Source organism: Paucilactobacillus vaccinostercus DSM 20634 (genome assembly GCF_001436295.1).
Lineage (GTDB): Bacteria > Bacillota > Bacilli > Lactobacillales > Lactobacillaceae > Paucilactobacillus > Paucilactobacillus vaccinostercus.
The window spans coordinates 230685-288355 of the sequence record NZ_AYYY01000025.1; the positions used below are offsets into that span (position 1 = coordinate 230685).

52 protein-coding genes (1 of these 52 only partly in view) are annotated in these 57671 nt (G+C 47.9%); 19 read left to right on the forward strand and 33 right to left on the reverse strand.

Features of this window, described 5'->3' with window-relative positions; all coding sequences use genetic code 11:
* Positions 1-814, reverse strand: partial view of a biotin--[acetyl-CoA-carboxylase] ligase gene (locus tag FC26_RS06330; RefSeq protein ID WP_057778855.1) — the 5' portion only. The gene continues 161 nt to the left of window position 1, outside the view; 814 of the gene's 975 nt are visible here — the first part of the coding sequence; the start codon lies at positions 812-814; the stop codon falls past the left edge of the window.
* Positions 815-932: 118 nt separating this feature from the next.
* Between FC26_RS06330 and FC26_RS06335 the strand changes: the two genes are divergently transcribed.
* From FC26_RS06335 to FC26_RS06345, 3 genes are all read left to right on the forward strand, one after another.
* Entirely contained in the window at positions 933-1844 is a 912-nt protein-coding gene (locus FC26_RS06335) for a proline-specific peptidase family protein (RefSeq protein WP_057778857.1), read from the forward strand.
* Positions 1845-1858: 14 nt separating this feature from the next.
* Positions 1859-2488, forward strand: a complete 630-nt coding sequence (locus FC26_RS06340) for an HAD family hydrolase (protein WP_057778859.1) — start codon at positions 1859-1861, stop codon at positions 2486-2488.
* Between the two features lie 219 nt (positions 2489-2707).
* Positions 2708-4402, forward strand: coding sequence for a hypothetical protein (locus tag FC26_RS06345; protein ID WP_057778861.1), 1695 nt, complete (start codon positions 2708-2710; stop codon positions 4400-4402).
* Between the two features lie 200 nt (positions 4403-4602).
* Here FC26_RS06345 and FC26_RS06350 read toward each other — a convergent pair whose 3' ends face one another.
* The gene (locus FC26_RS06350) at positions 4603-6144 is read right to left on the reverse strand and encodes an ABC-F family ATP-binding cassette domain-containing protein (RefSeq protein WP_057778863.1); all 1542 of its coding nucleotides are present in this window, start codon (positions 6142-6144) and stop codon (positions 4603-4605) included.
* A gap of 270 nt (positions 6145-6414) precedes the next feature.
* Between FC26_RS06350 and FC26_RS06355 the strand changes: the two genes are divergently transcribed.
* Entirely contained in the window at positions 6415-6795 is a 381-nt protein-coding gene (locus tag FC26_RS06355; RefSeq protein WP_057778865.1) for a VOC family protein, read from the forward strand.
* Between the two features lie 59 nt (positions 6796-6854).
* Here FC26_RS06355 and FC26_RS06360 read toward each other — a convergent pair whose 3' ends face one another.
* The 3 genes from FC26_RS06360 to thrC form a co-directional block, all read right to left on the reverse strand.
* A complete protein-coding gene (locus tag FC26_RS06360) occupies positions 6855-8114 on the reverse strand; it encodes a multidrug efflux MFS transporter (protein ID WP_235809480.1) in 1260 nt (419 codons plus the stop codon).
* A 91-nt stretch (positions 8115-8205) separates the two neighbouring features.
* Positions 8206-9198: a bile acid:sodium symporter family protein gene (locus FC26_RS06365; RefSeq protein ID WP_057778867.1), complete on the reverse strand. Its 993-nt coding sequence runs from the start codon at positions 9196-9198 to the stop codon at positions 8206-8208.
* A 520-nt stretch (positions 9199-9718) separates the two neighbouring features.
* Positions 9719-11197 carry a threonine synthase gene (thrC, locus tag FC26_RS06370; protein WP_057778869.1) on the reverse strand — a complete coding sequence of 493 codons (1479 nt, stop codon included), beginning with the start codon at positions 11195-11197 and terminating at the stop codon, positions 9719-9721.
* Positions 11198-11305: 108 nt separating this feature from the next.
* Between thrC and FC26_RS06375 the strand changes: the two genes are divergently transcribed.
* Both FC26_RS06375 and thrB read left to right on the forward strand, forming a co-directional pair.
* Positions 11306-12601 (forward strand): homoserine dehydrogenase, encoded by a 1296-nt coding sequence (locus FC26_RS06375; RefSeq protein WP_057778871.1) that lies wholly within the window; start codon positions 11306-11308, stop codon positions 12599-12601.
* A 14-nt stretch (positions 12602-12615) separates the two neighbouring features.
* Positions 12616-13482 (forward strand): homoserine kinase, encoded by an 867-nt coding sequence (thrB, locus tag FC26_RS06380; protein WP_057778873.1) that lies wholly within the window; start codon positions 12616-12618, stop codon positions 13480-13482.
* Between the two features lie 45 nt (positions 13483-13527).
* Here the strand turns inward: thrB and FC26_RS06385 are convergent, their stop codons facing one another.
* The 12 genes from FC26_RS06385 to sufC form a co-directional block, all read right to left on the reverse strand.
* Complete coding sequence (locus tag FC26_RS06385; protein ID WP_057778875.1) at positions 13528-14277, reverse strand: class I SAM-dependent methyltransferase; 750 nt, start codon at positions 14275-14277, stop codon at positions 13528-13530.
* 13 nt (positions 14278-14290) lie between these two features.
* Entirely contained in the window at positions 14291-15586 is a 1296-nt protein-coding gene (locus FC26_RS06390) for an MFS transporter (RefSeq protein ID WP_057778877.1), read from the reverse strand.
* An 87-nt stretch (positions 15587-15673) separates the two neighbouring features.
* Positions 15674-16258, reverse strand: a complete 585-nt coding sequence (gene leuD, locus FC26_RS06395) for a 3-isopropylmalate dehydratase small subunit (protein WP_057778878.1) — start codon at positions 16256-16258, stop codon at positions 15674-15676.
* Positions 16258-17631 (reverse strand): 3-isopropylmalate dehydratase large subunit, encoded by a 1374-nt coding sequence (leuC, locus tag FC26_RS06400; protein WP_057778880.1) that lies wholly within the window; start codon positions 17629-17631, stop codon positions 16258-16260. The genes leuD and leuC overlap by 1 nt, the downstream gene beginning before the upstream one ends.
* Positions 17631-18695 carry a 3-isopropylmalate dehydrogenase gene (gene leuB, locus FC26_RS06405; RefSeq protein WP_057778882.1) on the reverse strand — a complete coding sequence of 355 codons (1065 nt, stop codon included), beginning with the start codon at positions 18693-18695 and terminating at the stop codon, positions 17631-17633. Before leuB ends, leuC begins: the two co-directional genes overlap by 1 nt.
* A gap of 1 nt (position 18696) precedes the next feature.
* Positions 18697-19860, reverse strand: a complete 1164-nt coding sequence (locus FC26_RS06410) for a 2-isopropylmalate synthase (protein ID WP_057778884.1) — start codon at positions 19858-19860, stop codon at positions 18697-18699.
* 487 nt (positions 19861-20347) lie between these two features.
* Positions 20348-20662, reverse strand: a complete 315-nt coding sequence (locus FC26_RS06415; RefSeq protein ID WP_057778886.1) for a metal-sulfur cluster assembly factor — start codon at positions 20660-20662, stop codon at positions 20348-20350.
* Between the two features lie 55 nt (positions 20663-20717).
* Positions 20718-22121: a Fe-S cluster assembly protein SufB gene (sufB, locus tag FC26_RS06420; RefSeq protein WP_057778888.1), complete on the reverse strand. Its 1404-nt coding sequence runs from the start codon at positions 22119-22121 to the stop codon at positions 20718-20720.
* The gene (sufU, locus tag FC26_RS06425) at positions 22114-22572 is read right to left on the reverse strand and encodes a Fe-S cluster assembly sulfur transfer protein SufU (protein WP_057778889.1); all 459 of its coding nucleotides are present in this window, start codon (positions 22570-22572) and stop codon (positions 22114-22116) included. Before sufU ends, sufB begins: the two co-directional genes overlap by 8 nt.
* Positions 22559-23797 (reverse strand): cysteine desulfurase, encoded by a 1239-nt coding sequence (locus FC26_RS06430; RefSeq protein WP_057778891.1) that lies wholly within the window; start codon positions 23795-23797, stop codon positions 22559-22561. The genes sufU and FC26_RS06430 overlap by 14 nt, the downstream gene beginning before the upstream one ends.
* On the reverse strand, positions 23778-25070 hold the full coding sequence (gene sufD, locus FC26_RS06435) for a Fe-S cluster assembly protein SufD (protein ID WP_057778893.1): 1293 nt from the start codon (positions 25068-25070) through the stop codon (positions 23778-23780). The genes FC26_RS06430 and sufD overlap by 20 nt, the downstream gene beginning before the upstream one ends.
* Before the next feature lies 1 nt (position 25071).
* Complete coding sequence (gene sufC, locus FC26_RS06440; RefSeq protein WP_057778895.1) at positions 25072-25890, reverse strand: Fe-S cluster assembly ATPase SufC; 819 nt, start codon at positions 25888-25890, stop codon at positions 25072-25074.
* A 604-nt stretch (positions 25891-26494) separates the two neighbouring features.
* Between sufC and gltB the strand changes: the two genes are divergently transcribed.
* Together gltB and FC26_RS06450 are read left to right on the forward strand one after the other, a co-directional pair.
* Complete coding sequence (gltB, locus tag FC26_RS06445) at positions 26495-30964, forward strand: glutamate synthase large subunit (RefSeq protein ID WP_057778897.1); 4470 nt, start codon at positions 26495-26497, stop codon at positions 30962-30964.
* Positions 30965-30976: 12 nt separating this feature from the next.
* A complete protein-coding gene (locus FC26_RS06450) occupies positions 30977-32407 on the forward strand; it encodes a glutamate synthase subunit beta (RefSeq protein WP_057778899.1) in 1431 nt (476 codons plus the stop codon).
* Between the two features lie 62 nt (positions 32408-32469).
* Here the strand turns inward: FC26_RS06450 and FC26_RS06455 are convergent, their stop codons facing one another.
* From FC26_RS06455 to serC, 4 genes are all read right to left on the reverse strand, one after another.
* A complete protein-coding gene (locus tag FC26_RS06455; RefSeq protein WP_057778901.1) occupies positions 32470-33117 on the reverse strand; it encodes a DNA alkylation repair protein in 648 nt (215 codons plus the stop codon).
* Between the two features lie 33 nt (positions 33118-33150).
* Entirely contained in the window at positions 33151-33588 is a 438-nt protein-coding gene (ndk, locus tag FC26_RS06460) for a nucleoside-diphosphate kinase (protein ID WP_057778903.1), read from the reverse strand.
* 703 nt (positions 33589-34291) lie between these two features.
* Entirely contained in the window at positions 34292-35485 is a 1194-nt protein-coding gene (locus FC26_RS06465; RefSeq protein ID WP_057778905.1) for a phosphoglycerate dehydrogenase, read from the reverse strand.
* The gene (gene serC, locus FC26_RS06470) at positions 35485-36555 is read right to left on the reverse strand and encodes a 3-phosphoserine/phosphohydroxythreonine transaminase (RefSeq protein ID WP_083483767.1); all 1071 of its coding nucleotides are present in this window, start codon (positions 36553-36555) and stop codon (positions 35485-35487) included. Before serC ends, FC26_RS06465 begins: the two co-directional genes overlap by 1 nt.
* A 581-nt stretch (positions 36556-37136) precedes the next feature.
* Here serC and trpX point away from each other — a divergent pair.
* The 3 genes from trpX to FC26_RS06485 are packed head-to-tail and all read left to right on the forward strand — an operon-like array spanning position 37137 to position 39782.
* Complete coding sequence (gene trpX / locus FC26_RS06475; RefSeq protein ID WP_057778907.1) at positions 37137-38126, forward strand: tryptophan ABC transporter substrate-binding protein; 990 nt, start codon at positions 37137-37139, stop codon at positions 38124-38126.
* Entirely contained in the window at positions 38126-39025 is a 900-nt protein-coding gene (locus FC26_RS06480) for an ABC transporter permease (RefSeq protein ID WP_057778909.1), read from the forward strand. Before trpX ends, FC26_RS06480 begins: the two co-directional genes overlap by 1 nt.
* Positions 39018-39782 (forward strand): ABC transporter ATP-binding protein, encoded by a 765-nt coding sequence (locus FC26_RS06485; RefSeq protein ID WP_057778912.1) that lies wholly within the window; start codon positions 39018-39020, stop codon positions 39780-39782. The genes FC26_RS06480 and FC26_RS06485 overlap by 8 nt, the downstream gene beginning before the upstream one ends.
* Before the next feature lie 80 nt (positions 39783-39862).
* Here FC26_RS06485 and FC26_RS06490 read toward each other — a convergent pair whose 3' ends face one another.
* The 6 genes from FC26_RS06490 to FC26_RS06515 all read right to left on the reverse strand — a co-directional run bounded on the left by FC26_RS06490 (position 39863) and on the right by FC26_RS06515 (position 44562).
* Positions 39863-40726, reverse strand: a complete 864-nt coding sequence (locus FC26_RS06490) for an NAD(P)-dependent oxidoreductase (RefSeq protein ID WP_057778913.1) — start codon at positions 40724-40726, stop codon at positions 39863-39865.
* A 15-nt stretch (positions 40727-40741) separates the two neighbouring features.
* Positions 40742-41383: a carbonic anhydrase family protein gene (locus FC26_RS06495; protein ID WP_057778915.1), complete on the reverse strand. Its 642-nt coding sequence runs from the start codon at positions 41381-41383 to the stop codon at positions 40742-40744.
* A gap of 168 nt (positions 41384-41551) precedes the next feature.
* Positions 41552-41878 (reverse strand): thioredoxin, encoded by a 327-nt coding sequence (gene trxA, locus FC26_RS06500; protein WP_057778918.1) that lies wholly within the window; start codon positions 41876-41878, stop codon positions 41552-41554.
* Positions 41879-41885: 7 nt separating this feature from the next.
* Positions 41886-42629 (reverse strand): TerC family protein, encoded by a 744-nt coding sequence (locus FC26_RS06505; protein WP_057778919.1) that lies wholly within the window; start codon positions 42627-42629, stop codon positions 41886-41888.
* A gap of 26 nt (positions 42630-42655) precedes the next feature.
* A complete protein-coding gene (locus FC26_RS06510) occupies positions 42656-43564 on the reverse strand; it encodes an RluA family pseudouridine synthase (RefSeq protein WP_057778921.1) in 909 nt (302 codons plus the stop codon).
* Positions 43561-44562, reverse strand: coding sequence for a choloylglycine hydrolase family protein (locus tag FC26_RS06515; RefSeq protein ID WP_057778923.1), 1002 nt, complete (start codon positions 44560-44562; stop codon positions 43561-43563). Before FC26_RS06515 ends, FC26_RS06510 begins: the two co-directional genes overlap by 4 nt.
* A gap of 100 nt (positions 44563-44662) precedes the next feature.
* On the opposite strand from FC26_RS06515, the gene FC26_RS06520 reads away from it, so the two are divergent.
* Complete coding sequence (locus FC26_RS06520) at positions 44663-45580, forward strand: magnesium transporter CorA family protein (RefSeq protein WP_057778924.1); 918 nt, start codon at positions 44663-44665, stop codon at positions 45578-45580.
* A 57-nt stretch (positions 45581-45637) separates the two neighbouring features.
* Here FC26_RS06520 and FC26_RS06525 read toward each other — a convergent pair whose 3' ends face one another.
* The 3 genes from FC26_RS06525 to FC26_RS06535 are packed head-to-tail and all read right to left on the reverse strand — an operon-like array spanning position 45638 to position 47663.
* The gene (locus tag FC26_RS06525; RefSeq protein ID WP_083483768.1) at positions 45638-46711 is read right to left on the reverse strand and encodes an aspartate-semialdehyde dehydrogenase; all 1074 of its coding nucleotides are present in this window, start codon (positions 46709-46711) and stop codon (positions 45638-45640) included.
* Between the two features lie 45 nt (positions 46712-46756).
* Positions 46757-47218, reverse strand: coding sequence for a MerR family transcriptional regulator (locus FC26_RS06530; protein WP_057778926.1), 462 nt, complete (start codon positions 47216-47218; stop codon positions 46757-46759).
* A 10-nt stretch (positions 47219-47228) separates the two neighbouring features.
* A complete protein-coding gene (locus FC26_RS06535; protein ID WP_057778928.1) occupies positions 47229-47663 on the reverse strand; it encodes a GNAT family N-acetyltransferase in 435 nt (144 codons plus the stop codon).
* A 124-nt stretch (positions 47664-47787) separates the two neighbouring features.
* On the opposite strand from FC26_RS06535, the gene FC26_RS06540 reads away from it, so the two are divergent.
* A complete protein-coding gene (locus FC26_RS06540; RefSeq protein ID WP_057778930.1) occupies positions 47788-48669 on the forward strand; it encodes a VOC family protein in 882 nt (293 codons plus the stop codon).
* Here the strand turns inward: FC26_RS06540 and FC26_RS06545 are convergent, their stop codons facing one another.
* Entirely contained in the window at positions 48670-49329 is a 660-nt protein-coding gene (locus FC26_RS06545; protein ID WP_057778932.1) for a histidine phosphatase family protein, read from the reverse strand.
* A 194-nt stretch (positions 49330-49523) separates the two neighbouring features.
* On the opposite strand from FC26_RS06545, the gene FC26_RS06550 reads away from it, so the two are divergent.
* Positions 49524-50669, forward strand: coding sequence for an RNA-guided endonuclease TnpB family protein (locus FC26_RS06550; RefSeq protein ID WP_057778935.1), 1146 nt, complete (start codon positions 49524-49526; stop codon positions 50667-50669).
* 261 nt (positions 50670-50930) lie between these two features.
* On the forward strand, positions 50931-53063 hold the full coding sequence (locus tag FC26_RS06555; RefSeq protein WP_057778937.1) for an LTA synthase family protein: 2133 nt from the start codon (positions 50931-50933) through the stop codon (positions 53061-53063).
* A 227-nt stretch (positions 53064-53290) separates the two neighbouring features.
* Here the strand turns inward: FC26_RS06555 and FC26_RS06560 are convergent, their stop codons facing one another.
* Positions 53291-53506 carry an AbrB/MazE/SpoVT family DNA-binding domain-containing protein gene (locus FC26_RS06560; RefSeq protein WP_057778939.1) on the reverse strand — a complete coding sequence of 72 codons (216 nt, stop codon included), beginning with the start codon at positions 53504-53506 and terminating at the stop codon, positions 53291-53293.
* A gap of 170 nt (positions 53507-53676) precedes the next feature.
* Here FC26_RS06560 and FC26_RS06565 point away from each other — a divergent pair, with 170 nt between their 5' ends.
* Positions 53677-53955, forward strand: a complete 279-nt coding sequence (locus FC26_RS06565; RefSeq protein ID WP_057778941.1) for a hypothetical protein — start codon at positions 53677-53679, stop codon at positions 53953-53955.
* Complete coding sequence (locus tag FC26_RS06570) at positions 53949-54305, forward strand: type II toxin-antitoxin system PemK/MazF family toxin (RefSeq protein WP_057778943.1); 357 nt, start codon at positions 53949-53951, stop codon at positions 54303-54305. The genes FC26_RS06565 and FC26_RS06570 overlap by 7 nt, the downstream gene beginning before the upstream one ends.
* A gap of 62 nt (positions 54306-54367) precedes the next feature.
* Here FC26_RS06570 and FC26_RS06575 read toward each other — a convergent pair whose 3' ends face one another.
* Positions 54368-55522, reverse strand: coding sequence for a GGDEF domain-containing protein (locus tag FC26_RS06575; protein ID WP_057778945.1), 1155 nt, complete (start codon positions 55520-55522; stop codon positions 54368-54370).
* 338 nt (positions 55523-55860) lie between these two features.
* On the opposite strand from FC26_RS06575, the gene FC26_RS06580 reads away from it, so the two are divergent.
* Together FC26_RS06580 and FC26_RS06585 are read left to right on the forward strand one after the other, a co-directional pair.
* Entirely contained in the window at positions 55861-56460 is a 600-nt protein-coding gene (locus FC26_RS06580; RefSeq protein ID WP_057778947.1) for a sugar O-acetyltransferase, read from the forward strand.
* A gap of 408 nt (positions 56461-56868) precedes the next feature.
* The gene (locus FC26_RS06585; protein WP_057778949.1) at positions 56869-57447 is read left to right on the forward strand and encodes a hypothetical protein; all 579 of its coding nucleotides are present in this window, start codon (positions 56869-56871) and stop codon (positions 57445-57447) included.
* Positions 57448-57671 lie beyond the last annotated feature (224 nt).

Consider the following 57671-nt stretch of genomic DNA (forward strand, 5'->3'; position numbering starts at 1 on the left):
GCCCGATGACAAAGCAGCGGCGACGGTACTCATCCATAATGGCGTGGTGATCTTCATTCTTAAGTAGGGCCGTGACCGCTTGAATCACATTCACAACCGTCTTATTACGATCCAGCTGGGTCAATGACGTCAACGCTCCCACCTTGCGCCGCAATTCTGCCGGAACCACGTCGCTCGGCGCGATATTGATGCCAATGCCCACAATCACACTCGAAATCGTCCCGGATTCGACATCCGCAATTGCCTCTGACAAAATGCCAGCGACTTTATGTTCGTTAACCACCAGATCGTTGACCCACTTAATTTGCACATCAACATCATATTGTTGTTCGATCGCGTTAGCTGCCGCCACGGCGACCCCCGTCGTCAGTTTACCGGGGTTGAGTTGCCGTTCCCCGATCGGCAGTAAAAAGCTCATGTAGATTCCCGTTTGACTCGGTGAATAAAAGTGACGACCAAACCGGCCGTACCCAGTGGTTTGTTCGTTCGCCACCACAACGGTGGGCGTCATTTGGGGCTGGGCGGCTAACTGCTTGGCCCGAATGTTCGTCGAATCAATCTGATCGTGCACCTCCAATGTCCATTCGGGGGCAATTTGCTGTGCGATCACGGTCTGGCTGAGCGTCGCGTTCGGGGTATACAAGTACCCCTTCCCCGTTTGACTATCAATCTGATAGTGGTGCTCTTGCAATTGCTTGATTGCCTTCCACACCGCCGTTCGTGAAACGGCCAGCGTCGTCACGATCTCCTTGCTACTCACCCACTGCCCCTCATGCTGGGCTAAATAATCCAACACCGTCTGTTTTGTATCCATGCCGCACTCCTTGTTAACCTTATTTTTAATACAGGTTAACAGAAGAAGTTTTATTTGGCAACCCCTATTCAATTGAGCTACACTATAAGCAACTAATTTTTAGAAAATGGGTGAAGTAATGAAACAAGGAACGACAATTTTGACACTCGATAACGGCTACCATTTATGGACACGCACGCAGGGAACTGGTGCCATCCATCTGCTCTGCTTGCATGGGGGCCCCGGTGGAACCCACGAATACTGGGAGAACTTTGCTGAAGAACTCAAGAAGCAGGGGCTCGATGTCACGGTTCACATGTATGACCAACTCGGATCATTTTACTCAGACCAACCCGACTACTCCGATCCTGAAATCGCTAAGAAATACCTGACTTACGACTACTTCCTGGACGAAGTCGAAGAAGTTCGCCAAAAGATGGGACTCGACAACTTCTACCTGATCGGCCAAAGTTGGGGCGGCGCTTTAGTCCAAATGTATGCGTTGAAGTACGGTCAACACTTGAAGGGCGCCATTATTTCATCAATGGTCGACAACATCGACGAATACGTCACTAACATCAATCACGTGCGCGAAACAGCACTTCCCGCTGACGCCGTGGCCTTTATGAAGCAGTGCGAGGCCAACAACGATTATGATAACGATCGTTACCAAAAATACGTCGACGTGCTAAACGAAGGCTATGTTGATCGTAAGCAACCCGCTGCGATTTCTCATTTGGTCAGCACCATGGCCACTCCCGTTTACAACGCTTTCCAAGGCGACAACGAATTCGTGATCACGGGTAAATTAAAGGAATGGGATGTGCGTGACCAGATCCATAACATCACAATGCCAACCCTAATCACGTTCGGGGAACATGAAACCATGCCAATTGCCACTGCTAAGCGGATGGCTGATCAGATTCCACACGCTCGGTTGGCCACCACTCCCAATGGGGGCCACCACCACATGATCGATAACGCTCCCGTTTACTTCAAGCATCTGGCTGATTTCCTACGGGACGTCGAAACTGACAACTTCAACGACTAACACAAGGAGTGCATATGCTGAAAAACTTTATTTTCGATATTGATGGCACACTGATTGATACGATTGAGATGTACATGCCCGCACTTCAGGTGACCCTGGAAAAGCACGGTTATCATCGTGACTACCACGACCTCACCAAGCTCTTCGGCATCACCGCTCTGGATGCACTCCGGGGTGCCGGGGTGGCCGAAGCCGACCTCCAACCAATCTTCAAGGAATGGTTTGATTTGGCCTATCAAAATACGGCGCAGGTTAAAGTTTTTCCAGAAATTGAAGATGTACTTTCACAGTTAGCCACTCATCCAGAGATTAACCTCGTGGTCGCCACTTCGAAAACCACCGATGAGTACCGCAACGAGTTTGCGAAAAACTTTGCCATCGCTAAGTACTTCGACCACTACGTCACGGCCGATGATACAAAAAAGCACAAACCAGATCCGGATCCGGTACTGGCTGGGATTGCTAAAGTCAACGGCGTGGCGGCAGAGTCGATCTACATCGGCGATACCATCAACGACTTAAAAGCAGCCACGGCGGCTGGCGCCCATTTTGGTGCCGCTCTCTGGGGTTCTGCCCAACCCGAAAACTTAGTTGACGCAGAATTTTCATTACAAACACCGTCGGACTTGCTGAAATTAATCTAACTACACAAAAACTTTCTCGTCTTTTCTGAGAAGGTTTTTTATTTTGCAAAAAAATTTTTTATCATCATTGTCAACCTAATCAAAGTTACGGGTTAACAGTGCTTTGACCACTTTTAGCGTCTTTGAGTTATATATTCTAAGCTTGTATTCCATTTTTCATTGTATTATGATCATCCCCACACTTATAAATCACACTCTCAGAAAGGGATGTCATGCCAGATGACCAATAGTCAAAATATCAGTACAACCTCAATATATTTAAATTTAGCTCGTAAAATTGCAATCCTTGATAATAATCAAAAATACTTTAATAACGGTTTTGACTTACTTAATAGTCAGGAAATGGAACTTGTCGTCACGCAATTTTTAAACTCTGAAGAAAACCAAATTTCGTCCATCCAGCAACTAGATGCACAAACCTACATTACCATGATCAAACAGGTTTTAACTGACCAGTCCGTTAATGCCACTTCGATTACAAGCACCACGTTGCTAGCAAGCATTGAACAATTCTATTCGTTTTATCGATCATTTTTGCGTGTTTCTGTCATCAATGCTGCTTCAAATCAAGTAGTAGCCAGTGAGTTTTTAACTGTTGATGATCGGTTTAATGATTTAGTTCGGACACTCTATCGAAATGTGGAAGAAAAATTACAAAACTCTAGTAATCATATCTATCGTCAAGTAAACGCCGGCACCAACGCTAGTATTATGACTAGAACTGTTCAATGGGATACACCTAAAGCGTACTCATCACTTATTTCAATTCCATTTTTAGATAAAATTATGCTTTGTCCTCCGTTGATGATGCACACACAAAGTAACAAACGAAAGGGACTTTTTACGGCCGTCGATTATAATCCAATCACGCATTTTTCAGAAGCTTCTGAGGACTGGTATTGTTATCCCGCTAAAGTAGGCGAAAGCTTAGCTTTTATCTACTTTCATAAAGATTACCTTGTTAACGGTCTCAGTCTTGCCAATTTATTTGAGCTTGCACAACCACAGGATATTCAAGATCACAAACCCGATTTAATCTTGCTATTTGGACTATCCAAAACGGAAGGCCAAGTCAGCCATTACCATCATGATCTCCAAAATGATATCTGGGTTGGTGAAGTGCCCTACAATGATCAAACAACGTATTTTGGGTACATGAAAAAAATGTGTTTAACATTACATAACCTCCACATGATTGACCAACATCGCTTACCAATTCATGGATCAATGGTTCAAATCCAGTTTACTAATGGTAAAACAAAAACAGTTGTCTTCTTTGGCGATTCAGGTGCTGGTAAGTCAGAATCCATCGAAGCACTTCAAGAAATTGCGGGAAATCAAATTATTCACATGGAAACCATCTTTGACGATATGGGTAGTTTCACACTTGATTCAGTTAATCCTCATGAATTATATGCTCAGGGAACCGAAATTGGGGCTTTTGTCAGGTTAGATGATCTAAGTAGTGCCGTGGCCTTCAATAATATGGATCGCGGGGTCTATCTCAATCCTGAACAAAAAAACGCACGGGTAATTATTCCTTCCAACACCTATGATCGCGTTATAGCTCATCACCATATTGATATGTGGGTTTACGCAAACAATTATGATCAGGCAGTTGGCATTCACCGCTTTGAAACCAAAAATGCCGCTAAGCAGACCTTCATTGCTGGAAAACGATTTGCGCTGGGAACCACAGATGAAGTTGGTATGAGCACCACCTTCTTTGCCAATCCATTTGGACCGGTTCAAGAACCCGAACAAACACGCCCTATTATTGATCAAGTTTTTAACTTTCTATTTGATCAAAACATCTATGTTGGTGAACTCTATACCCATTTAGGAAACGACAAATCAAAAGAAAGCTTACATCAATCAGTTCAAGAACTTCTCAACGTTTTAATGACTATGTAATATCTGCGGTTCTCGCTGATCAAACGTCAACTTAGCCGCAACCTTAATTCAACTTGAGCAAACCAACATAATAACTGACGGAATGACCGCCGCCACATTGGTTAAATATTCACTCTAAAAATTAGTTTTATAAGCAATACATTTAAAATAATTTTCGCAAAAAGACCACTATAAAAATTTATAGTGGTCTTAAAAAATATTTACTTCAAACTCAGCTTTTCCACGTTCAAAATCTTATCAACCCAGCCCGTATAGAAGCTTTCCTCATGACTAACCAAGATTAAATTGCCTGGAAATTTTTGGAGGGCCTTCTTCAACCCATCCTTGGTCTCATCATCCAAGTGGTTCGTCGGTTCGTCCATGATTAAGAAATTACATGGCGTCAACTCCAAGATCGCGAGCTTCACCTTCGTCTGTTCACCACCGGAAAGGAGATTCATGGGCTTCATCGCGTTGGCCGCATTGATGCCGGCCCGGGCGAGGCGTGTCCGGATGGTTTTCGGCAGCATTGTTGGAAATTGGTTTTGAATGGTCTGTAAGGGGGTCAACGAAGCGTCATCCCAAATCAAATCCTGATCAAAATAGTTAATCCGTGCGGATGGTGAAAACTGTGATGACCCACCCTTAGCCGGAATTTTGCCCAAAATTGATTTAATGAGCGTTGACTTACCCACCCCGTTGAAGCCCTTGAAAATCAGCTTTTCGCCCATCGTCATTGAGAACGTCACGGGGGCTAGTAACGGCTTGTTATACCCTACGGAAAGGTCTTCCACCCGTAGCGCATTCTGCGATCCCGTATCTTCGTACGGAAAATTAAACGTCGCCACGAGATTTTCCGAAGGCGGATCGATCCGATCCATCCGCGCCAACATTTTCTCCCGTGACTTAGCCATTGTCGATTTAGAACCGGCCTTGTTCTTTCGAATAAACCGTTCAGCCTTTTCGATTTCGACCTGTTGCTTTTCATATTCCCGCAACTGGGTTTCTTTCCGTTCTTCCTTTTGCCGCATCGCCTGCTTGAAGCTGCCCCGATACTTGGTGATCTTACCAAACGAAACATCACAGATACAGTTCGTGACCTTTTCCAAGAAATCGTAGTCGTGAGAGATCACCATTGCGGCACCATCAAAGTCATTTAAGTACTCGATCAGCCAGTCAATATGGGCCGTATCCAAGTAGTTGGTCGGTTCGTCCAACAGAATAACATCGGGACTTTCCAGTAACAGCTTGGCCAAAATAATCTTTGACCGCTGACCACCACTCATTTGTGCAACAATATGATCGTTACCGAGTTCGTTTAACCCCAGCCCGCTCATAACCCGGTTAATTTCGGTTTCAATATCGTAGAAATTACGCGCTTCCAGCTGCTCTTGGTAGCGCCCCGCCCGTTCCAGCAACTTATCGTCCATGGTCTCGGCGTACTGGGCGTAACAGTCGTTCATCTGATCATTAATTTCATACAAATCCTTAAATGCGGTGTGTAAAAATTCGATCAGTGTCGTGCCGTCCTCAATGTCCGCGTATTGGTCCAAGTACCCAATGCGAATGTGATTTTGCCACTTCACGGTTCCTTCTACGGCCAGCACCGTTCCCGTCAAGATTTTGATGAGCGTACTTTTTCCCGCACCGTTTTGCCCCACAATCCCCATGTGTTCGTGGGCGTTGAGCTGAAAGCTCGCATCATCATACAATTTTTTATCGGCAAAGCTCATGCTTAAGCCGTCAACTTCTAATAAACTCATTTTTCTTCCTTTTCTATCTGCCGCCACGATCGCGGCCCTTGTCTTCATTAATAAATCACTAAGAACCAATGTTAACACTTGCATCACTAAATTAACAACGCCAATTTATATGCTATACTAGTTACAGAACGACGTAAGCGACCGTGTCACCGGCCCTTTACCGCATTATTGAATGCACCACAAACTTTAGCAGTGGGCCGCACAACACTCACTATCACCCGAAATTACGCCACTAATCAGTCCAATTCGCTACTTAAAGGAAGCCTAACAATGAAAATTAAAGATATGGATCACATTACCCTCACCGTCACAAACCTCGAAAAAAGCCTGCGCTTCTACCACGAAGTTTTTGACATGCCCATCATCGAAACTGATGATGGCCGCCAGACCCTTTTGTGCGGCAAACAAGCCATTAAGCTACAGGTGGTGGCTACTCCGCACCAACCGGTTGCCGGTCACCCTACTCCCGGTGCCGCTGACTTTTGCATCATCGTCAAAGATCCGCTCGATGAGGTTAAAAACCACCTTGAAAGCTACTACGTCGACATCATTGAAGGCCCCGTAGAACGCAACGGGGCCCATGGTAAATTAACCTCGCTTTACATCAATGATCCCGACCACAACCTGATCGAAATCTCCGAATACCACTAATTTTCTTATCATTAATAATGGGAGCTGTGACCTTCGTCATGGCTCCCATTTTAGTTCACTTAACTATTAATTTCATGGATATTGGCTTGCCCACCGATTGGCCCACGCTGACGAATGGGGCCCGCATGCCACAACGCCTTGGTTGCTGGAATCAGGAAGAGAACATTAGCAATTTCCAAAATCGCCGTCGCTAAAAAGACGCTTCGGTACTCAAACATGCTGGCGACCACCGCCCCCATCATCGGCCCACCGACACTTCCCAGGGCCTGAAACGACTGATTATAGCTAAAGATCCGACCAAACCCACTCTTCGGCACGTAAAATGTCATTAACGATTGAATTGCCGGTAACAGCGCTGCATCCGAAATTCCCAGTAGGGCCCGTAGCGCGCCTAACTGCCAAACGTTTGTAATAAAGCCCATCGGAATAAAGCAGATTACCGCTAGCACAAGACCGTTCATTAGCACCTTTTCCGGTCCGATTCGATCACTTAACATCCCCAGTAACGGTGAAGCAATCAGCGTCACCACCCCCGGAAGGGACGTGATGACGCCGCTGACGAGTGCAATCTGTCCGTGATTATGACACAACTCCTTAATCAGCAAACTGACCACCGACGTCATCGACATGTTGGCTGCTTGGATGATCATCGTGGTGATGAACAAGCCCCAAATCAACAGAGGATATTGTAGTTCCCGGAAAATCTGCTTTGTCGGCACCATTTCGTCCTTTTGAACCGGTGTGAACTGTTCATGCACAAATAGAAGCGTCATCATGAACACGACAAACATCATCATACCAGTCACGTAGTAGGCTTCACGATAGCCAAACGAGTCCGCTAAGATACCACCGATTAGAGGACCAAGGAGCGTTCCTACGACGTTGCCAGTCGCTAAAGTACCGAGTGCTTTCCCACTGCGATCTAGCGGTACACTCGCCGCTACGATGGCGTTCGCATTGTTAATATACCCCGAAAAGCACCCCTGAATGGCCCGTAGCACGATTAGCACCGCCACGTTGGGTACAAACCCGCACGCCGTGATCGTTACCGTCATCCCCAGTGAAGCACGTAAGCACATTGGCTTGCGACCGTATTGATCAGCTAGTTTACCCCAGTACGGCGAAACGATCGCCTTTGCCAAGAAGGTAATCGCGAAGGCAATCCCCGTAAGCATATTTAATTGCCACTTATTGAAGGTCCCCAGTGTATCGATAAATAACGCGAGAAACGGCACCGTCATCGAAAAGCCCATTCCAGTCATAAAGTTGCCGACCCATAAAAACCAGAGGTTCCGGCGCCAATTATTTGTTTGCTTCACATGTTTCACCCCTTCAATTCCATTAAAAAACGTCCATCAACTACCGCCAAACTTGCCGGTAACTGATAGACGTCGCATTAATCATTCATGACTAGTTGGTATAACCCGCTGCGTGATGTGCGTGATGCACGCTGCTGGTTGTTGCCGCCTGCTTCTTTTCGGTGTGTGTGCGCCAATATGATGACAGCACTGAACCAGAAATATTGTGCCAGATACTGAAAATTGTTGAAGGAATGGCTGCAGCGGGGGCAAAATACTTCATTGCCAGTGTGGCACCCAAACTAGAATCTTGCATCCCAACTTCAAACGTAATGGCCTTGCGTTGTGGATCACGTAACCGGATTAGTTTTGAGAAGAGGAAGCCTAGACCGTACCCAGACAAGTTGTGCAAAATAACAACCGGGATAACCATTGCTGTTGCGGCGGTGAAGAGGTTGGCATGGTTAGCTGAGATAACCGCACCAATGATCAGTAGAATGGCAACTTGCGAAATCAGTGGCAAAGCCTTGGTGATTTTTTCGATGTGCTTCCCAAATACCGTGTGAATCACAACCCCTAAGACGATCGGCACAATCACGATTTCAATGGTACTTAAGAACAGCGACTGGGTTGGAATTGCAACGTAACGACCGGCAAACAATAACAAAAGACTTGGCAATGCGATTGGTGCGAGTAACGTTGACAGTGTTTCAATCGAAACATCCAACGCAACATCCCCACCGGCAAGGTAGGCCATCACACTTGATGATGTCCCACTAGGACAAGATCCCACGAGAATGACCCCTGCAGCAGTCGCCCCTTGTAAATGGAAGATTAAACATAGCACCCATGCGATGGTTGGCATGATAACATAATGCGCAACGGTCCCTAAGATGACGGGAACGGGTTTCTTAATGATCCGGGCAAAATCTTCACCCCGTAAGGTTAACCCCATCCCGAACAGGATGATTCCCAGTAAGTACGATGTATTCGGCACAACCCAAGTACTGGTACCTGGTAAAAAGTAGTTAAACGCAGCCCAAACAATAACAAGTACGGTAAACCAGCGGCTTACCCATTTTCCCAATGCTTCAATTTTTTGCATAATCAAGTTTCCTTTCGATTTGTCGTTCTCACCATAACGAAAACGAATCCTGAATTAGCACCACCCAAATAAGCCTGTGCTAGTGGTTGCCACAAGATGGTGCTAACTAAATTAATCGGTCTTTGCGACCATTCGACTTAAAAATATGTATTTCCCGAAAATAATGCTATAAGTGCTTTTCCTCACGACTTGATCCGTCAATTCTCTGTCTTAACCCAATCGCCAACCTTTCAACCACTGCTGAAGTGGTACCGCATAATCCTTGCTTTCGAGTTCGGACGTCCAAAAAAACGTCCGATTAACGCCTCATCTCCTTCAATTGAATTAAGCAAGCTCTAACTCCTTGAATAATTAGAATTCTATCATCGTTTTTCTCATTGTCAACGGATTTTTCTAATTATATTTTAATTTTAGGGATTTTGACTAACTTTTTCTTAGTTATCCGCTTTCACTACTTAGTAAAATTAAGTCATACAAAAAACACAGTGCGCGAGACGCCACTGTGTTTTTTAAGGGGATTCTATAAATGTGTTTGAATGTACTGTTTCATTTCGTCCGGCTCAACCACGACTTCTGCCCGTTCCTTAAGTTCAAATAAATCGCGAACGCCGGCCGGTAATGTGTCTTGCAACAACTGGTTTAACTGATTAACTGCCTTCAAGCCCGGTTCAACGGGTTGCTCGGTAATGGCCTTTAACACCGTTTCAGGGAACTTGTATGGGCTCGCCGTTGATAAAACAACCATCGGGGTGGTCCCATCTTCTTCAGCTTGGTACCGGTGAGCAACTGCTGACGCGACCGCCGTATGCGGATCGATGGCGTACCCATCCGTTTCGTAGACCCGCTTAATTTCGGCTTGAATATCGGCTTCACTCGCAAACCCGGCCGCAAAGTCTGATAATTGGGCCCGCATGTCATCCGAAATTTGGTAGGCACCGGTCTGTGCCAGCTGTTGCATCAGGTCCTGCACCACCGTTTCATCCTGATCAGCGGCATCAAATAATAGGCGTTCAAGATTGCTGGACACCAAAATATCCATTGATGGTGAATTCGTCAGGAAGAAGGGCCGGTTGCGATCGTACTTGCCAGTCTTAAAGAAGTCCGTCAGCACGTTGTTCTGGTTCGACGCACAGATCAGCTTTTTAATTGGCAATCCCAGTTTCTTAGCATAGTATCCGGCTAAAATATCGCCAAAGTTCCCGGTCGGCACCGTAAAACTAAGCTGATCGCCGAGCTGGATGGTTTGTTGGGCCACCATCTGTGCATACGTATAGAAGTAGTACGCAATCTGGGGAATCAACCGGCCGATATTCATTGAATTGGCTGATGAGAACTGATGACCAGCTTGGGCAAGTTGCTGCCCAAATTCACGATCACCAAAGATTTTCTTCACGTTTGCTTGGGCCTGATCAAAGTTTCCTTCCACCGCAACGACCTTTAAATTCCGTCCTTGCTGGGTGAGCATTTGGCGCAATTGTACCGGACTCACGCCACCGTGGGGATAAAAGACAATCACTTGGGTGCCATCAACATCTTGGAAGCCACGCATCGAGGCGGTTCCCGTATCACCAGACGTGGCCGTTAAAATGACGATATTGTGATCAACGCCTTGGAGCTTCACCGCCCGCGTCATCAATTGTGGTAGGACTTGCAATGCTAAATCCTTAAAGGCCAGCGTTGGGCCGTGGAACAGTTCCATATAGTAGTTGCCCGCCGTTTTAGCCGTCACGGGCACAATTTTGGCGTCATCAAACTGGCTGCCATAAGCGGCCGTCACGCTATCTTGTAGTTGTTCATCACTGTAGTCATCGAAAAACCAGCTTAAAACGAGCTTGGCCGTTTCTTGATAGGATAGTCCAACTAACTGGTCCAACGAAAATGTTGGTTGTGGAAATGTCACAGGAACGTATAGGCCGCCATCCGGTGCCAGTCCTTGAATAATGGCCGCGGCGGAATTAATGGCCTGATCGGCAGTGCCTCGTGTACTTCGATATTTCATTAGAAAGATACCCTCCGTTTTTCATAATATTCTCATTATAAACTATGCGTAATGTATTTTGCTATGCTAAAATGGTAGGAAATGATGGAAAAAATGAGGGACTCAAATATGGAAACAATTAAAATTGGGTTAATCGGCCTCGGCACCGTCGGCAGCGGTGTTTTACAAATGGTCGAAAATAACCAAGATAAAATTTCAAACATTACCGGTCGGCAACTCAGTGTCAAAACAATTGTCGTTAGAAACGTAGCGAAACACCGCGACGATGTCGATACCAGTCGCATCAACCTCACCGACAACCTCGATGACATCGTCAACGATCCCGAAATCGGTATCGTAGTCGAAGTGATGGGGGGCATTCATCCCGCCAAGGAAATTATCACCCAACTACTGACCGCCAAGAAACACGTCGTAACTGCCAATAAGGATTTGATCGCCTCGGCGGGAGAAGAATTAACATCTATTGCCCAGCAAAACCACTGCGACTTGATGTACGAAGCCAGCGTGGCCGGTGGGATTCCAATCTTACGGACCATCGTCAACAGCTTCTCCGCCGATCAGATTCTCGAAGTGAAGGGGATCGTCAACGGAACCACTAACTACATTTTAACGCAGATGCAACAAAAAAACTGGAGCTATGCTGACGCCTTACAAAAGGCCCAGGAACTCGGCTTTGCGGAATCTGATCCGACCAATGACGTCGACGGAATCGACGCCGCCTACAAGATGATTATTTTAAGCCAGTTCTCGTTTGGAACCCACTTAAAACTCAACGAAATGAAGGTCTCCGGTATTCGGCACATGCAATTACTGGATGTTGAAACCGCCGCATCATTGGGCTACACCATCAAACTATTAGGCATTGCCCGTCGGATCAACGATGGCGTCTTCGCTGAAGTTGGCCCCGTTCTCGTGCCAGCCGACCATCCCCTCGCAACGATTAACAATGAAAACAACGCCGTCATGGTGACCGGCCAAGCCGTTGGCGAGACCCTCTTCTATGGTCCCGGTGCTGGTGGCCTACCAACCGCTAACAGTGTCTTAAGCGATATCGTCTCCGTCACCAAAAACATTGTCTTGGGAACCACCGGAAACTCGTTTAACAACTATCAAAATCAAGCCGACCATGTGAAGGCTGACGAAGTAGTATACCCCTACTACCTTTCATTAGAAATGTTGGATATTCCGGGTCAAATGTTGAAGCTCACCCAGATCATGACTAAGATCGGGGCCAGCTTTAGCCAAATCGTTCAGACCAAAAATGATAATCCAACCGACAACCAAACTGCACGGGTCGTAATTATCACTCACGATATGTCAAAAACCCAGCTGGCAGAATTGAAAGACGCCCTAGAACAAAAGGACACGATCAATCTTCTTGCAGCTTACAAAGTTCTCTCGTAAAGGAAGTCATTCATATGCAGATTAAAGTACCTGCAACTAGCGCCAACTTGGGACCGGGATTTGACTCCATTGGAATTGCCGTTTCCCTGTACCTGACCATTGACGTGCTCGAAGCGACCGACCACTGGTTCATTGACCATGATCTGGGTGCCGAGGTTCCTACTGATGAAACCAATATGATTCTGAGTACCGCGCTACAGCTCGCACCAAACTTACAGCCCCACGCGTTTAAGATGGTTTCTGAAATTCCTGTAACTCGCGGCCTAGGCAGTAGTTCGGCCGCCATTGTGGCCGGCATTGAAATTGCCAACCAACTCGGGCATCTGAACTTAACCGACCAGCAAAAGGTCGAGTTTGCCTGCCAAATTGAAGGCCATCCCGACAACGTGGCTCCCGCTATCTTCGGCGATCTGGTCATTGGGACCAACGTTGATGACCAATTTGTCGCCATCAAGGCCCAGTTTCCCCGACTCTCGTTTGTCGCCTACATTCCCGACTACGAGCTCAAAACGAGCGACAGCCGTGGGGTGTTACCAGCACAACTTGATTTTCACGATGCGGTTCATGCCAGCTCAGTGGGAAACACGTTCGTGGCGTCACTATTCACGCAAGATTATGCGACCCTCGGTAAGCTCATCGAAGCCGATCAGTTTCACGAACCCTACCGACAACGACTCGTTCCTGAGTTACAACAAATTCGGACGATCGCCCACCAGACTGGCGCTCTCGCGACCTACTTAAGTGGTGCCGGCCCAACGGTCATGACCATCATCGATGATCAGGCGTTTCCTGCGTTCCAACAGGCCCTGATCGATCACGGGTTAACCGCCCAAACCGTTCAGCTCTCCATTGTTACTGATGGCGTTCAGGTATTACCTTAAACTAAAAAAATGTCAGAACCGATATTTCACGGTTCTGACATTTTTTTAGTCTTTACGCGCCACACACCGAATCCGGCGGTAATCGGCCACCCATTGGTGACCGTCCCATAATTCGTCCCGAACCCGCGTGGCTAAACGAGCTAGGATTTCATCTTGCTCAACGGGTGAAAAGGATGCTAGTTCACTGGCAAAAAACTGACGGGCCCAATTGGCTAGTCCTTGTTCACCAGCCTTTAACGGTGTCGGCCGCTCAAAGTCATAGCATTTTTCAACAACAAGCCCCGCAACTTGCGCCTGCTGGGTCAACTGGGCAACCGTCGCAAAGTTGAATTTGGAGTGATACGTGCCGCCATATGCCGCAATGGCCTCACGAAACCCATTTTCGATCGTTGCGATGTTACCGGCCGCACCAAACTCACAAATGAGTTGGCCCCCTGGTCGCAACGCTTGATAAATTCGGCGTAACAAACGGGGATGGTCTTGAATCCAATGGAAAACGGCGTTGGAAAAGATGACATCCCACCGGTTAACATCCGTCATTTGTAGACCATCTTCCACCTCAAACTGAATCGTCGGATACGAACGTCGAGCCTGTGCGATCATCGCCGGCGAGCGGTCCGTTCCCTTCACATCATCCCCCAATGAATTAAGTTGGGCCGTCAACGTGCCCGTTCCGCAACCCAGATCCAAAATTGCTTGCTTTGGCCGCTGTGGGACAAACGTTAACAATCCCTTCCCGTATTCGGCCACAAAATCATGTTGCCGATCATAAAGTGTCGCGTTCCATTCTGTCATTTTACGCCTCGATTTAACCAATATCCTTTTGGTTCGTTTCATCGCCCAATGACCAGACCACAATTCCGGCAAACAGCGCAATTGCACTAATCGTCCAGAAAATCATGTTCGTCGTGGTCACCTTTAGCATCCAAGCCACCACAATCGGCATGGCAACGGTGAACAGTTTAGCGATCCCGTTTGCAATACCAGAACCACGGAACCGGAACGTTGTTGGGAACAGTTCCGCCACGTAAACAGCGACAACCGCAGCCATCAATACATAGAAGCAGGCAGTCAACAGAAAGCCAATGATGACCACACCAGTCATGGTATCTTGACGAGCATAAAACATTCCGAAAACGGCGGTCAACAGAAAGGCTGGCACGATCGTCTTCTTCCGGCCAATTCGGTCAACCAGAAAGGCCCCGATGGCACAACCGACTGGCGCCCCGAGCATCATCAACGTTGACAGACCCAGTGAACCAGAGATATTAATGCCCCGCTTTAGCAACAAGGTTGGCACCCATGAGGTGAAGGTATACTGACAAATAATAGTTGCCGAAACCGCCACAATGGCCACAAACAAACTGATTCCGATTGAGTGATGAACCGTCTCCCGCTTCGTTGTCTTGGTATCGGTAAAATCATCGCTACCATTGACTTCGAGTTGTTCAATGATCTGCTCTGCTTGGGTTTCCTTCCCGTGGGCCATCAGCCAACGTGGTGATTCTGGAATATCACGCCGGAGATACCACAAAACGGCGGCCACAATCCCAATTCCAGCAAACATCACCCGCCAACCATAGTGCGGAATGATAAGCGTACAGAGCAACATCGTAATTGGTGCCCCAGAATTCGCAATTAGTGACACTGCCGCACACCACTTGCCACGGCTGTGAATGGGTGCAAATTCATTGACCATTGAATAGCCGGTCACAATTTCTGAACCCAAGCCGATGCTTGAGAACAAACGACAAATGATAAGCATCCACATGTTGGGGGCAAAGGCGGCGAGGAACGTAAAGCCACCAAACAAAAGCAAGTTGATTTGGTAAGCGACCCGCCGACCCTTGAGATCCCCGATAAACCCGGCCGTTAACGATCCGATAAAGAGGCCTAAAAACCCACTGGATAGAAAGTAGGAGTTCTGGGCGAGAGTCGACCAACCGGTTTTTAAAACGGTGCTGGCCACGGCACTCGCCATGTAGACGTCGGCGGCGTCCAAAAACATGCCACCGGCAACTAAGGCAAAAATCTTGTAAAACAATGGTGATTCGTGTGTTCGATCAATTCTTCTCTGCAGTTCTATACCACTTTGCATTTCCATATTTAGTTACCCTCTTTACTATGTATCCGCGTGATTCCCGTTTCACGCGTCTGTTATTGCCTGTTGATAACGAGTTAGGCTAATGCCCTAGTTATAGCTCGGAATCTTAGCTTCGTATGCTTCAATCTGATCTTCGTACCCCATTGTAATGGCGATGTCGTCCAGTCCCTTAATGAACTTGTCCTTCCACAGGGGGTCAATCTCAAATGGGAACGTGTAATCCGCGTACCGGACCTCCTGATTCGGCAGATCGACCGTAATTTTCTCGTCGGGCGCAATGGCGGCCAAGATTTGACGTTGATCTTCCGGCAAGATAATCGCCAAGACCCCGTTTTTTGTACTGTTCATGTAGAAAATATCGCTATAGCCACCGGCAATGACCACTTTGAAACCAAAATCCTTCAGTGCCCACACCGCGTGTTCCCGTGATGAACCACAGCCAAAGTTGTCTCCCGTTACCAAAATTTCGGCACCTTGACGTTCTGGCTTGTTCAAAATGAAATCTGGATTTGGTTTGTTGGGGCCGATGTAGCGCCAATCGAAGAAGAGATTGCGCCCGTAACCCACCTTCAAAATATTTTTCAAGAACTGCTTAGGAATAATTTGATCCGTATCAATATTTTCCTTCATCAAAGGGATGGTGGTACTCGTGACAGTTGTAATAGGTTCCATTAGGCTTCTTCCTTTCTAATATCAACAAAGTGGCCGTTAATTGCGGCATAGGCAACCATCGCTGGGCTAGCCAAATGCGTTCTAGAACCGGCACCCTGCCGGCCTTCAAAGTTACGGTTGGAAGTCGACGCACAGTGCATGCCGGCTGGTACTTGATCGGGGTTCATCCCCAGACAGGCCGAACAGCCTGGTTCACGCCATTCACACCCGGCATCCTTGAAGATTTGATCGATTCCCATCTTCTCGGCCGCCTTCTTAACTGCCCGCGATCCGGGAACGACTAGTGCTGTCACCCCATCCGCGATGTGCTGGCCCTTCAAAATATGAGCAGCGATCTTCAAATCTGAGAGGCGACCGTTCGTACACGATCCAAAGAAAATAAATTGAATCGGGATTTCCGGTGCCGTTTGTCCAGGTTGCAGGCCCACATAATCATAAGCTTTCTGATCATCTGCATTCTGAACGGCTGGAAAGGCTTGATCCACGGGCACCGCCATGCCCGGGTTCGTTCCCCAAGAAACAAATGGGGCAAGGTCACTAACGTCAAAGTCAATCACCTTATCAAACGCGTCGGGGCTATCGGTGTAAAACTGTTGCCAATCTTCAATCGCCTGAGCCATGTTCTTTGGTGCGTACTTGCGTCCTGCCACGTAATCGAAGGTGGTCTGATCGGGCGCGATGTTCATCATCTTGGCGCCCCCTTCAATCCCCATGTTACACAACGTCATGCGTTCTTCCATGCTCATATTTTCAATTGTGTCACCGTAAAGTTCGGCTGAATAGCCGGTCCCAAAGGCCACCCCTTCACGAGCAATAATTCCCATGATAATGTCCTTGGCGTAGACCCCGTGCGGTAACTTTCCGTGAACATGAATGCCCATTGTCTTGGGTTTGGTTTGCCAGATTGTCTGGGTGGCTAAAACGTGTTCCACTTCGCTGGTCCCGATACCAAAGGCAATGGAACCAAACGCCCCATGGGTGGCCGTGTGAGAGTCACCACAGACGACTACCATCCCGGGTTGGGTTAACCCTAATTGCGGGCCAATCACGTGAATGATCCCCTGATCTTCGTGCCCCATCCCCGCAAGACGAACCCCAAATTCCTTGGCGTTCTTATCCAATGTTTCGATTTGCTTGCGTGAAATGGCATCCTGAACGTTGAAAATATCAATCGTCGGTACGTTATGGTCCATTGTCGCGAACGTCTTATCCGGACGCCGAACCTGACGATTGTTTTCCCGTAACCCTTCAAATGCCTGAGGTGACGTCACCTCATGAAGTAAGTGAAGATCCACGTAAATCAATTGTGGTTCACCGGGCTTGCCGGAAATCACGTGTCGGTTCCAAAGTTTATCAAACATTGTCTGTTGCATTATGCACGCCTGCTTTCTTGAATCGAATTAATAATTGCTTGGGTTACCTCGTCGGTATTGGCATGACCGCCAAGATCGGGAGTCATAATTTGCTTGCTGATCGTCTCGTTAATCGCATCGGTAATTTCGGTTGCGAGATCCTGTCGATCAAACGTGTTCGCTAACATCATCGCCACCGATTTAACCATCGAGATCGGATCGGCAATCCCTTTACCAGCAATATCGGGTGCGGACCCATGAATTGGTTCATAGAGTGCCGGGCCATCACTGCCTTGGCTCATTGATGGAATCGTTCCGAGGGACCCCGTGATTTCAGCTGATTCATCACTGAGAATATCCCCAAAGAGGTTTTCGGTCAGAATCACATCGAACTGATCGGGCGCTGAAATGATCTTCATCGACGCCGCGTCTACATAGCTGGTATCGTAAGTCACATCTGGATAGTCCCGTGCAATCTCACCGACAATCTCGCGCCAAAACTTGCTGGTTGCCAGCACGTTGGCCTTGTCGACAAGTGTGACATGATGACGCCGCTTTTGCGCCATTTGAAAGGCAATGTGGGTGATTCGCTGAACCTCTTCTTTGGTATACCGCATGGTATCAAGCGCGTAATCAGCGTGTTTTTCACGCGGTGTCCCAAAGTAGATGCCACTCGTTAGCTCCCGCACGATGACGAAATCAACGGGCTTCTCGTTTTTAATCGGTGAATACTGTTGCATCGCGGAACTAATCGCGGTCGGTCGAATATTAGCAAATAGGTTTAATGCCTTCCGAATTTCCAACAGCCCGGCCTCAGGACGTTTCGGTGCCTGATCCCACTTTGGCCCCCCGATAGCGGCCAGTAAAATGGCATCGCTTTGTTGGCACGTTTCAAGCGTTTGTTGTGGTAACGGATCACCCGCTTGATCGATTGCCGCCCCCCCAAAGGGCTCTTCATGAATTTTGTATTCAAAGCGCCCCTCTTCGCTGACGGCTTGCAGGACCTTTAGTCCGGCTGCCATAATTTCGGGACCAATGTAATCACCGGCGAGAACGGCAATTTGAGCTGTTTTGTTTTCTTGCATACTATGCGACCACCTTTTTGATTTGTTTCATAATTTCACGAAGATCATCTTCGGACACGATTGAAGTATGATCCGCTTTATCCTTAAAGATTGGGAAAATTTCCTTCATTTCTTCACGATCAACCTTGAAGCCCATTGCGTGAAGCTTGGCCATCACTGCATGGGAACCGGAAAGTTTGCCGAGTGGCAACGTTGTCTTATTGGCCCCCACCGTTTCAGGTGTCAAAATTTCGTAGGTGTTTGGGTTCTTCAACATCCCGTCTTGGTGAATGCCAGATTCATGTGCGAAGGCGTTTGCGCCAACCACGGCTTTGTTCCGGGGAACCGGCATGTTCGCATAGTTGCTAATCATGTCACTCGTCATCTTGGTTTCCTTCAAATCAATATTATCTTCCGCGTTGTAATAATCTTTCCGGACGTAGAGGGCAGCGGCAACTTCTTCCAAGGCGGCGTTACCAGCACGTTCGCCAATTCCGTTGATCGTTCCCTCAATTCGAGTAGCGCCATTTTCAATGGAAGCAAGGCTGTTCGCAACGGCCATCCCCAAGTCATCGTGGCAGTGAACTGAGAACGTGACGTCATCAAATGATGGAATGTGTTTTTGCATGTATTGGAAGAGTTCTGCGAATTCAGCAGGATTGGTGTAGCCCACCGTATCAGGAATGTTGATCACGGAAGCCCCAGCATCAATCGCCGTTTGGATTGCGGTACAGAGATAATCATGTTCGGTTCTCGTCGCATCTTCGGGTGAAAATTCAACAATGTCGAAGAATTGATGGGCATATGTAACTGAATCGGTAATGGATTCAAGGACCTGTTCCTTTGTCATATGTAGCTTTGATTCACGATGAACAGGACTCGTGGCGATAAAGACATGGATCTGTTTATGAGCGGCTTGCGCAGTTGCTTTAACACATGCGTCGATATCACCTTTGCGTGCGCGAGCCAGCCCAGTGACGCATGTGTGCTTCACGGCTGCGGCGACGGCACTGACCGCTTCAAAGTCTCCTTCAGAGGCGACGGGGAATCCGGCTTCAATACAATCAACGCCCCAAGCTTCAAGCTGCTTAGCGATTTCTACCTTTTCTTCAATGCTGAAGTTCACCCCAATGGTTTGTTCTCCGTCACGCAATGTTGTATCAAAAAATTGAATTTGTTTAGTCATATGAATCACCTTTCCTTATCCTTAATCCCTGTTTAGCAAATAAAAAAGCACCCCATTGAAATGGGGTGCTGGTCAAGCCCCATTTCATAACGCAAATAGGACTCGACATTAATTGTCAGAGTCCAGCATCATAATAATAAGGCTTGAAGTTTTGCGGTTACGGCCGCGGTCGCAATAATTTGTTTGCTGTTAATTTCTACCTGTTTCATGGTCGTAACCTCCTTCAAATTTGATACTCATAATATACCGCTCATAATTAGAGAATGCAAGACAATTTCTCATTTTTATTTAATTTTATTTTCACCACCAGCTTTATCCATTCTATACCACTGGTATATCAACAATTAGCACATCCCGATATTACTCTAAAAATGAGAAAATCGTTATCAGCAATGCGGTTAACCACCACTGATTACTCATAAAAAATGATCCTCACCCCAGATTAACTCTGCAGTGAGGATCATTTAACGTCTAACAAGGTATCTGCTTAATGAATACCTAATTCCATTCGTGCTTCTCGCGACATCTTTTCAATCGACCATGCCGGTTCCCAAACAAGGTTGATGTCGACGTTTTTAACCTCGTCAAAACCAGAAATCTCTTCCGTGATGGCGTCGTTTAAGTAGTCGGTCAATGGGCACCCTGCAATCGTGAGGGTCATGGTCACCTTACACGTGCCTTCGTCGCTCAGTTCGACGTTATAGATTAAACCGAGGTTTACAATATCAATTCCCAGTTCTGGGTCAATTACGTTTTCAAGCGCAGCCAGTGCGCGTTCTTTAAAGTCAGCTGATGTACTCATTTGACGTCCTCCTTAGGTTGCTTAACGCGTTTTTGATCATCATTTTAATCGGTACTTAGCCAATCGAGCCTTCCATTTCAAAACTAATTAGCCGGTTCAATTCAACCGCGTATTCCATCGGTAGTTCCTTCGTAAAGGGTTCCACAAAGCTCATAATGATCATTTCCGTCGCCTTTGCTTCTGAAATCCCCCGACTCATCAGGTAATAGAGTTGCTCTTCAGAAATTTTTGACACCTTAGCTTCGTGTTCCATCGAAACATTGTTATTCAAAATTTCATTAAACGGAATCGTATCACTTGAGGACTTGTCATCCATGATGATTGTATCACATTCCACATGCGCGAACGACCCATCCGAATGCTTGCTAAACTTGATTTTTCCCCGATAATCGACAGCCCCGCCGTCCTTGGCGATCGACTTAGACACAACCGATGACGAGGTGTTCGGTGCGTTATGAATCATTTGGGCACCAGTATCTGAATCGATGTTTTTACCCGCCACGGCGATTGAGAGCATCGTTCCCCGCGCCCCTTCACCATTTAGGTAAACGGAAGGGTACTTCATCGTAACCTTCGATCCCAGGTTACCATCGACCCATTCCATTACGGCATTTTCCATTGCTTGGGACCGTTTGGTTTCCAAACTATAGATGTTATTCGACCAGTTTTGAATCGTTGTGTACCGGCAGTAGGCGTTCGGTAATACGTTCACTTCAACAACCGCCGCGTGCAAACTATCACTCGTGTAAGTGGGCGCCGTACACCCTTCGACGTATTCGACGTGCGCGCCTTCATCCACGATGATCAACGTCCGTTCAAACTGCCCCGACTTCTCGGCATTGATCCGGAAATACGATTGAATCGGGGTCGTCACCGTGACGCCCTTTGGCACATAGATGAACGTGCCACCAGACCACACGGCGGAATTGAGGGCCGCATACTTGTTGTTCGTTGGTTTAACGAGCTTGCCAAACCATTTTTTGAACAACTCTGGGTATTCCTTTAAGGCAGTATCCGTATCCGTAAAGACGATTCCCAGCTTTTCAAACGATTCTGCCATCCGGTGATAGACCACTTCGGATTCGTACTGGGCAGAAGATCCCGCCAAATACTTCCGTTCGGCTTGGGGCACCCCTAACTTATCAAAGGTTGTCTTAATTTTTTCGGGAACGTCATCCCAGTCGCGGTACTGCTTATCCGTGGCTTTTTGATAAAACGTCATATTTTCAAGGTCGAGTCCCGATAAATCAGGTCCCCAAGCTGGTTCAGGCATTTTTAAATAAGCATGATAGGCCGCTAAACGGTAGTCAAGCATCCACTGCGGTTCATCTTTTTCAGCTGAGATTTCACGAACAATTCGTTCACTAATGCCCTTCCCCGTCTTGTAGGCGTAATCAATATCGTCATGAAACCCGTACTCGTAGTCTGTATCTTTAACGATGTCTCTTACATCAGTCATCCTTAGCAGCAGCTCCCTTCTTATCCAGTAGTTCATCTAAGGCGTGCCAGGCGAGTGCCGCACACTTGATCCGCGTCGGAAATTCAGCCACGGAACCAATGACCGCGGCATCTTCCAACTCGTCTTCCATTTTTGCATCAATTTCTTTTCCCGTAATCAGGTTGGAAAAATTTAAAATTAACTCCCGCGCATGGTCTACCGGTTGCCCGATCAAAACGGTCGTCATCATACTAGCTGACGCCTGTGAAATCGTACACCCGCTACCATCAAAGGCCAGGTCGGTAATGACCCCGTCCTTGATTTGCGCCTGCACATCAATCACATCCCCACAGGTGGGATTACGTAATTCCAAGTGATCCGTGGCGGCGGGTAGTGCGCCGTGATGACGCGGATGTTGCGAATGGTCTAAGACCACTTCGCGGTACAAATGATTTAAACTAGACAGTCCCATGATTAAAGAACTCCTTTACTGCTTCGATTGCGTTCACTAACCGATCCGCTTCTGCCTTCGTGTTATAGAAATAAAAACTGGCGCGGGCAGTGGCACTGACATCCAAATATTCCATTAACGGTTGGGCACAATGGTGGCCGGCCCGAACCGCAATTCCTTCCATGTCTAACCCGGTCGCCACATCATGGGGGTGCAGGTTATCCAAGTTAAAGGCCATCACACCAGTGTGCTTAGCTGGATCATGCGGCCCATAAACGGTGAGCCCCTCGATCTCTAATAACTTTGGCAACGTGTAATCCACAAGGTCTTGCTCGTACGCCTCAATGTTAGCCATCCCGAGCTGATTCAAGTAGTCGATGGCGCTGCCTAACGCAATGGCGCCACTAATATTGGGCGTGCCGGCTTCAAACTTCCATGGTAGTTCTTTCCATGACGCACTTTGATGGTGCACAAAGTCGATCATTTCACCACCGAACTGGGCAGGGGGCATTTTTTCAAGCAGGTCTTCCTTGCCATATAGCGCGCCAATTCCCGTTGGTGCCAACATCTTGTGGCCGGAAAAGGCGTAGAAGTCCACATCTAAGTCCTGCACGTCGACCCGCATATGGGGAGCGGCTTGCGCCCCGTCGGCAATCATGTACGCCCCATGCTGATGGGCGAGTTGGGCGAGTTCCTTGATCTGATTCACCACGCCCATCACGTTAGCGGCCTGCGCAATCGACACAATCTTCGTCTGATCCGTAATTAGCTGGCGGGCACTGACCATATCTAGCTCCCCATCAGCGGTTAACGGAATGTACTTCAAGGTCGCGTGTTGTTTGGCGGCCACCTGTTGCCACGGGACAATATTACTGTGATGTTCTAATTCTGAAATCACAATTTCGTCGCCCTCGTTAACAACTAAATTACCGAAGCTACTAGCGACCCAGTTGAGGCCTTCCGTCGTCGATCGCGTGTATACGACACACTTACGACTCGGCGCGTTAATAAAGGCTGCCACCTTATCACGCGCGGCTTCATAGCTGGTCGTGGCTCGTTCGGCGAGCGTGTGCACACCGCGGTGCACGTTAGCGTTATCGTTTTGGTAATAGCGCATAATTTCTTGTAAAACCTGGTTCGGCTTTTGGGTCGTTGCCGCGTTATCTAAGTAAACTAACGGTTCATCATTAACCGTTTGATCTAAAATCGGAAAATCTTTGCGTGAATTATTCAGCCCGTTGTCCATTGATTAGCTTCCTTTCGATCATTGCTATCATCTGATCTCGGACGCTAGCAACTGGAATTTCTGACAATACAACCCCTAAAAATCCTAAAATAACTAAACGTTGTGCGACTTCTTTGGTCAGTCCCCGACTCATCAAGTAGTACATCTGCCCTTGATCAACCCGACCTACACTGGCCGCATGACCGGCAATCACATCGTTTTCGTCAATCAACAAAATCGGATTGGCGTCTCCACGAGCTTCCGGCGACAACATCAAAATTCGGTTTTCCTGTTGGGCCTGCGCACCGTGTGCACCATGAATGATTTTACCAACCCCGTTAAAGACCAGCGCCGACTTTTCAAGGAGCACCCCACGTTGTAAAATGTTACCTTCCGAATGCTTACCATAGTTAGTCACACTTGTGTCGATTCCTTGGGTTTGCTTGCCCGTCGAAATGGCCACCGTCTGTACTTCCGCGTGTGATCCGGCACCTTTGAGGTCGGAATCAAAATCGGCAATCGTATTGCCATCATTTAAGACACCCATCGTCCAGTCAATCTCTGAATCACGTTCCAAATGACCACGCCGGTTGAAATAGGCATGCGTTTGTTCTCCTAATGAATCTAGGGAAGAGAACTTCACGTGGCTGCCGGGAAGCGTAATCACTTCAACAGCAAGGCTTGCTGGATTCTTTTCCTCGCCCACCGTCGTCACCCGTTGGAGTACTTGGAAGTTACTATTGTCGCCCCCAACAATCACGGAATGGCTCACAAAATTGCTAGCCTGACGACTATCCTGCACCTGCAAAATACTGATCGGGGCTTTAATCGTGACGTTAGCCGGCACATAAAGGAAGAAACCGGTCGTCATCAATGCAGCATTGACCGCGGTTAAACGATCTTCATCGGCCTTAATGGCTTTGGTTAACAAATACTGTTGCAAGAGGTCACCATGTTCTTTAACCGCCGTGGCCAGATCGCAAAACACGACGCCCTGAGCGGCTAAATCTGCGGGCAAAGTCAATTTCACCGTCGCGTTGCTCACACTGACAAAGTTGTACTCGTCTTGCTGGGCCGCAATTTCGGCGGGAACAGTCTCGTTTGCGGTCCCGCTAGCGGCAAAGTCGAGTAGGGGCCAATGACGGTAATTAATCTTGGCAAAGTCAGGAAGTGCAAGGTCTGGTGCCTGGTCCCAAGCCGCTTGGCGCAGGTCAGCAAACCATTGTGGTTCTTGGTCGAACTTGGCAGCTTCGAGCAGTGCCGGATTGAGTTCCAATGTTGCTGATTTAGGCATTCTATTCATCCCCGTTTCCTGTTGGCACGTCATCATCGACGAGGTTCACATCTAATCCGAGTTCATCGCGTAGCCCTGCGTACCCCTTGGCTTCCAGTTCTTGGGCCAGTGAGAAGTCGCCGGTCTTCACGATCCGGCCGTCCATCATCACGTGGACTTGATCCGGATGGATGTAGTTTAACAACCGTTGGTAGTGGGTAATCATCAACATACCAAAGTCCGGACTAGCCATCTCGTTAACGCCCTTGGCAACCACTTGGAGGGCGTCAATATCAAGGCCGGAATCAATTTCGTCAAGGATGGCAAACTTCGGCTTGATCATCATCAATTGTAAAATTTCGTTACGTTTCTTTTCACCACCGGAAAAGCCTTCGTTCAGGTACCGTTCTGTCATTTCATCTGACATGTTAAGGACCCCGATATTTTTATCCAGTTCCTTCAAGAAGGCCCGAATAGAAATGGGGTCATCTTCGGGACGGCGCGCATTAATCGCCGCACGCATAAATTCGGCGTTCGTAATCCCCTTAATTTCAGCAGGATATTGCATGGCAAGGAACAACCCTGCGCGCGCACGCTCATCGACGGGTTTACCCAAGATACTTTCGCCGTCGAGGGTGACATCCCCCTTCGTCACAATATAGTTTGGGTTGCCCATGATGGTCTCAGACAACGTCGATTTCCCGGTTCCGTTAGGTCCCATGATCGCGTGCGTTTCACCAGTGTTTAACGTTAAGTTAACCCCTTTTAAAATCTCTCGTTGTGTTTTTTCTTCATCATCAGAAACACTGACGTGAAGATCTGTCACTTTTAAAGTTGCCATATCTGACAAACCCCTTTCAAATTTAAAATTATGTACTTGGTGCTGATCGTGCTTCAAATTACTATTATCATATCACGGTTACAACCGACATTCGCCTAATCTTCCCAATAAATTGCTTACGAAAAGTACGTAAATAACGACAGGTAATAGTCAATCAACCGGTTGATCACATCACTACGCTGAGCCAAACACCTCCCGATCACATCGTAGAACCGCCAGTACCACGGGCAATTGGCCGGTTCGCTCCGACTAATGATCCTCATTTTCAAAGTGATCATTTTTATTAAAATTGAATTAAATTATAACCACATCCTCCACATTTTTGCAAGATTATTCAAGCATTTTACGGGATTTTTGACTAGTATTTTATATGATTCATTACAACAAAATTAAAACCATCTATCATCTATTTTTGGAATATTATTCACAAATTGCGCTATTTATCAAATTTACCGGCTAAATTGGCCTTTTCTTTAGTGATTTTAACTAAAAGCAGAATTTATTTTAGTTGTTTTTACATTGCTGAACCGCGTTCATTAGAATAACATTAGAAATTAAGTCCATATTTTAATTTTTAACTCATGTTTAATAGGTAGGTGGTTAAATGAGCAGTCCGATGCCCACAGGAAAATTAATGTATTCCCCAGAGTTTGAACGCGATGCGTGCGGGATGGGCTTCATTACCCAAGTCGACGGACGTCCGAGTCATGAACTCGTGGAAAAAGCTTTAACAATGTTGCAACGAATGAATCACCGTGGTGGTACTGGCGCCGAACCAGACACTGGTGACGGTGCCGGAATTTTGATGGCGATGCCTGATCAATTTTTCCGTAATCAAATGAAACAGGCTCAACTAACGTTGCCACCATTTGGCGACTACGCCGTGGCCCAACTCTTTTTACCGCACGATGAACAGGAACAAGCCGCAATGCTCGCTTCCGTTCAGCAACAAATGCGTGACGCTGGTTTTCCGGTGCTCTTGACCCGGAGCGTGCCGTTTGTCTACGAAAGTTGTGGCCCAGCTGCCCAAAAATCGATGCCTGGATTCATTCAGGTCATTATTCAGCGGCCCGTTGACGTTGCCGCGGGCCGGCCATTTGAGGATCACCTGTACCGGTTACGGCGCCAACTTGAGAAAACATTTGGTCATCAATCATTGGCCATCTGTTCCCTCTCAAGTCGCACAATCGTCTACAAGGGGATGCTGCACGCCTACCAAGTCGGGCTCTTTTACCCCGATTTACACGACGAAAGCATGCAAAGTGCGATTTGCCTGATTCACTCCCGCTTCTCCACTAACACATTTCCGAGTTGGGAACGCGCCCAACCATTTCGTTTTCTCGCCCACAACGGTGAAATTAACACGCTGAAGGGCGCCGAAAATTGGCTTATCAGTCACGGCATTGAAGTTTACGACGAGGATGATTCCGATTCAGCCAAACTCGAAAACTGTATGGAATACCTTTACCGACACGGTAGATCCATTCCTCAAGCCCTTATGATGATGATCCCAGAAGCCTGGGGTCCCGACGCCAAGATGCCCAAACAACAACGGGCCTTTGATGAATACAATGCAACCTTCATGGCCCCTTGGGACGGTCCTGCCGCCCTATGTTTCACCGATGGGATCCAAGTCGGCGCCTTCCTTGATCGTAATGGGCTACGGCCATCCCGCTACACCCTGACCAAGGATAACGTTTTGGTGGTTGGTTCAGAATCCGGCATTGTGGATATCGAACCCACCGACATTAAGGAAAAGGGCATTCTTTCTCCCGCAGAAATGATTCTGGTGGATACCAGTAAAAAAACAATTTACAAGTCTGATCAGTTAAAGCGCGAGTTTGCCACCGCACATCCCTATGAGCAGTGGTTGACTGCTAACCGTTTGACGCTGAGCAACCTGCCAGAAGTCAAAGCCGAGGCTAAAATCAGCGACGCCGCTTTGCAACAGCTTTGGCGGCGTAACGGTTATACCCATGAAGTGATTGAAACCGCCTTGATTCCCATGGCCCAAAACGGGGGCGAACCCGTGGTCGCCATGGGCTTTGATTCACCACTCGCCGTGTTGAGTCGTAAATCTGAACTTCTGTTTACCTATTTTAAGCAGTCATTTGCGCAGGTGACCAATCCACCCATCGATCCACTCCGTGAAAAGGTGGTCATTGATACCACCCTCTTCCTCGGGCGTGATGGTGATATCACCCAAGATATTGCGGACAACTGTCAAAAGCTAAAAATCGAGTCTCCTATTTTAAATAACCAAGACTACGCCAAACTCAACAGTATCGACCTACCGTCCTTAAAGGTGGCAACACTGTCACTCGCCTACACGTTGGATGACATTCCCAACCGGCTGGCGCATGCGCTAGAAGCCCTCTTCAAACAGGCCGAAAACGCGATTGATGATGGGGCGGCCATCTTGATTCTCACCGATCGGCCGGTTGGTGACCACCAAATGACCATTCCGGTGCTGTTGGCCGTTGCTGGGTTACATAACTACCTGGTTCGTCAAGGCAAGAGTACCGCCGCTTCCCTCGTTGTTGATACGGCTGAAGCGACCGAAATTCACCATTTTGCCTGTCTCGTTGGTTACGGGGCCGCAGCTATTCATCCTTACGGAGCCTTCGCGACCTTGGTAGAACGGGGCTACGCACAACAGCTCGATAACTACTGTCATGCGGCCGTTAAGGGCATTGTTAAGATCATGAGCCGGATGGGGATTTCGACCGTCGCTGGCTATCAAGGGGCGCAGTTGTTTGAAGCGATTGGTCTGGCGGACGATGTCATTGCCCAGTACTTCACGGGCACTCCGAGTCGGATTGGGGGCATCGATCTAAACCAAATTGAAGCCGAGTATTACCGGCACTACCAAGACGCCTACGACGCCCATGCAATCGATGATCTCCCTTCTGGTGGCAGCTACCAGTATAAGGTCGATGGTGAACACCACCTGTACAATCCCAAATCAATTTATCAATTTCAAAAGGCCGTGCGCTCTGGTAGCTACGAAGAGTACCAAAAGTATGCCGATCAGATGAATACCGACATGCTGACCGATCCAGTCACCCTTCGTTCCATGTGGCATATTGATACCACCGATCGTAAGCCGGTGCCAATCAGTGAAGTCGAACCCGTCAGTTCAATCGTGAAACGCTTCAAGACCGGCGCCATGAGCTTTGGTTCCCTGTCACAAGAAGCCCATGAAACCATCGCTATCGCCATGAACAAGCTTGGCGCCCGTAGTAACACTGGTGAAGGAGGCGAAGATCGCCGGCGTTTCAAAGTTGGTCCGGACGGTCTCGATCGGCACAGTAAAATTAAGCAGGTTTCAACCGCCCGTTTTGGGGTCAATACCGAATACCTCATGAACGCCGAAGAACTGCAAATCAAGATGGCACAAGGCGCCAAGCCCGGTGAAGGTGGTCAACTGCCAGCCGGTAAGGCTTACCCTTGGGTCGCTGATATTCGGGGATCGATCGCCGGGGTGCAGTTGATTTCACCACCACCGCACCATGATATCTATTCCATTGAAGACCTTGCCCAACTGATTTACGACCTCAAGCAGGTAAACCCCTACGCCAAGATCAACGTCAAACTAGTTTCTTCGACCGGCGTCGGCACCATTGCTGCGGGGGTCGTCAAGGCGGGCGCCAACACCGTGGTCATCGCAGGCTACGATGGTGGAACCGGGGCGGCACCACGTAACTCAACCCGCGATAGTGGCCTACCGTGGGAAATGGGGCTTGCCGATGCCCACCAGACATTGGCCCTCAATCATCTCCGGCAACGGACCACCCTTGAAGTCGACGGTAAGTTAATGACCGGTCGTGACATCGCCGTGGCCGTCATGCTCGGGGCGGAAGAATTCAGTTTTGCCACGCTCACCATGGTTTCAATTGGGTGCGTCATGATGCGCAAATGTAACTTAAACACTTGTCCCATCGGGATCACAACCCAAAACCCAGACCTCCGGAAACTCTACGCCGGCAAACCCGAACACGTCATGAACATGATGCGCTTTTTGGCACAGGATTTACGGGAACAGATGGCGCAACTCGGGTACCGTACCATTGATGAAATGGTCGGCCACGGCGAACATCTAACCCCCCGCTACGTCCCAGCTGGCAAAGCCAAGACGTTAAATTACGACCGGATGATTGGCAAAACCATCACCATCGATCGAAAGGTCAAGGATCCCTTCAAGGCCAAGTACGACTGGCCAGATTTGGACCTCTTTGCCAAAACAAGTCTGGAAAACGGCAATGCCACAACCGTTGACCTGCCGATCAACAACACTGACCGTTCAGCCGGTGCCCGTTTAGGTGGCTGGATCGCTGCCCACTTTGGCAACGACGGTCTCAAACCGGGATCGTTGAAGTTCAACTACCACGGGACTGCTGGTCAAAGTTTCGGCGCCTTCATTACCCAGGGACTAGAAATCAAGCTCACTGGTGAAGCCAATGATTACGTTGGTAAAGGCCTCTCGGGCGGTCGCTTAATCGTCGCCGCCCCCGAACAAGCCCAAACGCTGTACGCCCACGCGCCGATTGTGGGGAACGTTGCCTGCTTTGGTGCCACGGCTGGTGAAGCCTACTTCAACGGTCGGGCCGGTGAACGATTCTGCGTTCGTAATTCCGGTGCCAAGGTGGTCGTCGAAGGTGTTGGCAACAACGGCTGCGAATACATGACCGGGGGCGTCGCCGTGATCCTTGGACGGACCGGCCGGAACTTTGCGGCGGGGATGTCAGGTGGTGTCGCCTACATCTACGATTGGAAGCACGACTTTGAACAACAATGCAATCCCGAACTCGTTGATCTGTACCATCTCGACGAAACCGGCGACGACAGTCATGTTCTAAAAGACATGCTCCAAAAGCACTACTACTTCACAAATTCAGTCACTGCGAAAAAGATCTTGGATCACTGGGAAGACGAAAAGCAAACTTTCATCAAGGTCTATCCGCGTGACTACCACAAGATGCACGATCTAATCAAACAATATTCAGATGCTGGGATTCCAAAGGATCAAGTCGTAGAAAAAGCTTTCTACGCCGCAACCAGCAGCCAAAGTTAGGAGGAATCATCAATGGGAAATCCGAGAGGCTTTTTACTCTATAATCGGAAAAACAACCCGATGCGTCCGGTAATGAAACGGATCAAAGACTTTGACGTGATGGAACTGGACTTAAACGATGAGGATCGCCGGCAACAGGCTGCTCGTTGTATGAATTGCGGGATTCCATTCTGTCATCACGGCGTCTTTTACGGGGATGGCAAGGCCGTCAGTGGGTGTCCAAATGATAACCTGATCCCCGAATGGAACGACCTGGTCTACAAAAATCAGGATAAGCGGGCGTTCGAACGGCTAACGCGCACGAACTACCTACCAGATATGACCGGTCGGGTTTGTCCGGCCCCCTGTGAGGTTTCCTGCGTCAACGCCCTCAACGGCCCCGGTGTCACAATTCGCAATAATGAAAAATTTATTATCGAACAAGCCTTCAAAAATGGTTGGGTCGTTGATTCTGGCAAACCGGCTCACCGAACAGGTAAGAAAATCGCCGTGATTGGTAGTGGCCCCGCTGGTATTTCGGCCGCTTGGCGTCTCAACCAACTGGGGCATTCGGTCACCATCTTTGAACGCGACGATCGGTTTGGTGGTTTTCTCATGTACGGCATTCCGAACATGAAACTCCCTAAAGAGATCGTTGCACGCCGCTTTGACGCACTCCGGAAAGTTGGTATTGAGCTAGTTGCCAATACCGAGGTCGGTAAAGACATCTCTGCTGCTCAGCTGCGCCAAGATTTCGATCGAATCGTCATCTGTACCGGAGCTCGGCAGGCGCGCGATCTCACCGTTCCAGGACGTGACTTAGATGGTATTTATCAAGCTGCCGACTACCTGAAATTAGCTACTCAGTCCGTGTTAGAGGACGGAACGGCCGCAACAACCAAGTTGGCTGGCAAACACGTTCTCGTTCTGGGTGGTGGCGATACGGGTAACGACTGTATCGGAACGGCGATTCGCCAGGGTTGTGCGGGGATTACCCAGCTCGAAATCACTCCCGCCCTTCCCAAGGAGCGGACGGCGGAGAACCAATGGCCGGAATGGCCGATGGTGCTCAAAAACGGTTACGGGCAACAGGAAGCCCGCAGCTTGTTTGGGGATATCACCCGTTACACCGCAACGGCGACCGGTTTCTTTGGTCAGAACGGGCACGTTGCCCAAGTCGAAGTCAGTGAAGTCTCACACTTCCAACCCATCGATGGCACCCAAAAGCGCATCAAAGCAGACCTCGTTTTGCTGGCCATGGGCTTCACCGGTGCCGAACAATGGCTCTTCGATGAATTCGGTGTCACCGACAAGAATAAGGATTACACCACTAATGACGGTCAACTCTTCGTAGCTGGCGATTGTCGCCGCGGGCCTAGTTTGGTCATCTGGGGAATTCATGAAGGCCGGATGTGTGCCGAAAAAGTCGACGCGTCGCTACACGCCCTCGCTGCCAGCCGGTAATCGGTTAACTTTCAAATAAAACACGCCATTGATATGCTCATCAATGGCGTGTTTTTTACTGACTATAAATATTTACTCCCCTCACGAACGGCCAACGCACTCAACGCGTGTTCATCCATAAACGTACGTACCCAGTCCGCATCATACTTGCTAAAATCACGGAGCGCCCACCCAATCGCTTTTTGGATAAAGAATTCATCAGTGAGGGCATCGAACTCGATCGCTTGGGTGAGTAGCTGCCGATCCAGTGTTTGCTTTTCTAATAATTGCAATAGTATCGATATTCGCCTCATCCACAGATTAGGCTGCTGATAAAATAGCGCAAACACCGTCAGCTTGTCCTCGGGAACGTATCGAACATACTCGCCATATAACTTCCGCCACGAATCCACACTATCCCACCACGCGGTTTGCGTGACATACTGCGTCAGCTGCGAAAGCTCAGTCAGTGACAATCGCCGAACATTGGCGACGCTCACATCGATCGCAATGTACTGGTATTCGCGCTCTGGTCGCCGGTACAGGGCATCAATTCCTGCAAGCAGCTCAGGGAGGGGCACTTGCCTGCTTTGCCGAATCAACTGGGCCGCCTGTTGTTTTCGTTCGGGCGTCCGCACACCAGCAAACGGAAACTGGTGTCTCATATACTTTTCCATCGGTGCCTGATTTTGCAGGTCACCCGTCAATTGAAACTCGGTAAAGATGGTCATCGCTGGTTCCTCCTCACCGCCCGATGCGGCCAGCTATGCCGTCTCATCAGCCAACTCAGGGAACCAGATTTGAATTTCATTTTCTGCTGAAGCAACGCTGTCCGAACTGTGCACGACGTTTCTCAAAATGCCATCGGGCCATTCACGACCAAAATCAGCGCGAATCGTGCCGAAAGCGGCGTCCGACGGATTAGTTGCTCCTGCCATCCGGTGGAACACATCAATAATATTCGTCCCGCTGGCGACCATCGCAACGATTGGCCCCTCTTGCATGTAGTCTTCAATTTCATGATAAAACGGCTTTTCAACAAGCTGTGAATAGTGCCGCGCCAGCTGATCCTTGGTCGCCATCACAATTTTAAGGGCGTCAACGTGATACGCTTTTTTCTCAAGACGGGTCACAATTTCCCCAATGTGTCCGTGGGCCACGCCGTCCGGTTTTACTAAGATCAAAATTCGTTCTTCAGCCATACAATCCCTGCCTTTCGATCATCCATCAGCAACAAGTCATCTAGCATCTATTATATTGTGAAATCGGTTACATTTCAATTGATATCTGCGTTTTTAGCCACGAAAAAAGAGTGCACTATCGTAATAGTCCACCCACCGAATTTAATGTGATTTTAATTTTTAGTATAAGACCGATAAATGCGGCCAATTAACGTTTGTGGTTCTCTCATTAGTATGTGTCATATGGTTTGCTACCATCCTTTCACTAGGGATTATGTGTTTTGACCAGCGTGTTCTATGTGTATATGTAGCAAATATGTGTTGTGAGTAATCGATTGTTCTATGTGGTGCTATGTGGTTTGATGAACGAAAAAAGAGCGTCCCCACTGTAAACGAATGTTTACAACAAGGACGCTCTCGCGTGTTACCACCTTTGTTTATGGCATACTCACATATACCATCTCACCAGGTACTGAAAACCAATACCCTGACATTATATTGGGTGTCTGCCCATGATCCCTCGAAAAGGACCTGCGCCAAAACCGTTCTTTCACTGCAAGGAACTTGCATCTTCTCATTGCCGATGCTTCCTGAAAAGTTCGCTCACAGCTAATCCAACGACTCATTCACGCGCCGTTCATCAAATTGTTGACATTAGTATACAAAACTTCTTGCACAGTGTCAACACAATTTCTCATCTTTTTTTAATTTAATGATTCATTCCTCATCCATTAAACTTGGCGTTACGAATGCCCCGTACCCGAATCATCTCATCAATTGACAGGCACTTTTCTTCAAACTTATGGTAGAGCTCATCATCCATTTGATCAACGTCAATCAAGGTGTAGGCGAAATCGCCCCGGGATGCGTTAATCATGTTGGCAATGTTAATGTTGAGATCCGCCAAGATCGTCGCCACGCGTCCAACCATGTTAGGCACGTTTTGGTGCAGGAGGGTCAGACGGTATGGTGAATTAAACGGCATCCGCACGTCTGGGTAGTTGACCGAATGCTCAATCTCCCCCGTCTCTAAGTACTTCCGCAGCGTCGTGGCCACCATTTGGGCACAGTTATCCTCGGCTTCCTTAGTGGTGCCACCAAGATGGGGTGTCACCACGACCTTATCGTGTTTAATGAGCGCATCCGACGCGAAGTCCGTCCAATATTGATCGAGCTGACCCACGTTGAGGGCGGCCATCACAGCCGTTTCTTCTACGATGCCGTTACGCGAATAGTTGAGTAGGACGGCCCCTTTTTTCATCATTAATAGTTCTTCGGCACCAATCAGATTCTTATTTCGTTCATTATAGGGAATGTGAATCGTGACGTAGTCGCTGGCTTCGAGCACTTCCTTGAGTGAATCAGCCCGTGGAATGTCGCTTTGTACCTGCCAAGCGTGCTCAACCGAAATATAGGGATCGTACCCAATCACGTTCATCCCCATTTGGTGCGCCATATCAGCGACCTTCGATCCGACCGCTCCCAGTCCGATCACGCCGAGGGTTTTGCCAGCCAGTTCGGTACCGCGATAGTGGTTCTTCCCGGCTTCGGCCTGTAGCGTGACGTCCGCGGCGTCGCCATTAGTGAGTGACTTGGTCCAATTAATCGCCGGTAAAATTGGTCGGGCCGCCATGATCAAGATGGCAATCACCAGTTCCTTGACCGCATTGGCGTTAGCCCCGGGGGCGTTAAAGACCACCACCCCGTTTTCGCTTGCCTTATCGAGGGGGATGTTATTGACTCCCGCCCCCGCGCGACCGATTGCCAGCAGGCTCACCGGCAAGACCCCCCGATGGAGGTTCTGGCTCCGGATCAAAAGGGCATCTGGTTCTTGTTCGCCATTGATCACATACTGATCCTTGGGAAAAACTGCCAAACCGACGTTTGAAATCACATTATAGGTTTTAATTGCATACATTAGAATTGTCCTCCGTGTTGAACTTCAAAATCTTTCATAACGTTAATCAGTGCTGTCACGCCGGCCGTCGGCATCGCATTGTACAGGCTGGCCCGTATGCCACCCACCAATCGATGTCCCGCAAGGTTAACGAGCCCTTGCGCCCGGGCAGCCGCGATGAATTGTGCATCTAATTGCGCATCCCCCGTCACAAAGACGATGTTCGTCAGTGACCGTTGGGCGGGGAGTACCGGATTGTTGAAGAGCTTCGAGTTATCAATAAAGTCATAGAGCATCTTGGCTTGTTCCTGATTACGCTGATAAATGGCATCAACGCCGCCAAACTGCTTCAGCCACTTAAACGTTAAGCCGGCAGCGTAAGTGCAGAAGACGGGCGGTGTATTCAGTGCCGAATCCTTCTTATCCTCCAGACGGTAATCCATAATTTCCGACAAGATTGGTTGGTCGGTTAACCGTTCACGTTTCACAATCACAATCGCCATGCCGGCTGGGCCGATATTCTTTTGGGCGCCGGCGTAGACGAGGTCAAACTGATTAATATCGTAGGGCTGAGCCAAAATATTAGATGACATATCCGCCACCAACGGTTGGTCGATCGTTGGAATGTGGTGGTATGTCGTCCCTTCAATGGTATTGTTCGTCGTGATGTGCAGGTAATCCAACGCCCCGCGCTGCGGGTCCTGAATGGTGGGCAGATTGCCATCAAGTGACGGAACATCGTCAACTTGGAGGCCTTCAATCCGTTGGGCCGCCTCGAGCGCTTTTTGGGCCCAGTGTCCGGAATTTAAGTAGGCTACGTGATGGTGCTGTTGTGCCAAGTTAAGGGGCACATTCGTGAATTGCAGCGTGCCACCCCCGTGTAGAAATAACACGGCGTAATCGTCGCTAATGTGCATCAGGTCCCGCAAGTCCTGCTGCGCTTCGGCGGCCAGATCCGTGTATAGCGCGGAACGGTGGCTAATCTCCATAATGCTCATACCGCTTCCTTGATAAGATGGCATATCACGCTTAATTTGTTCAACAACCTGTGCTGGCATGATTCCTGGTCCTGCTGAAAAATTATATCCCACTGTAAATTCCCCCGTTTCAATTTATTCTCATCATACCGTTAAACCATCACATTACAATTCACTTCATTTTCGGTTTATCAAAAAATGACGGTTTATCGCTGGTATATCAACGGTTAGCACAACTTTCGAAATTTAATATAAATATTTTAATATTCATGATTTTAAGAAAATTAGTGGCTCATAATCGTACTATTCTCCGCTTTACCGTTATTATAAATATTTTTGTACAAATATTATTATATAAGAACAAACCATGTTTTTTCAATGAACCTTTTTTCAAATACGCGTTGACAAGTTTTCTCCTCTTATCTATACTTGAACACATTAAGACGACGTTAGGAGAATGGTCAGATGAGTTATCCAACACAACAACTGAATATTTGGTGGCAAAGTCGGTAATCAGGTTGTGTGCTCATCGCAGGTGCAACCTGAACTTTTCAGATTGTATCTGTGCTGACTTGTTTAACTTTCCATAGTCTGCATGGATTCTCTCATGCAGGCTTTTTCTTTGGATAAAAGGAGCCTCGTGTGGGGCTCCTTATTTTTTTGTTTCAGCAATTATTTGACGAGGTGGAATACAAATGAAACGCATGTACACATTGATCGCGATTCTATTAGTTTTTCTCGGATTCGCATACTTTCAAGAAGGCGGCGGCATCACTAAGCAAAAAACGCCCACGGTTGGGATTTTAACCTTGATGCATCACCCCGCCCTCGATCAGATTCATAAAGGCGTGGTCGCCGGACTAGCCAAAGAAGGCTATAAAGGAAAAAGCGTCAAAATTGATTACCAAAATGCTCAGGGTGATCAAAGTAACTTGAAGACCATGGCTTCTAAGCTCGTGAACGAAAACAACGATGTTCTCGTCGGGATTACGACCCCTGCTTCACAAGCATTAGCCAATGCCACATCGAAGATTCCCATCGTTTTAGGGGCGGTTACCGATCCCCACGGTGCAGGACTCGTTAAGAACAATAAGAAGCCCGGCGGCAATATCACCGGCGTTTCCGATCAGGCACCACTCAAGAAACAATTGAAACTGATCAAGGAATTCATGCCTCACATGAAGACCCTCGGAATCATTTACACATCTAGCGACAGTTCTGCAACAACGGAACACGCCCTTTTCGTTAAGCTGTGTAAGGAAGAACACGTTAACTTGAAATCGTACTCCATTTCTAACAGTAACGATTTGAACCAGGTTTCCCAAGAAGCCCTCACCCAAGTTGACGCCATCTTCATTCCAACCGACAACACGATCGCCGGTGCGATGCAAACGCTGATTGCAAACGCCAACGCCGCCAACAAGCCCGTCTTCCCCGCCGTCGATACGATGGTGAAGGATGGTGGGGTAGCCACCTACAGTATTAACCAATACAAGCTCGGTGTGGAAGGTGGTCGCTTAGCCGGTCAAATCTTAAAGGGTAAGAAAAAGACCGCCACGACACCAATCAAGTACATTAAGAACGGAGATCCAACTTTGAATCTCAAGCAAGCCAAGAAACTCGGATTACACGTTCCCGCCCGCTTCTTGAAGGACGCCGAACAACATGGGGAGGTCTACAAATAATGAGTTTAGTTGTTTCTGCAATCGGTCAAGGCCTACTCTGGGCAATCCTCGGACTAGGACTATTCCTGACCTTTAGAATTTTAAACATTGCCGATATGACGGTTGAAGGAACCTTCCCAATGGGGGCCGCCGTCGCCGTTACCGCCATCGTCCATGGTTACTCACCACTGACGGCCACCATCTTCGCCTGTCTGGCTGGGATGGCCGCGGGACTAGTCACGGGCCTACTGTACACCAAGGGCAAGATCGACATCCTATTGGCCGGAATCTTAGTCATGACGGCCGCCTACTCCGTTAACCTGCGGATCATGGGTAAGTCCAACACATCGCTGTTAGGACACTCAACCCTTCTCAAAGCCAAGTTTTTGGCTGCGATGCCCAACTACTTTGACACGGTCTTTTTGGGGATGTTAGTGATCGCCATTATTACCATCATCCTCGTCTTCTTCTTGCAAACCGATCTCGGTCAAGCTTTTATTGCGACCGGCGATAACGAGAAGATGGCGAAGTCGCTAGGAATTCATACCGACAACATGAAGATTATGGGCCTGATGGTTTCTAACGGCATGGTGGGCATCTGTGGTGCCCTAGTATCACAAAGTAATGGATACGCCGATATTAACATGGGGATTGGGACCATCGTGATCGCCCTGGCTTCGATCATCATTGGTGAAGTGGCCTTCGGTGAACTCACCCTGAACCAACGTCTACTGGCAGTGACCATGGGGAGTATTATTTACCGGTTGATCTTGATGGCTGTTTTGCAACTCGGATTCAGCGCCAACGATCTGAACCTCCTTTCATCACTAGTTCTCGCAATCTGCATGATGCTACCGCAGTTCCGTCACGCCTTACATCTCGATCGGATCTTTACCAAGGGGGTTAAAGCCCATGACTAAACCAATTCTCGAATTAAAAGACATCGTCACACTGGTCAACAAAGGTACCAGTAACGAAACTGAAATTCTGAAGAAGCTCAACTTGACCATCAATGAAGGCGACTTTATCACGATTGTGGGCTCCAACGGGGCTGGTAAATCCACCCTCTTCAACGTCATCGGGGGTAATTTACCGGTTGATGACGGCCACATTTTACTTCACGGCAACGATATTACCCACCAAACCGAAGAAGAACGCACCAAGTTCTTGAGTCGTGTTTTCCAAGATCCTAAACTGGGAACCGCTCCTCGTATGACGGTCGCTGAAAACATGTTGCTGGCACAAAAACGGGGCGAAAAACGCCACCTCATTCCCCGGAAACTGAAACAACAAATGACAGATTTCACCCGTATTGCGGGGATTATGCATAACGGTCTGGAAGATCGGATGAATACCGCCACCGGCAACCTATCCGGTGGTCAACGCCAAGCACTGAGCTTCCTGATGGCCACGCTCAAACGCCCCGACATCATTCTTCTTGATGAGCATACTGCGGCGCTAGACCCACGAACCAGTCAAAACCTGCTCAATGCGACCAACGAACGGATTACCGAAGACGGGCTAACCGCCCTGATGATTACCCATCATTTGGAAGACGCATTGATCTATGGTAACCGGTTGATCGTTCTTGGTGACGGCCAGATTAAGGCCGACTTCAAGGGTGAAGAAAAGCAACAACTAACGGCTGAAAAATTATACGAATACTTTGAAGCTTAGTGAAAAACGTTATTCAATTTAAAAAGTGGCACGACTCACAATCAAAATCATGTGAGTCGTGCCATTTTTTATTTAACTTATTAATTCCACCACAACTTCACCAAAGCCTGTGTACCGTCGTTACCCAGTTGGCGTTCATCAACCAACTGTTCATACAATCGTTTAGCTTGTTGCGTGGCTGGTAAGTTCAATTCCATTTTTTCTGCTTCATCAATTGCAATTCTCAAATCTTTCAGAAAATGCTTCGCAAAAAAGCCGGGAGTGTAGTCGTCTTTTAAAATTCGGGGCACGTAGTTATCCATGCTCCAATTATCTGCGCCACCCGAACTTAACGTTTCCAAGACCGTTGGTAGATCCAGCTTGGCAGCCTTAGCGTACACCAGCATTTCCGTCAAACCAGTCATCGTGCCGGCAATCATAATCTGATTTGCCATCTTCGCATGTTGTCCGGCCCCGTATCCGCCAAAATAGTTATGGCGCTGTCCAATCTGTTCAAAGACCGGAACGACCTGCTCATACGTGTCGCGGTGCCCCCCAACCATGATCGTTAGCGTCGCATTTTTTGCGCCGACATCACCACCCGACACTGGTGCGTCGAGAACATGCAATCCCTGCTTATCGGCGAAGTGCCCAATTCGTTGTGCCAATGAGGGCGTACTAGTCGTCATATCGATCAGTACTTGGTCTGGTGTGGCCTGCTGAAAAATCCCCTGCTGCCCGAAATAAACGGCTTCGACATCTTGTGGGTATCCCACCATCGTGAAAACGAGTTGCTGACCGGTGGCCGCTGCGACGGGTGACGCCGCCCAGTGAGCCCCATGATCAATCACGGTTTGGGCCCGTGACTGTGTCCGATTATAAACAGTGACCTCATGACCGGCTGTCAATAAGTTATTAATGATGCCAGTGCCCATCACGCCGGTGCCAATAAATCCAATTTTCATTGTCGGATCCTCCTCTTAGTTGAGCTTCGTTTGCAATACTGGGCGCCCATTGAGTGCTTGCAGGTGCCGATTGTTGGGGTGTTCAAATAGCTGATGGTAACGCGCAAGTTGGCCTTTAGAGACGCTTAATGGCGTTTGCGCGACGTACCACCGGACGCCCTCAGTCAATGGCGGGGTCGTCAGTGAACCGAGATAGCGTAACACCGGCCCCGTAGCTGGTAGCTCCGCATGTACATCTAGCAATTGCTTCAGGGTCACCGTCTCGTGGGGCTTAAACTGCGTTAAAAGCTGTTCAAATACGGGATCAGGGGCGCCAATGTGGGCTACACGGGCGACGACAGCCAGCTGCCCAGCCGCGTCTTGGAACACAAAGTGCCATTCCATCGCTGCCTGATCATCGTCAATCACGTGCTCGGCGGGCGCGTGAAAATGAAGTTGTTGGAACTGATACGGTCGTTGCTCGAGTACTGCATGACCATGGCCATTCATTTGAAAGTTAATCTCTTTATCGCTCAGGCTGACCCCTTCGATATCGTTTTGCCACACTAGTAGATGGTTAGCGACGGCCGCTTGGGCCGTGGCGGTATTCAGCGGCACTGGTGACTGCTGCTGGCCAAAGCCGTTTTTCCACTGTTCCTGTTTCGTATAATCAAGCATTACCCGCACTCCCTTATTTTTTAGTTATTCCTAGTGTATTACGTTTCATCGTCATTGGCGCACTTTTTTGCCTGAACATTATGGAAAATTGGCCCAAAAACTGTCTGCCACCCGAATGAGATCGTTAAAAAAAAGATCACCGCTGCCGGCATCCGGCAACGATCATCCCTATTGAAGTTGTTTAATTTTTTGTTCCACGTAGCGTGCCAACTTGTCACGACTAAACAGACCGGTAAGCTTTTCTTTTGCCACCCCATCGTTAAAAACAACCAGGCTCGGCACGCTCAATACGTGATAACGCGCCGCAATTTCCTGGCTATCATCAACGTTAAACCGGACAAAGGTGACCCGATCTCGGAACTGTTCGTCTAACTGATCGATGACGGGTTCCATCATTTTACATGGGGCACACCAAGGCGCCCAAAAGTCGACGATCGTGAGTTTATCTTGGGCGACCTGTTCGTCAAAGTTGGTCGCCGTTGCTGTTACTGCCATCTTCGTATTACTCCTTTTTGGCCTTGCGGCGGATAACATGAATGAGAAGGGTCACAAAAAACATTGCCAGAATAAAGACGCCGAACAGGCCCGACGGAATTTCAATGTCGATCGCTGGAATCGTCAAAAACAGCTTAATCGCAATGACCGCAATCAACACGTACGCCATCGGTTCCAATTCCGGAATCTTGCGCATGAGGTTCATGATAATCTCCGCAATCCCCCGCATACACAAAATCCCAATCAAGCCCCCAATCAGCACAATCACCGGATTCGATGAAATTGCAAGGGAGGCAAGGACGGAATCTACTGAAAAGATGATGTCCATTAATTCAATTTGCACAACAACGGACCAAAATAAGGGGAGTACCCGATGCTTCTTTTCCTTCGGTACTTTGACCGGTTTTCGGCCAAACATCTTGTGATGAAAAAAGCGGTAAACGAGGTACATCAGGTACAGCGCCCCAATTACCTTGATCTCCCAGATATGAATTAGGTAGGTCCCAATTCCGATGATTAAAAAGCGGAACAGGTAGGCGCCCCACAACCCATAAAACAGTGACTTTTCTTGTTCTTTTAACGTTGGTAACACTCTCGTTTGCGTTGCCAACACAATTGCGTTGTCTACCGACAACAGACACTCAATCATCACCAGTGATAAAATCACCAGCCAGTCCTGACCGGAGCCAATAACCGCAGCCCAGTTGTGCAGGTCAAAAAACGGACCATAGAGCTTTTCAATAAGTGACAATTAGTTTCCCCCTTACACCGATTCAATTATTTCAAGTGCCATTTTACTATACTTTCTTCAAAATAGCGCGGATTTGGCGCATTAACCGTGATTTTTTGGCCCGTAAACGGTAACACGACCGTCAGTGCCGTTCCGTGTAACATCATTTTGGCGTTTGGTCGCTCGTTATACAATGGATCGCCCACGATCGGGGCCTGCATGGCGGCTAGATGAACCCGAATCTGGTGCGTGCGTCCCGTTTCCAATTGTAACCTCACCAGACTATGCGTGCCGTACGCCCCCAACACCTGATAGTGGGTTCGGGCAGTCTGCGCATGAACGCCATCAATTTGCCGCTTGCGGCGGTCGGCCTCATCGCGACCGATGGGCAACGTGATGACCCCCGCCGGTTCGAGGAACACTCCGTCCGTAATGGCTAAATAGTGGCGGTGAATCTGCCGGCTGCTAATCAAGCGATCCAAAAGCGGCACGACGATTGGATTTTTGGCAATCAATACCGCCCCACTCGTCTGTTGATCAATGCGATGCACCATGAAGGGGACGGCATTCTGCCGTGCTAAATGCCCCGCCACAAAGTTCATCAGGGTGCCCCGCTCATCTTGCCGGTTTGGATGGGTCTTAATCCCCGCCGGCTTATTGACGACTAAAAGATCATCATTTTCAAAGAGAACCGTCACCGGTTGGGTGTCATCAACGAGATAGTTGGATGTCGCGGTGCGAAACTCATCCCCGCTAAAGCGTAAAACAACCTGATCCCCTGCCTGAACGGGGGTACTCATCGGTTGGTAGCGACCGTTTAACCAGACATTTTCCCGGATTCGGAGAAAGTGGACGATGCGGTGCGGGAGGAGCCAGTGCTGTTCTAATAGTTCCCTCAGTGGAACCTGATCGGCGCTTGCTGGAACGATTTGGGTTGTCTGCCAATGAATTGTCATGGTCGTCTAAGTGCTCCGTTTTCGTTTAAATTAAAGACAATTGGTGCATCACGTGCCACAAACCGTTGTGCATGGGTTTGTTGACATAGTTGCTCGTCGAGAGTCAACTTGGTCACGGCCGTTTGGTGATAGGCCTGAAAATAGTAGCTGCGGCTTTCCGCTACCGTCGCCGCGCGATAAACCGAGTAGGTGGCTTGATGGTCGGTATTCTTGGGTACGGTTACACCATCCAATAATCGCCAACTACTGATAAATGCTTCTTGTTCATTACGGGGCTGATCAGCCCGTTCCTTAAAGTAGGCCGCCCGAATAAAGCGGGCCCCCGGCGAATACGATCCCGGTGGAATCGATTTGCCCGACAGGCTGCCCGTCGTGACCTTAGCGGTATTTAATGGCACCTGGCCGGTCCGAAACGCCGACGTAAAGTCCATGTACTGATCCAATTGGGCCAACTGCTTGTCAAAGTTCGGACTATTTGTCACAACTCCCAGCGGATTTTCGATCACCCGCATCGGCATCGTCGTGGGTTCAATGACCACAATGCGGCCGGTCGGGTCCGTCAGTGCAAAATGCAGTTCCGGATACCCGTACTTCACGTCACTGTGGGTATCATCCATCAGCTCAATGTCTGGTAATTGCGCAATGACATCGGCAACGGACGCACAGTGGCCTAACGCCCATAACACGAATTCAAAACCGGCTAGTTGCGTTTTGTCGGCGCGTCGTTGACTTCTCAATTGAGCCCCGTTAGCAAACGTCAGCTTCTGGGCACACAAGCCCTTTTCGTTAACGCCATCGGAAATATCGGCCCGTAACCGGTCAAACTGACCGCCCCCCACAATGGCGTAGCGGTTCGTATAGGTATGATGATCAAACCGTGTCTGCCAGTGAAACTGACGGGGTAAAAAGACCGGTGAATTTTCGAGCGACGGCCAGTCCATTGTCCGCGCTAGTAAGTGCGTGCCATCCTGAGCAACTTGATAAATACTGGTGCACATGTCCGATCACCATCCTTTCATGTTCTATTCTATGACAGATCCTTTACAATCGCCAAGACAAAGTGTTTAATGGATGAGAATAATAAGGAGAGTTACGATTATGTTAACAGTCACCCCTGTAACGCCACATTTGAATTGGATTAACGTCCAAAACCCGACGAGTGAAGAAACCATCAAGCTCGTGACGCAGTATCAGGTCACCGACGAAATGCTAGCCTACGCCATTGACCCGGATGAACGTGCCCGTGTCGAAGCTGATCCCCGCGCCAATATTACCCTGCTCATTTTTGACGTCTACTGTGTCCCAGACGATGACGCCGAATCGCAGACTGCGCCCATTGGGATCATGTTTACCAACGATAACCTCATCACCTTTACCACGGAGCAGACCAACTTCGTGACCGAACTCCTCGAAGAACAGGTCGACCATAAATCGGATACTCAGCACATTAATGATCAAATCGATTTGGTACTCCCGATGCTTTATCAGCTGTCCACCGACTACTTTGCCCCAATTCGGCAGGCTGATTCCCAACGGGTCGAAATTCAGCGCTCGCTAGAACGGCGGACGGACCGCAAGGCCATTGCGGCGTTCGTCAACCTTGAAACCGGCCTGATCTACATCCTAACTTCCCTTCGAGGCAACGTTTCGCTGCTCAAAGATTTGAAGCGCCGGTCACGAAATCTCACAACGCAGCAAACCAACGATCTCGACGACGTCTTAATCGAAGCCGAACAAGGACTAGAAATGGCCACCATGACCTCCAACATCATCGAGCGGATCTCAAATGCCTATTCCAAAGTCCTCGATAGCAACCTGAACAACACGATGAGATTCTTGACCATCTATTCCATTGTCCTCACAATTCCGTCAATTGTGTTCGGCTTCTTCGGCCAAAACGTGCACCTGCCGTTCGAGTCGTCCCCGATCGGTTGGGAACTAACCATCATGGTCATGCTGGTTTTAGCCGTTCTGACTATGTGGTTGTTAATGAACAATCATTGGTGGCGTAAATAGTGATTTACTCAAAAAACAGCGGTACCGCGACTCAATCGTCGTCGTACCGCTGTTTTGCTATTCTGCTGCACTAGGAACGTGCAATAAATCCATTTTATCCAAGTATTCCGCAATTTCAACGGAGTTCCAGGCCGCACCCTTCAGCAGATTATCGGCCACGTTCCATAAGTGGAATGCGCCCTTATTTTCCTGATCGGGGCGAATCCGACCCACGAATGTTTCCCGTCGGCCCTGCGCCGTGATTGGTTGCGGATACAGCTGCTCGGCCGGATCGTCTTGTAAGACATCCCCGTCGAAGTTAGCAATTGCATCCTGAATGCCCGCCACCGTGGCATGCTTATCCAGCACTTCAAAGTACACGGATTCACAGTGTGCAATCGGCACCGGCACCCGCGAACAAGTTGCCGTGACCTGAATATCATTACTATTCATATCGCCGCCACACATGATTTTCTTCGTTTCATGAATCATCTTCCACTCTTCGTGGGTGTAGCCATCTTCTTCAAACACATCAATCTGAGGCAGTACGTTAAACGCTTGCTGGTAGTGTTTTTTGTCACCCCTAACCGGCATAATCTTGGGGGTGTATGTCTTTCCGTCTAAGTAGGCTTGGCTCTCATCGAGGGTCTCTTGGACCGCCCGATTTCCCGCACCACTGACCGCCTGTAAGGTTGTCACGATCACGCGCGATAACCCATAGCGCTCACGAATCGGTTCGAGCGCCATCACCATTTGAATTGTTGAACAGTTGGGGTTGGCGATCAAGCCCTGATGCTCGTTCAGTGCCTCCGCATTGACTTCGGGAACCACCAACGGCACGTTAGGATCCATCCGAAAGGCCGAGGTATTATCCACCACGACCGCCCCGCGCTTAATGGCTTCGGGGGCAAACTGCTTCGATACGGCGCCACCAGCAGAAAAGAGCGCTAGGTCGATTCCCGTAAATGATTCGGGGGTGGTTTCTTCAACGACCGTGTCTTGGCCCTTGAACTTGAGCACGGTGCCGGCCGAATGCTTCGAGGCCAAGAGCTTAATTGTTTTTACCTTAAGCGTCGATTGCTCGACCATTTGGATCATTCGTGTGCCGACCGCTCCGGTTGCACCCACAATTGCGACATTATATTCACTCACAGGAAAAGACCTCACTTATCTTAAAATTGAATTTATTTTAGCATTTTAGTTGCCCGACGTCTCCTGATTCGACTGTGCCGGATGAATTTCATAGTGGATCTTACCTTCATCATTGGTCACCCCGTACAAAACTTGTTCATGCGCATCGTCGATAAATCCAAGGTTCAACCGCCGCCGACCGTTGACATTTTCGATTCCATGAAATGCCTGTCGGGCAAAATGGTGCGCCCATTTGGCATCCTCAATCAGGGTTTTACTCTTGTCATTCGCCGCACTCAGCGTGTAGCCTTCATCCATTAAGTGCTTCACAAGCGATACCTTGACGTAGGCGTCAAACCCAAACACCCGCGCATCCTGCTCTTCTTGGCGTTGCTTAGCCGCAATGAATGCTTTTTTCTCCCAATACCGTAGCTGGCGCGTCGAAACACCGGTCATCCGGCTTAATTCCCCAATTTTAAACTGTAATTTACTGAGATCGAGCATTCGTTTTTGCTTGTCTGATTCCATAATTACTCCTCTATTTTAGGGACTTGACCATTTGGCGGTGCATAATCCCTGCTTCTTCGAAAACATCACCGTGTGGCGTGAATCCCAACCGGTCGTAGAACCCGAGGGCCGTTAGTTGGGCTCCGAGGTACGCAGACTGCACATGGTCATCCGCTTGTGCCTGATCGAGAACGTGGGTCATCAAAGTGGCCGCATACCCATGGTGCCGCGCGGACTGGATCGTCGCGACGCGCTGGATATGAAGCCGTTGGTCCGTCAAAACCGTTCGTAACGTGACTACCGGTTGGCCGGCCACGTAACCGACGTAGTGTGTCGCAATCGCATCATCGTTGTCCTTTTCGAGGGCTTCTGGCACCCCTTGTTCTCGCACAAACACTGCCAGTCGTATGGCGAGGGCGTCTTCAAAGACCGCTCCACTTTTTCCCGTTACCTGTTTAATTTCCACGCTGTCACCCCATCACATTCTTCTAAGCTCCATTGTATCATCAATGGCCCTAATTTCGTGCACAAAACGCGCGCAACCACTATACTGAAACCAACAACTTATCAGTTATTTGGGAGGTTACGTCATGCAAATCCATCATATCTCGGTTTTAGCGTCGAATTTTACCAGTAATCACGCGTTTTACACCCATACTTTGGGACTGCGCCTCGTCAAAGATACGGTCAATCAGGAAAATCCCGCCATCGAGCACCTCTTCTACGGGGACTACCTCGGATCGCCAGGAACCGTTATCACGTTTTTTATCATCCCCTACCTCGGTCATCGTACCGATGGCAACCATTCGATCAGCGATCTCATCCTTCAAATTCCTCGGCACACCAGCGATTGGTGGGCGCAATGGTTGACCGCCCAACACGTCGCTGTCACCCACACTGCCGACCAGTTGACCTTCGATGACCTAGATGAGTTCCACATCATTTTGCGTGAAGGTGACGCCCAACTCACAACGGCTCAAATCAATCCTGCTTCGCCAGTGCCTGCTCAAAATCAGATTGTCAAAATTCTCGGCACGCACTGGCTCGGACCGGATCCGGCCGCCAGTGCGCGCTTCTTCGATCAATTCATCGCGGCGCCCACCGATGCCACGGGTCAGGTGCAGTTAGCGGATCACAACTTTATTGGGCTAAAAAAAGCCCCGACCCAGCAACGAACACGCTTTGGGCGGGGCAGCGTCGATCACTTGGCCTTACAGGTCGCCGATGATCAACAATTATTTGCATACTGGCAAAAGGCGGTGCAACAGGGCTGGCAACTGGAACTATTCCGTAACCGCCACTGGTTTAAGAGCATCTATCTTCGTGACCCGAGTGACAACCGGCTCGAACTCGCCACACCGGCCCCCGGATTCACCGTTGATGAACCCCTCGATCAATTGGGCACCCACCTCGTCTTACCGCCATGGCTGGCCGATCAGCGTGCTGAAATTGAACAGCGCCTGCAACGCTAACTACTTACGATTATAGTAGTCGACGGTGACATCGTCGGCCGTCACGATGAGCTTGGTGACACTGCCATTTTGGGGCCGGACGGTCAGATCATACTTTCCCTGACCAAACTTTTCCATCATGCTCAACACGGTATTGCCGTGACTAATTAAGAGGACGTTATCCCCGTCCTTTAGCTGGTCATTGCTTCGAATCAGGGCAAAGCCTTGGTCGAGTCGCTGCCAGTATTCTGCATTATCTTCCGCATCGTGGAAGGGATCGGCAGCCTTCAAAAGATCCTTGGCCTTACCAATCGAATACTTTTCTACAATTTGTTTGAACGTCGCTAGACCGTGGGGTGCGCCCGCCATGTACCAAGCTTCATCCATATTCGTCCCTTCAAAATAGCCGTAAAATTCTTCCCGAAAGTACGGTGCCACGATCGGTGTCTCCGGTGCCCCTGCGTGGTTGGCCGCTAAGATCATCTTCGCGGTTTGTTCGGCCCGCGTGGTATCACTACAGTAGGCCGCCGCAAAGGTCGTCTCGGCCAGCTTTTGCCCGGCGGCCTGGGCGTCTTGAATTCCCTTATCGGTCAGTGGTGAATTACTCCACCCCTGCAATTTATTGTAGATATTGTAATATGTTTGACCATGTCTGACGACGTAGACGTTTAACTTTGTCATGATCGTAACCTCCCTGAATCAGCCGTTGCTTGAAGTACCTCAACCTTACCGCAATCGTTAAAGCGATACCATCTTTTTTTACTATGGATAGTTGAGAAAGCGCGTTACTTTAGTTGTGAGATGACTCAACTTAAAGCATTATTTAAAACGAACACTTGTTCTGATATAATGAAATTAATCAGGAGGTGGCGGTGTTGTTTTTAAAAGGAATCAAATTGCGAGTCTATCCAAACCGTGAACAACGGGCCCAAATTCAAGCCAGTTTTGGCTGTAATCGTTTTGTCTGGAATCAAATGTTGAATATGTTGATAACGCGGTATGAAAATAATCCGGAGTTATCGTTACCGTCATCCTATACTTTAGATTATCTTTTACCCCAGTTAAAGCGCGAATATCCCTTTTTGAAATCTGTCGAAAGTACAAGCCTCCAAGTCACAAATCATGATTTAATTGAAGCCTACCGTTGTTTTTTCAAGCAACATCGAGGATTTCCAAAATTTAAGTCACGCAAGTATCCTAAGAAAAGTTATCAAGTCAAAATGGTGAATCATAATATTGAAGTCGTTGACACTCACCAGATTATCTTGCCTAAATTGGGATCGATGAGTTTTAAAACAGGTGCTTTGATTAAGGGCACAATCAAAAGGGTGACGATTCGGCGGTCTGTGACTAATAAATACTATGCTATCTTGTTGGTTGATACGTCGATTGAGCCGCTCGAAAAAACGAAGCACATTGTCGGTCTTGATTTAGGTGTGTCTGATTTGGTGATTACTAGTACTGGTGTTAAATATCCTACCAAGCGTTTTGATAAACAATTAGCCGATAAGAAACACTATTGGGAAAAACGCTTGGCGCGTCGTCGCCTTCAAGCACAAACTCAAATTGCCCGGGATCACCACAATCATGTATTAGAGCCTCGCGAACTAACAGATTTTAAGAACTATCAAAAGGCTAAATTGATGGTTGCCAAGTACAATGAAAAGATCGCTAACCAACGTAATAACTACCTACATCAGATTAGTAAGCAATTAGTCGAGCAGTACGATGTGATCAAAATGGAAGACTTGAAAACCAAAAATCTACTAAGAAATCACCATCTTGCCCGTGCAATTGCGAATCAGGGCTGGCGATTATTAAGGACGATGCTAGCGTACAAAGCTAGTTGGTACGGTAAACAACTTGTGATTGTGAACCCGTATAAAACGAGCCAGGTTTGTGCCAATTGTGGCTATGATGATGGTAAACATGCATTAAACATTCGCCGTTGGACATGCCCAAATTGTGATGTTGAACATGATCGAGACGTGAATGCGGCTTTGAATATCTGTCGTGCTTAATAAATAAAAAGTAACTGGCCTGGAGTAGGCCTTAGGTAATAGCCGTGACCGCTGTTGTGCGTTCAATGAACGCACAACAAGTTGGCGGTGTTTCTAGAAGCTCATTACTTGAGTGATGAGTAGCTCACTGAAATCAATCCAGAAGAATTAACTTTTTATTATTGTTGCTAAATCTCGAAACGGCCATGAAGAATGTATGATAAAATATGAATGTTTATAATTTAAATTCATACCTATTCAGACTGTGAGGATGTTAATTACATGCACAAGTTAAATACAATGAAGGACACAAGAATGGGTCTCTTTACCATTTTGGTGTTTCTTTTTTGGTTAAAAACGCTACTGGCCTACTTCGTCGATTTTCGATTGGGTGCAGAAGGCGTTTTTCAATATTTTATTCTGCTGATTAACCCGATCGCGACGACCATTTTTATGTTTGGCCTCGCCTTTTACTTCAAGCGATCGCGGTTTTTCTACCCGATTTTAATGGCGCTATACATTGGTAACACGGTATTGCTCTATTTGAACGTCATTTACTTCCGGGAATTTACCGACTTTATGACGGTGGCCACCATGACCGGCTACTCGAAAGTTGATCAAGGATTGAGTGGCAGTTCGCTCGCGCTCACTAACGTCCACGATATTTTGTACTGGATCGATATCGTCATTATTTTACTGATGATGCTGTTTCGCAAGATTAAGTTCGATCCGCGCGGCGTCAATCACCGGATGGCTTTTGCCATCACGTCGGTGGCGGTGACCCTCTTTGGTGTCAATCTATCGCTCGGTGAAATGAGTCGCCCACAGCTACTCACGCGGACGTTTGATCGGACCTACATCGTCAAGTATCTGGGTGTCGACGCCTTCACCATTTACGACGGGATCAAATCCCAACACACCAGCAACATGCGTAAATCGGCCACGAAGTCCGAACTAGAGGCCGTTAAGAAATTCACCGACGCCCACTATGCCAGCCCGAACAAGAGTATGTACGGGATTGCCAAGGGGCGCAACGTCTTCGTGATCCATCTGGAAAGTTTCCAGCAATTCCTGATTGATAAGAAGATTAACGGACAGGAAGTCACCCCATTCCTCAACTCGATCTACCACGGTAGCAACACCTACGCCTTTGATAACTTCTTCCATCAAGTGGGGCAAGGTAAGACCAGTGATGCCGAGAACATGCTAGAAACCAGTACGTACGGGCTTTCACAAGGGTCCCTCTTCGCAACGCTGGGGAGCGACAACACCTTCCAAGCGGCCCCATCAATTTTGAAGCAACGGGCCGGCTATACCAGCGCCGTCTTTCATGGGAACGTGGCCAGTTTCTGGAACCGAAACAACGTCTACAAGAACATGGGCTACCAGTACTTCTTCGACGCCAGCTACTATGATACGTCTGGCGATAAGTCGACCGGCTATGGTTTGAAGGATAAGCTGCTGTTCAACGATTCCGTGAAGTACCTTGAACGACTACAACAACCGTTCTACGCGAAGTACATTACCGTCACAAACCACTTCCCGTACGACCTCGACTCCGAAGACGAGGATCCAAACTTCAAGACGGTGGATACCGGTGATAGTGCCGTGGATAACTACTTTGTGACCGCCCACTATCTCGATCAGTCCTTGAAGGAATTCTTCACCTACCTGAAGAAGACCGGTCTCTACGACAAGTCGATCTTCGTCATTTATGGTGATCACTACGGTATTTCCGATTCTGAAAACAAAAAACTAGCTTCCGTGCTAGGCAAGAGTTCTGATGACTGGACCGACTATGACGACGCACAACTCCAGCGGGTGCCATTGATGTTCCTAATTCCTAATTCTGGTGGTAAGGGCTATATATCCCACACTTACGGTGGTGAAATTGACGTCTTGCCAACCCTCATGCATTTGCTCGGTGTCAGTTCGAAGCGCTACATCCAGTTCGGGACCGACCTCTTCTCTAGTCAACACGATCAGGTCGTCGCCTTCCGGAACCAAGACTTCGTGACGCCAAACTATACCAGCATTTCTGACGTCATCTACAGTAATAAGACGGGTAAAAAGGCCACTCTAACGGCCGCCCAGAAGAAGCAGTTGAAGAAGGATCAAACCAAGGTCAACAAGGAACTGAGCCTCTCAGATTCCTTGAACGATAAGAACCTGCTGCGCTTCTATAATCCAAAAGGCTTCAAGGCCGTCAACGCGTCGAAGTACAACTATTCGAACGGATTGGATAAAGAAATTAAGATTGAAGATCAGTTGAAGGGCAAGTCAACCAGCCTCTACTCCGAAAACGGGGATAAGACGACGGCGAGCGAGTACTCAACCGATGCACCTGAATTAACTCACTCATCAACGGATTCTAACCGAATTAAGATTACGAACCCTGATGATAGTAAGAACTAGCATTAAATTAGGCCGTTTACCACAATTTATTAGTTGTGATAAACGGCTTTTTTAATGAAATAAATAGGTTATACAAAATCCCCGCTGAGCAAAATACTTAGCGGGGATGCTTTATTAGCTACTTACCGTTTACAAAAAAACTTAATTGATTTTCTTTTTGCATAATCAATATCAATTCGCACAAAAATCAAAAAAATTTCGTCAAATAATGATTTTCCGCATCCGTCTTACTTATCTTTTAACTTTTCCATCAGCGGTCTGTACTGGTGCATAAACTTCACAATATCAACCTGTTCTTCACTCGATAACTCATTAACGCGTTTAAACACCAAATTACCCTCCGCATCAATTACGGGTTCAAATTCTACATTCTCAGGAATTGCAAGCTCATTAGGAATCGTGACGACGATGGCATTGCCAACTTTTCTACTTTTTACAATCATGACAGTTGCTCCTTTTGTAGCTATACCTTAACCTATTTTAGCAACTTAAACACGGTTAACTACCTATTAATCGTATTTATCCACTGGCGGTAGTCAAACTTTTCCGATCGAATTAATTGTCAGGCACTCTCAGTATATACTTGTAAATACAAAAGAAAGAAGGAATTTTCATGACTAAGCCATTACCTTCCGAACGGATTTTAGGTGAATTTTCAACTCGAAAAACTGGCAATTCTTTGATCCTCACAGTCCCAGTTACAGCCGGCGTTCCTGAAGGTCAAAAATTTATTCTAAAGGCTAAATCTGATGGTTCACTAGAGTACGTCGTTGCTGATCAAAATCCTTGGACCTCTGGTGAATATGACAACATTGATTTTCGTGCCGAGCTTAATGACGTGGGGAATTTCGGGAATGAATCACCTGTCGGAAAGGAGAACATTGAATGGTAACTCCTAAACAAGGAGACCTGATCTTCATCGATGCAGAACCCCATGCTGGGCATGAGGAAGTCGGTCATCGCCCGCAAAGTGGTCATATTCGCCGCCCGATGGTGGTACTGTCCAACGACGGTTATAATCAAGCAATGGGGATGATTATCGGAATGCCAATTACATCCAAAGTTAAGCACGACCACCGCATTTATGTTCCCGTTGACGATCATGCCAGCGGTATTTCAGGGTCCATCATTACATTCCAACTGCCAAATTACGATTTTGATGCCCGCCATGGCGAAATTGCTGGTCATGTATCAGCTTCTATGCTTAACGAATTAATTTCACGGGCTAAAACAATTTTTTAATAAACTCGTATCACGCCTAACAAAATAGAGGACTAGCAAAGTAAACATGCTGGTCCTCTATTTTAATTTTGTCCGTGCAGCGTAATCGTGTTGCGTCCCCGATGCTTCGACGTATACAAAAAGTGATCCGCACGCTTATAAAGGTCTAAATAATTCGCATCATTCGCAGTGACAATATCTTCACCGAGTGAAATTGTGATCTTTACTTGGCGCTCATCAAACACAAAATTTAACTGGGCGACCTCGGCCTGAATCATTTTGGAAATGGCTTCGTTACGGGCTTCGTCTGGGTTGACCTCGTACATCAGCATTGTAAATTCTTCCCCGCCGGTGCGATAAAGTGCGGCCGGATAGTCTAAATTATCAACCAGCTCTTTAATTTTGTGGGCCACCGTCTTCAGTACCTCATTGCCGGCAACGTGCCCATATGTATCATTGATTTGCTTAAAGTGGTCAAGATCCATCGCATACATGGCATAGATTTTACGCGTCTGTGTAAAATGCTGATAGGCGTCCTGTAAATCGGTATTAAACACGCCAAACGTTTTACAACCAGTCAGGCCATCAAATTCAGCGCGATGTTTAAATTCCCGAATCCTTTCATTCTGCTTTCCCAGTAGTCGTGCATATAATATGATGACGCCTTCCAGCACAACTAACGCCAGAATTTGACGGGCCCACGCACCCGCCGTCTGCCCCTTGTAGAGCATTGATCCCATTGAAAGGCCAAAAAACGAGAAAACAATAAATGTGATCACGTATAGCCATGGGCGCGCCACGATCTGCTTGGCAAACCCATAAATCAGGCATTCAACCACCATCAGGCCCACAGTTTGCTCCACGGAAATGGGCGACACCGCCGATGTCATCATACCGCTGATCCCCCAAACCATTGTAAAAAGAAGTGTAATGACGAGCTGCGGTTTGATCCGTAATCTCAAAATAAGATTAAAGAGTCCGACAATCACCATGTTGAGATAGGTCCAATGAAAGCCCGTCAAATTGCGCGATAGCAGATTATTGGCCTGAGCTTCCATATAGGCCAACGCTAAGTACGCAATCCCGAGTGAACAGAGCAAAAAATAACGGTGCCGCTTGATAAATTCGTTTTCGGATTCCCGCTCAATCCACATGAATAAGGAGACGCAGCCCAACAGCACGACTGCATTCACGATAAGCGATGAAATGTACGATAGTGCAATTACGCCAGTACTCATATTCCCGATCAGTAGTCTCCTTCTAGTTGGATTAATTTTACCTCATACTTCCGGTTATTTTAACATACATCCGTATTGCCAGATTGACGTATCGTCTGTTTTCTAAGGTTATTTTCACCTTCCAGATCGGCATGTGGGCTATTTCCAATTAAAGTAAGATTTATACCATTTGGTTGAGTTACCATCTCTAATCCCAATTAAGAGAATTACTTCGTTACGTTAACTTGCCCGCTTAAAAAGCGCTTTCAAAATCGGCCACACGTGCTATAATCTAGCCAGCATTCAGTATTTTTTATATTACCTATTAAGGGGCGATCTTTACGACGAACAAAGAAAATATGCATAACCAAACACTTTATGATCCCAGCGATTCCGAGATATCAGAAATACAATTGGCCTGTCTCGAACGTCTATACGACTACAATCAAACTCGGCCAACGGAACAAAAACGACGGCAACAACTCTTACACGAAATGTTTGCAGAAATTGGCGAAGGCTGCTACCTCGAACCACCCTTTCACGCAAATTTTGGCGGAAAACACGTTCACTTTGGCGATAACATCTACGGTAATTTCAACCTAACGCTCGTTGACGACACTCATATCTATGTCGGTAGTCGGACAATGTTTGGCCCCAACGTCACCATTGCCACAGCTAGTCATCCCATTCTTCCCGAACTACGGGCAAAGGGGTATCAATATAATGCACCTGTCCGCATCGGTACCAATTGTTGGATTGGTGCCGGTGTCACAATTTTACCAGGAATCACGATTGGCAATAATGTCGTCATCGGTGCCGGCAGCATCGTTACCAAAAACCTTCCGGATAATGTCGTTGCTTATGGTAACCCCTGCCAAGTCGCACGGCAGGTCAACCAACATGATCGCGAATATTACTTTAAAGAACATAGAATTAATCCCAGCATGCTTGATCAATAACCTGTGAGCAGGCAGAAGCTTCAATATTCGGATTATGACACACGACCTATTTTTAAATCGACGCAATCGTGAATGCTTTCAGTTTATGTTTCACAATTGTTCGGATCGGCGCATATTTTTAGATTTGTCGTGTGTTGTTTTTGATAAATGAGTAGTTTACGGTTGTACCAAAAATGAAGGTTCGTGCTGATTTTACGAAATTTATGTAAAGTATGAACGAGCCTTCATTTTTTGATTTCAATTTTAACTATTTTACATAATTACCTAAAGTGTAGTTACTCACTTTAGGTGTCATTTTCTCTGCACATTAATTCTATCTTTCCCATTATTTATTTGACAACTAATATTTTCCCAAATCTTATTCTGTTATAATTTAGCTTACAGAAAACTATTGGGGGAACTAGGAACATGAAAAAATGGGTTGGAATCAGTATCACCGCAGCTGCGCTATTGTCACTCACACTGGCCGGATGTGGCAGCAGCGATAGCCAAAAATCGGCTAAATCGAGCGACAATAGTTCGACCAGCGCCAAAAAACAATCGCACCACAAAAAGACCACTAAGACCTCATCATCGTCAGAATCTTCAAGTAGCCAAAGTAGTCAATCAAGCCAATCAAGTAGTAGTTCGGCCTCTAGCACCTCAAGTGCTTCCAGCGCCAGTGCCAGCTCGACCGACACCGCGACTCACCCGGGAATCCCTGCCGCGTTAATCGGCACCTACCAGGAAACCGAAAAGAGTGACGCAGCCGGCTTTGCCTCAACCTACGAATTTACCGCAACTTCGGCCACATACAGTGCTTCGAATATGCCCGCTATCGTCCTTAACGATGTCTCGTATAAAATGGTAGACGGTAATTACGTCATTTCTGGAACGGGTGAACCTGCCGGAATGTACAAAGGCGGCCCAGAAACTTGGACGCTCAAACAGGATGGTAACAAAATTTTACGCGTCGGTTACAGTACAGTCTGGGCCGTTAAGCAATAGCCTTAGCTAGGGCAACACCGCTCTTCACAAACTGTGAAGATGGTGTTGCTTTTTCGTTACCACTAAAATTTTTCAGCGTGCTGGTATTAACAGTTCCGCTTTTTAGTTGGGTTCCGCAAGGGCAGAAGTCTGCGATTCGAACTCTCGGGCTTCGAGATAGTTCGATCGTCATCGGCGCACAGCAAAGTGCGCTTAACCAAATAAGACCTGTCAATTCCAAATTC

Coding starts and splice junctions, on each gene's coding strand:
- FC26_RS06335 (WP_057778857.1), top strand. CDS start 933: ATGAAACAAGGAACGACAATTTTGACACTCGATAACGGCTACCATTTA.
- FC26_RS06340 (WP_057778859.1), top strand. CDS start 1,859: ATGCTGAAAAACTTTATTTTCGATATTGATGGCACACTGATTGATACG.
- FC26_RS06345 (WP_057778861.1), top strand. CDS start 2,708: ATGACCAATAGTCAAAATATCAGTACAACCTCAATATATTTAAATTTA.
- FC26_RS06350 (WP_057778863.1), bottom strand. CDS start 6,144: ATGAGTTTATTAGAAGTTGACGGCTTAAGCATGAGCTTTGCCGATAAA.
- FC26_RS06355 (WP_057778865.1), top strand. CDS start 6,415: ATGAAAATTAAAGATATGGATCACATTACCCTCACCGTCACAAACCTC.
- FC26_RS06365 (WP_057778867.1), bottom strand. CDS start 9,198: ATGCAAAAAATTGAAGCATTGGGAAAATGGGTAAGCCGCTGGTTTACC.
- thrC (WP_057778869.1), bottom strand. CDS start 11,197: ATGAAATATCGAAGTACACGAGGCACTGCCGATCAGGCCATTAATTCC.
- FC26_RS06375 (WP_057778871.1), top strand. CDS start 11,306: ATGGAAACAATTAAAATTGGGTTAATCGGCCTCGGCACCGTCGGCAGC.
- thrB (WP_057778873.1), top strand. CDS start 12,616: ATGCAGATTAAAGTACCTGCAACTAGCGCCAACTTGGGACCGGGATTT.
- FC26_RS06385 (WP_057778875.1), bottom strand. CDS start 14,277: ATGACAGAATGGAACGCGACACTTTATGATCGGCAACATGATTTTGTG.
- FC26_RS06390 (WP_057778877.1), bottom strand. CDS start 15,586: ATGGAAATGCAAAGTGGTATAGAACTGCAGAGAAGAATTGATCGAACA.
- leuD (WP_057778878.1), bottom strand. CDS start 16,258: ATGGAACCTATTACAACTGTCACGAGTACCACCATCCCTTTGATGAAG.
- leuC (WP_057778880.1), bottom strand. CDS start 17,631: ATGCAACAGACAATGTTTGATAAACTTTGGAACCGACACGTGATTTCC.
- leuB (WP_057778882.1), bottom strand. CDS start 18,695: ATGCAAGAAAACAAAACAGCTCAAATTGCCGTTCTCGCCGGTGATTAC.
- FC26_RS06410 (WP_057778884.1), bottom strand. CDS start 19,860: ATGACTAAACAAATTCAATTTTTTGATACAACATTGCGTGACGGAGAA.
- FC26_RS06415 (WP_057778886.1), bottom strand. CDS start 20,662: ATGAGTACATCAGCTGACTTTAAAGAACGCGCACTGGCTGCGCTTGAA.
- sufB (WP_057778888.1), bottom strand. CDS start 22,121: ATGACTGATGTAAGAGACATCGTTAAAGATACAGACTACGAGTACGGG.
- sufU (WP_057778889.1), bottom strand. CDS start 22,572: ATGGGACTGTCTAGTTTAAATCATTTGTACCGCGAAGTGGTCTTAGAC.
- FC26_RS06430 (WP_057778891.1), bottom strand. CDS start 23,797: ATGGACAACGGGCTGAATAATTCACGCAAAGATTTTCCGATTTTAGAT.
- sufD (WP_057778893.1), bottom strand. CDS start 25,070: ATGCCTAAATCAGCAACATTGGAACTCAATCCGGCACTGCTCGAAGCT.
- sufC (WP_057778895.1), bottom strand. CDS start 25,890: ATGGCAACTTTAAAAGTGACAGATCTTCACGTCAGTGTTTCTGATGAT.
- gltB (WP_057778897.1), top strand. CDS start 26,495: ATGAGCAGTCCGATGCCCACAGGAAAATTAATGTATTCCCCAGAGTTT.
- FC26_RS06450 (WP_057778899.1), top strand. CDS start 30,977: ATGGGAAATCCGAGAGGCTTTTTACTCTATAATCGGAAAAACAACCCG.
- FC26_RS06455 (WP_057778901.1), bottom strand. CDS start 33,117: ATGACCATCTTTACCGAGTTTCAATTGACGGGTGACCTGCAAAATCAG.
- ndk (WP_057778903.1), bottom strand. CDS start 33,588: ATGGCTGAAGAACGAATTTTGATCTTAGTAAAACCGGACGGCGTGGCC.
- FC26_RS06465 (WP_057778905.1), bottom strand. CDS start 35,485: ATGTATGCAATTAAAACCTATAATGTGATTTCAAACGTCGGTTTGGCA.
- trpX (WP_057778907.1), top strand. CDS start 37,137: ATGAAACGCATGTACACATTGATCGCGATTCTATTAGTTTTTCTCGGA.
- FC26_RS06480 (WP_057778909.1), top strand. CDS start 38,126: ATGAGTTTAGTTGTTTCTGCAATCGGTCAAGGCCTACTCTGGGCAATC.
- FC26_RS06485 (WP_057778912.1), top strand. CDS start 39,018: ATGACTAAACCAATTCTCGAATTAAAAGACATCGTCACACTGGTCAAC.
- FC26_RS06490 (WP_057778913.1), bottom strand. CDS start 40,726: ATGAAAATTGGATTTATTGGCACCGGCGTGATGGGCACTGGCATCATT.
- FC26_RS06495 (WP_057778915.1), bottom strand. CDS start 41,383: ATGCTTGATTATACGAAACAGGAACAGTGGAAAAACGGCTTTGGCCAG.
- trxA (WP_057778918.1), bottom strand. CDS start 41,878: ATGGCAGTAACAGCAACGGCGACCAACTTTGACGAACAGGTCGCCCAA.
- FC26_RS06510 (WP_057778921.1), bottom strand. CDS start 43,564: ATGACAATTCATTGGCAGACAACCCAAATCGTTCCAGCAAGCGCCGAT.
- FC26_RS06515 (WP_057778923.1), bottom strand. CDS start 44,562: ATGTGCACCAGTATTTATCAAGTTGCTCAGGATGGCACGCACTTACTA.
- FC26_RS06520 (WP_057778924.1), top strand. CDS start 44,663: ATGTTAACAGTCACCCCTGTAACGCCACATTTGAATTGGATTAACGTC.
- FC26_RS06530 (WP_057778926.1), bottom strand. CDS start 47,218: ATGGAATCAGACAAGCAAAAACGAATGCTCGATCTCAGTAAATTACAG.
- FC26_RS06540 (WP_057778930.1), top strand. CDS start 47,788: ATGCAAATCCATCATATCTCGGTTTTAGCGTCGAATTTTACCAGTAAT.
- FC26_RS06545 (WP_057778932.1), bottom strand. CDS start 49,329: ATGACAAAGTTAAACGTCTACGTCGTCAGACATGGTCAAACATATTAC.
- FC26_RS06555 (WP_057778937.1), top strand. CDS start 50,931: ATGCACAAGTTAAATACAATGAAGGACACAAGAATGGGTCTCTTTACC.
- FC26_RS06560 (WP_057778939.1), bottom strand. CDS start 53,506: ATGATTGTAAAAAGTAGAAAAGTTGGCAATGCCATCGTCGTCACGATT.
- FC26_RS06565 (WP_057778941.1), top strand. CDS start 53,677: ATGACTAAGCCATTACCTTCCGAACGGATTTTAGGTGAATTTTCAACT.
- FC26_RS06570 (WP_057778943.1), top strand. CDS start 53,949: ATGGTAACTCCTAAACAAGGAGACCTGATCTTCATCGATGCAGAACCC.
- FC26_RS06575 (WP_057778945.1), bottom strand. CDS start 55,522: ATGAGTACTGGCGTAATTGCACTATCGTACATTTCATCGCTTATCGTG.
- FC26_RS06580 (WP_057778947.1), top strand. CDS start 55,861: ATGCATAACCAAACACTTTATGATCCCAGCGATTCCGAGATATCAGAA.
- FC26_RS06585 (WP_057778949.1), top strand. CDS start 56,869: ATGAAAAAATGGGTTGGAATCAGTATCACCGCAGCTGCGCTATTGTCA.